This window comes from Paenibacillus sp. J22P59, assembly GCF_059383895.1.
This window is the reverse complement of the sequence record NZ_JBXENX010000003.1, coordinates 230687-288357: the sequence shown is the minus strand read 5'-3', so window position 1 is coordinate 288357 and position 57671 is coordinate 230687. Positions and strand designations below refer to the sequence as shown.

Annotated in this window: 49 protein-coding genes and 1 other annotated feature (2 of these 50 running past the window's edge); of the genes, 2 read left to right on the top strand and 47 right to left on the bottom strand. The window is 47.4% G+C overall.

Features of this window, described 5'->3' with window-relative positions:
• The 13 genes from AC50YO_RS06610 to lspA form a co-directional block, all read right to left on the bottom strand.
• Positions 1-2566: the 5' portion of an ABC transporter permease gene (locus tag AC50YO_RS06610; RefSeq protein WP_494844750.1), read on the bottom strand. It extends 323 nt beyond the left edge of the window; only the first 2566 of its 2889 coding nucleotides appear in the window; the start codon lies at positions 2564-2566; its stop codon lies beyond the left edge, outside the window.
• A gap of 3 nt (positions 2567-2569) precedes the next feature.
• Positions 2570-3640: an efflux RND transporter periplasmic adaptor subunit gene (locus tag AC50YO_RS06605; RefSeq protein ID WP_494844747.1), complete on the bottom strand. Its 1071-nt coding sequence runs from the start codon at positions 3638-3640 to the stop codon at positions 2570-2572.
• On the bottom strand, positions 3606-4334 hold the full coding sequence (locus tag AC50YO_RS06600; RefSeq protein WP_494844739.1) for an ABC transporter ATP-binding protein: 729 nt from the start codon (positions 4332-4334) through the stop codon (positions 3606-3608). The genes AC50YO_RS06605 and AC50YO_RS06600 overlap by 35 nt, the downstream gene beginning before the upstream one ends.
• A gap of 209 nt (positions 4335-4543) precedes the next feature.
• Positions 4544-5191, bottom strand: coding sequence for an orotate phosphoribosyltransferase (gene pyrE, locus AC50YO_RS06595; protein WP_494844736.1), 648 nt, complete (start codon positions 5189-5191; stop codon positions 4544-4546).
• Positions 5184-5918: an orotidine-5'-phosphate decarboxylase gene (gene pyrF / locus AC50YO_RS06590; RefSeq protein WP_494844733.1), complete on the bottom strand. Its 735-nt coding sequence runs from the start codon at positions 5916-5918 to the stop codon at positions 5184-5186. The genes pyrE and pyrF overlap by 8 nt, the downstream gene beginning before the upstream one ends.
• Before the next feature lie 106 nt (positions 5919-6024).
• Positions 6025-9246 carry a carbamoyl-phosphate synthase large subunit gene (gene carB, locus AC50YO_RS06585; protein WP_494844729.1) on the bottom strand — a complete coding sequence of 1074 codons (3222 nt, stop codon included), beginning with the start codon at positions 9244-9246 and terminating at the stop codon, positions 6025-6027.
• Positions 9233-10378, bottom strand: coding sequence for a carbamoyl phosphate synthase small subunit (locus tag AC50YO_RS06580; RefSeq protein WP_494844726.1), 1146 nt, complete (start codon positions 10376-10378; stop codon positions 9233-9235). Before AC50YO_RS06580 ends, carB begins: the two co-directional genes overlap by 14 nt.
• Before the next feature lie 33 nt (positions 10379-10411).
• The gene (gene pyrC / locus AC50YO_RS06575; protein WP_494844719.1) at positions 10412-11713 is read right to left on the bottom strand and encodes a dihydroorotase; all 1302 of its coding nucleotides are present in this window, start codon (positions 11711-11713) and stop codon (positions 10412-10414) included.
• A 71-nt stretch (positions 11714-11784) separates the two neighbouring features.
• On the bottom strand, positions 11785-12684 hold the full coding sequence (locus tag AC50YO_RS06570; RefSeq protein WP_494844713.1) for an aspartate carbamoyltransferase catalytic subunit: 900 nt from the start codon (positions 12682-12684) through the stop codon (positions 11785-11787).
• On the bottom strand, positions 12681-13253 hold the full coding sequence (gene pyrR / locus AC50YO_RS06565; RefSeq protein ID WP_494844710.1) for a bifunctional pyr operon transcriptional regulator/uracil phosphoribosyltransferase PyrR: 573 nt from the start codon (positions 13251-13253) through the stop codon (positions 12681-12683). The genes AC50YO_RS06570 and pyrR overlap by 4 nt, the downstream gene beginning before the upstream one ends.
• A gap of 938 nt (positions 13254-14191) precedes the next feature.
• Positions 14192-15427 carry an LL-diaminopimelate aminotransferase gene (locus tag AC50YO_RS06560; RefSeq protein ID WP_494844708.1) on the bottom strand — a complete coding sequence of 412 codons (1236 nt, stop codon included), beginning with the start codon at positions 15425-15427 and terminating at the stop codon, positions 14192-14194.
• Positions 15428-15564: 137 nt separating this feature from the next.
• Positions 15565-16509, bottom strand: coding sequence for an RluA family pseudouridine synthase (locus AC50YO_RS06555; RefSeq protein WP_494844704.1), 945 nt, complete (start codon positions 16507-16509; stop codon positions 15565-15567).
• Entirely contained in the window at positions 16490-17011 is a 522-nt protein-coding gene (gene lspA / locus AC50YO_RS06550) for a signal peptidase II (protein ID WP_494844702.1), read from the bottom strand. Before lspA ends, AC50YO_RS06555 begins: the two co-directional genes overlap by 20 nt.
• Positions 17012-17174: 163 nt before the next feature.
• Here lspA and AC50YO_RS06545 point away from each other — a divergent pair, with 163 nt between their 5' ends.
• Positions 17175-17894, top strand: coding sequence for a TraR/DksA C4-type zinc finger protein (locus AC50YO_RS06545; RefSeq protein ID WP_494844698.1), 720 nt, complete (start codon positions 17175-17177; stop codon positions 17892-17894).
• Positions 17895-17929: 35 nt separating this feature from the next.
• On the opposite strand, the gene AC50YO_RS06540 is transcribed toward AC50YO_RS06545, so the two are convergent.
• The 29 genes from AC50YO_RS06540 to AC50YO_RS06400 all read right to left on the bottom strand — a co-directional run bounded on the left by AC50YO_RS06540 (position 17930) and on the right by AC50YO_RS06400 (position 50818).
• Positions 17930-18286 (bottom strand): DUF5665 domain-containing protein, encoded by a 357-nt coding sequence (locus tag AC50YO_RS06540; protein WP_494844696.1) that lies wholly within the window; start codon positions 18284-18286, stop codon positions 17930-17932.
• A gap of 107 nt (positions 18287-18393) precedes the next feature.
• Entirely contained in the window at positions 18394-21489 is a 3096-nt protein-coding gene (ileS, locus tag AC50YO_RS06535; RefSeq protein ID WP_494844693.1) for an isoleucine--tRNA ligase, read from the bottom strand.
• Between the two features lie 47 nt (positions 21490-21536).
• Positions 21537-21816: a binding site (T-box leader), on the bottom strand.
• A gap of 61 nt (positions 21817-21877) precedes the next feature.
• Entirely contained in the window at positions 21878-22399 is a 522-nt protein-coding gene (locus AC50YO_RS06530; protein WP_494844691.1) for a DivIVA domain-containing protein, read from the bottom strand.
• 100 nt (positions 22400-22499) lie between these two features.
• A complete protein-coding gene (locus tag AC50YO_RS06525; protein WP_494844688.1) occupies positions 22500-23282 on the bottom strand; it encodes a YlmH family RNA-binding protein in 783 nt (260 codons plus the stop codon).
• Positions 23283-23296: 14 nt separating this feature from the next.
• Positions 23297-23569 (bottom strand): YggT family protein, encoded by a 273-nt coding sequence (locus AC50YO_RS06520; protein ID WP_494845303.1) that lies wholly within the window; start codon positions 23567-23569, stop codon positions 23297-23299.
• Positions 23570-23577: 8 nt separating this feature from the next.
• Positions 23578-24036, bottom strand: coding sequence for a cell division protein SepF (locus tag AC50YO_RS06515; protein WP_494844687.1), 459 nt, complete (start codon positions 24034-24036; stop codon positions 23578-23580).
• A 3-nt stretch (positions 24037-24039) separates the two neighbouring features.
• Positions 24040-24756 (bottom strand): YggS family pyridoxal phosphate-dependent enzyme, encoded by a 717-nt coding sequence (locus AC50YO_RS06510; protein WP_494844684.1) that lies wholly within the window; start codon positions 24754-24756, stop codon positions 24040-24042.
• Positions 24757-24766: 10 nt separating this feature from the next.
• Positions 24767-25624 (bottom strand): peptidoglycan editing factor PgeF, encoded by an 858-nt coding sequence (gene pgeF / locus AC50YO_RS06505; RefSeq protein WP_494844681.1) that lies wholly within the window; start codon positions 25622-25624, stop codon positions 24767-24769.
• A gap of 33 nt (positions 25625-25657) precedes the next feature.
• Positions 25658-25936 carry a YlmC/YmxH family sporulation protein gene (locus AC50YO_RS06500; RefSeq protein WP_494844678.1) on the bottom strand — a complete coding sequence of 93 codons (279 nt, stop codon included), beginning with the start codon at positions 25934-25936 and terminating at the stop codon, positions 25658-25660.
• Positions 25937-26284: 348 nt separating this feature from the next.
• Positions 26285-27763 carry a stalk domain-containing protein gene (locus tag AC50YO_RS06495; RefSeq protein ID WP_494844675.1) on the bottom strand — a complete coding sequence of 493 codons (1479 nt, stop codon included), beginning with the start codon at positions 27761-27763 and terminating at the stop codon, positions 26285-26287.
• Between the two features lie 119 nt (positions 27764-27882).
• Entirely contained in the window at positions 27883-28665 is a 783-nt protein-coding gene (gene sigG / locus AC50YO_RS06490; RefSeq protein ID WP_494844673.1) for an RNA polymerase sporulation sigma factor SigG, read from the bottom strand.
• Between the two features lie 103 nt (positions 28666-28768).
• Complete coding sequence (sigE, locus tag AC50YO_RS06485; RefSeq protein ID WP_494844671.1) at positions 28769-29491, bottom strand: RNA polymerase sporulation sigma factor SigE; 723 nt, start codon at positions 29489-29491, stop codon at positions 28769-28771.
• 47 nt (positions 29492-29538) lie between these two features.
• Positions 29539-30462 (bottom strand): sigma-E processing peptidase SpoIIGA, encoded by a 924-nt coding sequence (gene spoIIGA / locus AC50YO_RS06480; RefSeq protein WP_494844669.1) that lies wholly within the window; start codon positions 30460-30462, stop codon positions 29539-29541.
• A 750-nt stretch (positions 30463-31212) separates the two neighbouring features.
• Positions 31213-32337 (bottom strand): cell division protein FtsZ, encoded by a 1125-nt coding sequence (ftsZ, locus tag AC50YO_RS06475; protein WP_494844666.1) that lies wholly within the window; start codon positions 32335-32337, stop codon positions 31213-31215.
• Positions 32338-32354: 17 nt separating this feature from the next.
• Positions 32355-33596 (bottom strand): cell division protein FtsA, encoded by a 1242-nt coding sequence (ftsA, locus tag AC50YO_RS06470; protein WP_494844664.1) that lies wholly within the window; start codon positions 33594-33596, stop codon positions 32355-32357.
• Between the two features lie 246 nt (positions 33597-33842).
• Complete coding sequence (locus AC50YO_RS06465) at positions 33843-34592, bottom strand: cell division protein FtsQ/DivIB (RefSeq protein WP_494844662.1); 750 nt, start codon at positions 34590-34592, stop codon at positions 33843-33845.
• Positions 34593-34679: 87 nt separating this feature from the next.
• Positions 34680-35948 (bottom strand): UDP-N-acetylglucosamine 1-carboxyvinyltransferase, encoded by a 1269-nt coding sequence (gene murA, locus AC50YO_RS06460; protein ID WP_494844658.1) that lies wholly within the window; start codon positions 35946-35948, stop codon positions 34680-34682.
• 15 nt (positions 35949-35963) lie between these two features.
• A complete protein-coding gene (gene murB / locus AC50YO_RS06455) occupies positions 35964-36869 on the bottom strand; it encodes a UDP-N-acetylmuramate dehydrogenase (protein ID WP_494844656.1) in 906 nt (301 codons plus the stop codon).
• Between the two features lie 299 nt (positions 36870-37168).
• Positions 37169-38266, bottom strand: coding sequence for a stage V sporulation protein E (gene spoVE, locus AC50YO_RS06450; protein ID WP_494844655.1), 1098 nt, complete (start codon positions 38264-38266; stop codon positions 37169-37171).
• 46 nt (positions 38267-38312) lie between these two features.
• The gene (gene murD / locus AC50YO_RS06445; protein ID WP_494844653.1) at positions 38313-39737 is read right to left on the bottom strand and encodes a UDP-N-acetylmuramoyl-L-alanine--D-glutamate ligase; all 1425 of its coding nucleotides are present in this window, start codon (positions 39735-39737) and stop codon (positions 38313-38315) included.
• A gap of 38 nt (positions 39738-39775) precedes the next feature.
• On the bottom strand, positions 39776-40738 hold the full coding sequence (mraY, locus tag AC50YO_RS06440; RefSeq protein WP_494844650.1) for a phospho-N-acetylmuramoyl-pentapeptide-transferase: 963 nt from the start codon (positions 40736-40738) through the stop codon (positions 39776-39778).
• 4 nt (positions 40739-40742) lie between these two features.
• Entirely contained in the window at positions 40743-42158 is a 1416-nt protein-coding gene (locus tag AC50YO_RS06435) for a UDP-N-acetylmuramoyl-tripeptide--D-alanyl-D-alanine ligase (RefSeq protein WP_494844648.1), read from the bottom strand.
• Entirely contained in the window at positions 42155-43642 is a 1488-nt protein-coding gene (locus AC50YO_RS06430; RefSeq protein WP_494844646.1) for a UDP-N-acetylmuramoyl-L-alanyl-D-glutamate--2,6-diaminopimelate ligase, read from the bottom strand. The genes AC50YO_RS06435 and AC50YO_RS06430 overlap by 4 nt, the downstream gene beginning before the upstream one ends.
• A gap of 37 nt (positions 43643-43679) precedes the next feature.
• Positions 43680-45623: a stage V sporulation protein D gene (locus tag AC50YO_RS06425; RefSeq protein ID WP_494844644.1), complete on the bottom strand. Its 1944-nt coding sequence runs from the start codon at positions 45621-45623 to the stop codon at positions 43680-43682.
• Between the two features lie 123 nt (positions 45624-45746).
• Entirely contained in the window at positions 45747-47996 is a 2250-nt protein-coding gene (locus tag AC50YO_RS06420; protein ID WP_494844642.1) for a penicillin-binding transpeptidase domain-containing protein, read from the bottom strand.
• Between the two features lie 5 nt (positions 47997-48001).
• Positions 48002-48403, bottom strand: a complete 402-nt coding sequence (locus AC50YO_RS06415) for an FtsL-like putative cell division protein (protein WP_494844640.1) — start codon at positions 48401-48403, stop codon at positions 48002-48004.
• Between the two features lie 18 nt (positions 48404-48421).
• A complete protein-coding gene (rsmH, locus tag AC50YO_RS06410; RefSeq protein ID WP_494844637.1) occupies positions 48422-49375 on the bottom strand; it encodes a 16S rRNA (cytosine(1402)-N(4))-methyltransferase RsmH in 954 nt (317 codons plus the stop codon).
• Between the two features lie 30 nt (positions 49376-49405).
• A complete protein-coding gene (gene mraZ, locus AC50YO_RS06405) occupies positions 49406-49843 on the bottom strand; it encodes a division/cell wall cluster transcriptional repressor MraZ (protein WP_494844634.1) in 438 nt (145 codons plus the stop codon).
• 225 nt (positions 49844-50068) lie between these two features.
• Positions 50069-50818 carry an SDR family NAD(P)-dependent oxidoreductase gene (locus AC50YO_RS06400; RefSeq protein ID WP_494844632.1) on the bottom strand — a complete coding sequence of 250 codons (750 nt, stop codon included), beginning with the start codon at positions 50816-50818 and terminating at the stop codon, positions 50069-50071.
• A gap of 117 nt (positions 50819-50935) precedes the next feature.
• Here AC50YO_RS06400 and AC50YO_RS06395 point away from each other — a divergent pair, with 117 nt between their 5' ends.
• The gene (locus AC50YO_RS06395) at positions 50936-51844 is read left to right on the top strand and encodes a LysR family transcriptional regulator (protein WP_494844629.1); all 909 of its coding nucleotides are present in this window, start codon (positions 50936-50938) and stop codon (positions 51842-51844) included.
• Positions 51845-52098: 254 nt separating this feature from the next.
• Here the strand turns inward: AC50YO_RS06395 and AC50YO_RS06390 are convergent, their stop codons facing one another.
• The 5 genes from AC50YO_RS06390 to AC50YO_RS06370 all read right to left on the bottom strand — a co-directional run.
• A complete protein-coding gene (locus AC50YO_RS06390) occupies positions 52099-53535 on the bottom strand; it encodes a serine hydrolase (protein ID WP_494844625.1) in 1437 nt (478 codons plus the stop codon).
• 86 nt (positions 53536-53621) lie between these two features.
• Positions 53622-54887 (bottom strand): adenosylhomocysteinase, encoded by a 1266-nt coding sequence (locus AC50YO_RS06385; protein WP_494844622.1) that lies wholly within the window; start codon positions 54885-54887, stop codon positions 53622-53624.
• Between the two features lie 18 nt (positions 54888-54905).
• Positions 54906-56546 carry a bacillithiol biosynthesis cysteine-adding enzyme BshC gene (gene bshC, locus AC50YO_RS06380; protein ID WP_494844620.1) on the bottom strand — a complete coding sequence of 547 codons (1641 nt, stop codon included), beginning with the start codon at positions 56544-56546 and terminating at the stop codon, positions 54906-54908.
• Between the two features lie 135 nt (positions 56547-56681).
• Complete coding sequence (locus AC50YO_RS06375; RefSeq protein ID WP_494844618.1) at positions 56682-57077, bottom strand: DUF3397 domain-containing protein; 396 nt, start codon at positions 57075-57077, stop codon at positions 56682-56684.
• Positions 57078-57095: 18 nt separating this feature from the next.
• Positions 57096-57671: the 3' portion of a ketopantoate reductase family protein gene (locus AC50YO_RS06370; RefSeq protein WP_494844615.1), read on the bottom strand. The gene runs 396 nt beyond the window's last position; only the last 576 of its 972 coding nucleotides appear in the window; its start codon lies off the right edge, out of view — the gene reads right to left on this strand; the stop codon is at positions 57096-57098.

The following is a 57671-nucleotide window of genomic DNA, read 5'->3' as shown; positions in this document are numbered from 1 at the left end:
ACTGAACCACCCGGCCTGACAGGTTGAAAAACCAGTAGAGTACATAACCCGTCAAGGTAACCACGACAGAAACGAGGAAGCCAAGACTCAGGATGCCAAATACGCCGCCTCTGGTAGGATGTTTAGCCTGTATGCTAAGCTCGGAACGAACATCCTTAACCGAGGCAATAACGATATTCTGCTTCGTAAGCTCCTCTATAATAGGAGCTACCTTGGCACCTGGCTTCATCTTCAACCATACCTCGTATGGAATAATAGGGAGCTGATCATAGATATAGTCCAAATTCGTGATGATGAATGGAGACTGATCTGGATATTGGCTCGGCCAATACGGCATAATGCCGACAATCACGAATTCAACCATTCCTTCGGAGAACCCAACCGAAATGCTGTCCCCTACCTTTAATTGATATTTCTCGGCAACCTTCGTAGGAATTAGCGCCGCTTGCTCATACATACCCAGATAGTTCAAATAGTTGTAAGGATGTGTAGGGAACAGGTCATTTCGGAACCAAGCTACTTTGGAGAAATCAACATTGTCAATTCCCATCACAGTTCCTTGGCCAATAGAGCGCCCGGAGACAACTACATTCCCCTTAGTCTGCAATACACGTGCAGCAGCCTCTACCCCTTCCAGCTTTCTGAACATTTCGAATGGAGGCTCATTGAATAACGTTTTGGTAGGTATCGGCTGTTGGCCGTTTCCATTACCATTTCCGTTACCGTTGCCGTTGCCATTGCCATTTCCATTGCCATTACCGTTTCCGTTGCCATTTCCGTTGCCGCTTGGTTTGGTAACTTCAGGAGTGCCCTCCCAAGCCGTCTGAATAATGACATCAGAGCCGTATTTGTACAAGGTGCGCTCGGTTGAGTTGAGATCAATCGTTCTTGCCGCAGATGCATTATACACACCTAGCCCAAGCGTAAGCACGAGTAGAATCATAAGGGGGTAGTAACCCTTCGACGAACGTGACAGCTGCGTTAGTGTCAAATATAATGGAACCGGCAAAAATTTGCGTCCGAGCCAATTGAACAGCTTGAGCAACCAAGGGAATAGCCTTAAGCATGCCAGACCTAATGCAAAGATAGACAATGCCGGCACGAAAAAGAGAAACGGCTGTACATTCAATTGATCGGTCGTCATTCCCGTCTGGAACGTCAGCATTTGTCTCTCATTGAACATATACCAGCCATAACCTGCTACCCCTAGCAACAGAATATCCAGATACCAACGCTGCCAGAGCGGGCCTCTATCCGAACGAGCCAGATCCCTCTTATAGCTGACAATGGAAGATCTAGCATAAATGACCGCAGGTATAACGGTTGATAGTATTGCGAGCAAGACTGCTGCACCCGCTGCAATCATAGCCTCGGTTGAGAAGCTTACAGGAATCGACTTGCGGTTAACGAAAGATAGGAAACCGTTAGCCGAACCTATGCTTTTGGCCATGAACCAACCAATCATCGGCCCTATGACGAGCGCGATGGCCCCAAGCATGAGACCTTCTAATAAATAGATTCGAATAATTTGTCTTGTTCCCGCGCCCCTGCTTCGCAGTACTGCAATATCACTGCGCTGTTTATCCAGAGATTGGCGGGCATTCATCGCTATAAAGTAGAACACCATCGCCAGCATTGGCGCTGCAAGCGTGAACAACAGCGTCTGCAGCTGCAAGCTTTGTTTCTTGAATTCCGTCAAAGTAGAAGCGAATGAAATCTCTACCTTAGTATCCTTTAACTTCTGGTACAGCTCAATGTTCAGTCTATCGAGCGTGTTGCCAAGAGGAGACAACTGGCTGGTCTTTATATCTGACAAATTAAAAGCATAGTACCAACTTGCATTATTAAGTGGAATGTTGGATTGCTCCAGCAATACTTTCTTGAACATTTCCTCACTAATCTGGAACGTATTCATCAAGCCTTCAAGACCTTGAAACCAATAAGAATCGGTATCGTTTGTAGGCTTAACAGCGCCAACCACTTTGACACGGAGAGTCAAATTAAGACCGCCATAAATCGGATATTCGAATACATCGCCAATATGAATATCATTGCGGTACATCGCTTCCTCAAGCATCACAGCCTCTATCAGCTCTTTGTCGCTGGACGTTTTCTCAAACCAGCGTCCCTGTACAAGCTCGGCCTGCTCCTCAAGCCCTGACATAGACATGATGGTCATTTGCCTATTGCGGCTGGCGTCGACCTTACTTGGATCCTCTGGCACAACATCAGTACCGCGTATTGAATAGCTCCTTACCTTGGAATCGAATGGGAAGCCGATATCTTTCGGGACTTCCTCATCAATATAACGCCCTACTTCGGTAAGCGCAGCGATATCTGTCTTGCCGCTGGTTGCCTGATACCTCATTAGCAGCGAGCCTGCCGGGAGCCCGGTACTCTTCTCCTGAAGGGATTTCGTGACGACTTGCTTCAGGGCACCGTCCGCATACATCGGGATACTGGTCGCGAACGCAACCGCGAGCGTCAGTCCTGCCAGTGTACTTAGTGTCAGCCAGCGGGTATTCCACATTTTGCGGAATAAAAATCTATACAGCGGAATCCCCATCGGCTATTTACCTACAACTTTCTGCCCCGGTGTCAAACCCTTTACAATCTCAATCTGTGTAGCGGTTTGCTGTCCGACCTCAACATCTACCTCACGTTTGCCATTCTCATCTACAACCTGAACATAAGTTCGGGTACCTATCGCACGAAGCGCAGTTGGCGGAATAACCACTACATTTTCTTTCTTCTTAATAATAATACTTATCGTCAGAGGCATGCCTCGATTTAAGTTTTTGGGCATATCCTTGATCTCTGCGATCAGAAAATCCTCCGGACGTTCCTTCTCTTGTTCTCCGTTCGAAGGGTTTCCGTTATTCCCAGACTGTCCCGTGCTCGTGATCGGAAGTACTTTCACCTTGCCATTAAATTTGCCTGCTCCCGTAATCTCAATCACGACGGGCATTCCAACAGCGACCTTCGCAAGTTGATCCTTGGATAGCTTCACTGCTGGAACAAGCCTACTTGTATCTGCCACAATTGCAATCGGGTCATAGGCTTTGATCATATCGCCTTTTTGCACTTTCAGATTTAGGATCGTACCAGCAAAAGGAGATGTTAGTACCCCTTTGCCAATCTCCTCTTCAAGATCAGCCAATTCCTGCTTCTTCTCTTCGAACAAGATCATTTTTTCCTCGAAATCAATAGGGTCCATTGTGTCCTTGTCTCTCAGCGTTTCCTTCATCGCTGCTTCTTCCTTCTTGAAGCCGAGCTTCTTGTTGCGCAGATCCTTCTTCATAAGATCCACATCAAGCTCCGCAATCACTTGGCCTGCTTTTACCTGATCACCAGGCTTCACATGCAGCTCCTTCAAGTGCTTCCCGTCCAAACGGAAGAATAGCGTCTCCTCCTGCAAGGAGATCAATTTGCCAACCTCTTTCACGTCAGTAATCATCGTAGCCGTTGTTACAACATGCTCAGGCTTCTTGGATATTTGCGGAGGTGCAATAGAAGGCAGTACCTCGGCTTCCTCTTCATTAGGAAGAAGGGAACATCCTCCTGTGAACAGAATCGAAGCGGATAACATAATAATTGCAGAACGCTTATATAAATTTACCGTCCACCATCTCATAGACATGATCAGCTACCTCCAGAATTGTTGGGTCATGTGTTGTCATACAAATTGTTACTTGCTCTGTCTTAATAATATCTTGGAAAACCGCCATAATTTGCGCGGACATATTCGAATCCAGCTCTGCAGTCGGCTCATCCGCCAGCAGAAGAATCGGCTTATGGGCAATCGCTTTGGCTATCGCGACACGCTGCTGCTCACCGCCGGACAATTCAAAGGGCCGATGATGCATCCTTTTCTCCAGACCAACCAGCTCCAAGCACTCCTTCACGCGTTCCTTCCACAAGGATCGAGGAGTTCCTGCCATTCGAAGCGACAGCTCTACGTTCTCATAAGCTGACAGCAAGGGCATCAATGCAAACGCTTGAAAAATAAAGCCCATTTCCTTACGCCTTACTAAGGTTCGATCATCATCGCTTAAGGAATGAAAGGGTCTGCCATTGAACCAAATTTCTCCCTTGCTTGGCGTATCGAGCCCTCCCAGACAGTTCAGGAGCGTCGTCTTGCCAGAGCCCGATCTGCCGCGAAGCATCACAAGCTGCTTAGGCATCAGCTCCATATTCAACCCTTTAAGTACGCGCAGCTCATTGCCGCCGACCTGAAATACTCGCTCTACATGGTCGACGGAAAGAAGTTTTCCGTTATGTAGTTGTTCTTGCGGCTGGCCGTCCTTTTCTCTCGCTTTTTTTAAGAATGCCATGGACGTCTGCAATACCCCCTAACCTTTCATAATTCTCATCTAGAACGTTAGACGCATCAGGCGGAGAAAATGTTACATCAATTTGCAATACTTTCTATAAAAATAGCAAATCCTCTCTTCGACCAAATCAAAGAGCAAGCCATTAAAAAATGGCTTGCTCTTTAAATGTTTTTCTCTCCTAGGAAAACCCCATCCGGCACCTTATTTCTCTATACGCCAAATGATTGGGGATCTTCACGCCATGCCTTCAGAGTAGCGATGTCGCTATTCTCGATTTTGCCTAACTGAGCAGCAGCTTGAATCAACTCGCTGTAGTTAGAAAGGGTCTCCAGCGGCATATTCTCACCAGCAAAAGCGTTGGCAGCCTGCTCGAATTGATACGTAAAAATAGCCAATACCGCTAGCACCTCAGCACCTGCCTCACGAACAGCCAGTCCCGCCTTAAGCGAGCTTCCGCCCGTGGAGATTAGGTCTTCGATAACGACAACTTTCTGCCCTGGCGCCACTCTGCCCTCGATTTGATTGTTTTTGCCATGTCCCTTCGCTTTGTCGCGAATATAGACCATAGGCAGATTCAGCTTCTGAGCAACCCAAGCTGCATGAGGGATACCTGCTGTTGAAGTTCCTGCAATGACCTCAGCATCAGGATAACGCTCACGGATAATCGCAGCAAAGCCTTCAGCAATCAGATCACGTATTTCCGGATAACCCATCGTTAGGCGATTGTCGCAATAGATTGGTGATTTCAAGCCTGATGTCCAAGTGAACGGTTCATTCGGACGAAGCGCGACAGCTTCAATCTCCAGCAGTTTTTTTGCAATTTGACTTGGTAGTTCTGTTAATGATAGGTTACTCATCTTTAACCAGCTCCTCAATAATGGATTCAATTGCCGAACGCGGATCAGCTGCTGCCGTTATTGGGCGGCCGATTACCATATAATCCGTGCCTTGATTCAATGCTTCTCTAGGCGTCATAATACGAGATTGATCATTCAAGGCTGCGCCAGCAGGGCGTATGCCCGGAGTAATCGTTTTGAATGCGCTGCCGCATGCCTGCTTAATTGCTGTTACTTCCATCGGTGAAGCAACAACGCCGTCCAGCCCTGCAAGCTTTGCATTCTCCGCATAACGCAGCACCGCTTGTTCAACAGAACCCGCTATGCCCATCTCTGTATTTAATACATCAACACTTGTACTTGTCAGTTGGGTAACGGCAATAACAGTCGGTTTCGTTTGCCCTGCAGGCAGAGCCGCTTCAACACCTTCAAGTGCCGCTTCCATCATCTTAATGCCGCCGGCTGCATGGACATTGAACATATCAACGCCAAGCTTAGTGATGCTGTTCGCACCGCCTTTTACCGTATTCGGAATATCATGCATTTTCAGATCTAGAAAAACATGATAGCCCTTTTGCTTAAGAGCATCTATAAAAGAAGGTCCAGCAGAATAGAACAGCTGCATGCCAACCTTCATGTAACAAGGAATGCCTTCTAATTGCTGGAGCAATTGCTCAGCTGATGCCGCATTGGCATAATCGAGCGCAACCATTATTCGTCCCGCTGCTTGATCACGTGTCAGGCTCATCACTTGACCTCCTATTTTCTTCATTTAGTCGTAATAAAAGGCCATCCACCGGCTGCTCACAGGTTCAATCCCCTGGACAAGCAACCGGCGCTGGCCGTGCTTCTTCTTATTTGGTTTGAGCTACTGGCATTGGACGGGAGGAGAAGTTAATCGTCTCAAGCATCCGCAGCAAGGCGCGAACCGTATCAAGCGATGTCATACATACTACACCGTTCTCTACTGCTTCACGGCGAATTCGGAATCCGTCACGCTCAGGCGTTTTGCCCTTGGTCAACGTGTTGATTACGAAATGCGCTTCACCTTCACGGATCATATCCAGAATGTTAGGTGAGCCTTCGCTCAGCTTGTTCACATTGGTAACGACCATGCCTGTTGCTTCAAGCGTAGCAGCAGTACCGCCAGTTGCCATAATTTTATAGCCGAGATCATAGAATCCGCGCAGCAATTCTGTCGCTTCTTCTTTGTCTTTGTCCGCGATCGTTGCAATAATAGCGCCTGTCATCGGAATCTTCATGCCTGCTCCGATTAAGCCTTTATACAAAGCTTTTGCATATTGCTCATCACGTCCCATAACCTCACCTGTTGATTTCATCTCTGGTGTAAGAGTAGGGTCAACGCGGCGAAGCTTGGCAAAGGAGAATACTGGAACCTTCACCGATACAACTGTATCTTCTGGCCATAAGCCATCTACATAACCAAGATCAGCAAGCTTAGTGCCAAGAATAGCTCTAGTTGCCAGATTCGCCATCGGCAAGTTCGTTACCTTGCTCAGGAAAGGAACTGTACGGGACGAACGCGGGTTAACTTCGATGACATAGACTTTATCATTATGGATAACGAACTGGATGTTCACAAGCCCGATAACATTAAACTCTTTGGAAATCTTGATTGTGATATCAACAATCTGTTGTTTAATCTCTTCCGACAGCGATTGCGGCGGATAGACCGCGATTGAGTCGCCGGAGTGAACGCCTGCGCGCTCGATATGCTCCATGATTCCCGGAATCAACACCGTCTCGCCATCACAGATTGCATCAACTTCCGCTTCTTTGCCCAGCATGTAACGGTCAATCAGAACCGGATGCTCCGGATTAATTTTAACCGCAATTTCCATGTAGCTGAGAAGCTCTGCATCGGAATATACGATTTCCATCGCACGTCCGCCGAGTACGTAAGACGGGCGTACCAATACTGGATAACCGAGCTTTTGCGCTGTTTCTACCGCTTGGTCTACCGAAGTTACTGTGCTGCCCTCAGGCTGTGCGATATCCAGCTTGCGAAGCAAGGCTTCGAACTTCTTGCGATCCTCTGCCGAGTCAATGCTTTCCAGGCTCGATCCAAGAATGCGAACGCCAGCATTCGTTAGTGGTGCTGCAAGGTTAATTGCTGTTTGTCCACCGAATTGAACGATAACGCCGATTGGCTTCTCTTGCTCAATTACGTTCATGACATCCTCGAAGAACAGCGGTTCAAAGTAGAGGCGATCCGATGTACTGAAGTCAGTCGATACAGTCTCAGGGTTATTATTGATAATAACCGCTTCATAGCCTGCTTTCTGAATAGCCCATACTGCGTGTACAGTCGAGTAGTCGAACTCGATACCTTGACCGATACGGATAGGACCTGAACCAAGTACAAGCACTTTTTCTTTGCTTGATACTGTTACTTCGTTCTCTACTTCATAAGTGGAGTAGTAGTAAGGCGTAGTCGCTTCGAACTCAGCTGCGCAAGTATCTACCATTTTGTATACCGGGTTAATGTCTAGCTCTTTACGGTAAGCACGGATATCATGCTCATTCGTGTGGCTGCCGTTAGGGAAGCCCTCTTTGCGAATTTCTGCGATCGAACGATCGGAGAAGCCTTTGCGTTTTGCTTGATACAACGTTTCGCGCGACAAGGCAACCTCTCTGCGAATGTGATCCTCAAATGCGATAATCGACTCGATCTTCTCAAGGAACCACCAGTCAATATTCGTCAAATCTTGAATCTCTTGCAGCTGGTAGCCGCGGCGGAATGCTTCTGCTACGAGGAACATCCGCTCGTCATCCGGCTTCTGGAGACGATTGCGCAGTACATCCTCTTCAAGGGAAGAAGCTTCTTTCAGATGAATCCGGTGTGTTCCAATTTCAAGGGAACGAACCGCTTTGTGAATGGACTCCTCGAACGTACGTCCGATAGCCATTACTTCACCAGTTGCCTTCATTTGCGTACCAAGCTTACGGTTGGCGTTAACGAACTTGTCAAACGGCCAGCGTGGAATTTTCGATACGATATAGTCAAGTGTAGGCTCAAACATTGCGTACGTTTGGCCTGTTACTGGATTGACGATCTCATCAAGCGTATAGCCAATTGCGATCTTCGCTGCCATCTTAGCAATCGGATAGCCCGTTGCTTTGGAAGCAAGAGCCGACGAGCGGCTTACACGAGGGTTAACTTCGATTACATAGTATTGGAAGCTTTGCGGATCAAGTGCGAACTGAACGTTACAGCCGCCTTCAATATTCAAGGCACGGATGATTTTTAACGATGCTGAACGAAGCATTTGATACTCGCGGTCAGACAAAGTCTGGGATGGCGCCACGACGATACTGTCACCAGTATGTACACCAACCGGATCAAAGTTCTCCATGTTACACACAACGATACAGTTATCGTTGGCATCACGCATAACCTCATATTCCACTTCTTTCATGCCCGCAATCGACTTCTCGATCAAGCATTGATTGATTGGGCTATAACGAATACCCGAAGCTACTGTCTCACGAAGCTCTTCTTCATTCGCACAAATACCGCCGCCTGTTCCGCCAAGCGTATAAGCCGGACGAACAATGATCGGATAACCGATTTGGTTGGCGAAATTAACAGCGTCTTCAACCGTTGTTACGATGTCGCTGTCTGGAACAGGCTGTTCCAGCTCACGCATCAGGTCACGGAACAAGTCACGGTCTTCTGCTTTCTCGATCGCCGTCAACTGTGTACCCAGCAGCTTCACGTTCTCAGCTTCAAGTACGCCTGCACGAGCCAGCTCTACAGCCATGTTCAGACCAGTCTGGCCGCCGAGCGTTGGCAGCAAGCCATCCGGACGCTCTTGGCGAATGATTTGGGATACGAATTCAAGTGTGATTGGCTCGATGTATACTTTATGAGCCATATTCGTGTCTGTCATAATCGTTGCAGGGTTACTGTTGATCAGAACAACCTCGTAACCTTCTTCCATTAAAGCTTGGCAAGCTTGTGTGCCGGCATAATCGAATTCCGCCGCTTGTCCGATGACAATCGGGCCGGAGCCGATAACGAGAATTTTTTTGAGTTCATTATTTTTGGGCATATTGAAGCTCTCCTTTCAGCGTTTCCGCCAGCACAACTTGACGACGCTTTTGCGGGTTATTGATCTTGTGTGTGCGAATCATCTCTAGGAATTCGTCGAACAAATAACTGGAATCGTATGGACCAGGAGCTGCCTCCGGGTGATATTGCACCGAGAATGCTGGATACTGGTTATGCTTCAGACCTTCAATTGTACGGTCATTATTATTAATGTGCGTTACGGACAATTCCGTGTTCGCAATTGTATCATCCAATACGGTGTAACCATGGTTTTGTGAAGTAATGTAGCATTTGTTCGTCGCTAGCTCCTTCACCGGATGGTTGCCGCCGCGATGGCCGAACTTGAGTCTAGTTGTGTCTGCTCCGCAAGCGAGAGCAAACAGCTGGTGACCAAGGCAGATTCCGAAGATTGGGTATTCGCCAAGCAGTTCCTTAATCATTGTAACTGCGTATGGTACATCCTTTGGATCCCCAGGGCCATTTGATAACTGGATGCCGTCTGGTGCCAGCTTACGGATCTCTTCTGCCGTTGTGTCATGAGGGACAACAACAACATCACAGCCGCGCTTTGTCAGCTCGCGCAGGATACCGCTCTTTGCACCGAAATCAACAAGAACGATACGCTCGCCATTACCAGGGCTAGAGAATACTTGCTTCGTAGAAGTACGAGCTACTTGATCAGTCATAAGCGAAGTTTTGCCAAGACGCTCCAGCATCTCTTCTACTTGCTCATTGCCAGTCGTTAGAATACCCTTCATCGTACCATGCTGGCGAAGTATTCTAGTCAGCATCCGAGTATCAATTTCACTGATACCTGGAATGTTGTATTCTTTCAGCAATTGACCCAGCGAATACTGTGCACGCCAGTTGCTTGGTACCGGCTCGTTGCGGCGTACCACAAAGCCGTGTATGGATGGGCTGATCGACTCGAAGTCATCTCTAGAAATACCATAGTTGCCGATCAAAGGGTATGTCATCGTAACAATTTGACCACAATACGATGGATCAGACAATACTTCCTGATAGCCTGTAATACCTGTATTAAAAACAACCTCTCCCATCGTCTGCGTTTCAGCACCGAAAGAGACACCTGTAAACAACGTTCCGTCTTCCAATAATAATCTTGCTTGCATCCGTATCACTCCTCAGGTCTTCGTAGTTCTTGCCTATTCACTAAACGAGCCGTTTTCAGTCCATACAACTTTGCCATTCACAATCGTTGCAACCGGCCAGCCTTGCAGCTTCCATCCACCGAATGGGGTATTGTTGCTTTTCGAAGCAAACGTAGCTGGATCCACTGCACGTTCATTATCCAGATCAACCAGGGTAAGATCCGCTGGCGCTCCCTCTTCAACACGTCCAGTAGGAAGTCCGAATACACGAGCGGGATCAGCTGTCATGCGTTGCAGCAAGAAGCCAAGCGTCCATTTGCCTGTAAGAACAAACTTCGTGTAGAGCAGCGGAAAGGCTGTCTCAAAACCGACAATTCCGAATGGAGCAAGCTCCATACCGCGTGCTTTCTCTTCTGCACTATGCGGCGCATGGTCTGTAACGACCATATCAATTGTGCCATCCTCAAGCCCCTCAATAACGGCTTGCACATCGCGTGGTGTACGAAGCGGCGGATTCATTTTCCAATTGGAGTCAAAGCCCGGAATATCTTCATCGGACAAAATCAGGTGATGCGGACATACCTCAGCAGTTACCCGCACACCGATCGACTTCGCCAGGCGAATCAAGCGTACAGACTGCTCTGTGCTCACATGACAGACATGGTAATGAACGCCTGTTGCCTCTGCCAGCAATACATCCCGTCCAACGTGGATCGCTTCCGACTCATTCGGGATGCCTTTGAGGCCATGCTTGCGGGAGAAGGCACCTTCACTTACGAACCCGCCTTCAATGAGCGTGTCATCTTCACAGTGAGCGATGACTGGCATATTCATGGATTGCGCTAGTGCCATAGCATCCTTCATCATTTGCGCATTTTGAACGCCCACGCCATCATCCGTGAAGCCAATCGCTCCGGCTTCTTTCAGAGCAGCAAAATCCGTCAGCTCTCGGCCCAGCTCATTTTTCGTAATTGCTGCATAAGGAAGAACACGTACAATGCCTTCTTTAGCGGCTGTATTCAGAATGTATTGAACTGTCTCTGCGGTATCCGTAACCGGACGCGTATTCGGCATACAAGCGATTGTTGTAAAACCGCCCTTTGCAGCCGATCTTGTGCCAGTTGCGATATCCTCTTTATGTGTAAAACCAGGATCACGCAAATGGACGTGCATGTCGATAAATCCAGCTGACAGCAGCTTGCCCTCTGCATCAATGACTTCAGCGGAGCCTGTATCAACCGCTTGCGAGCCTTCTACGATCTGTGCGATGAGGCCATTCTCAAGCTTCACATGCTGCTTCTGCAGCGAGCCTGCTGCTTCATTCCATACGTTACCGTTTAGAATCCATACTGACATTATTTATTCACCCTCCGGATTTATTCGGCACAGTTGTCCAAATATATTATTAGGTAGTAATCCATTCGTAGTTAGCTTAGCGCCCGTTCAACAACAGCCATCCGAATAGGAACGCCGTTCTCCATCTGAGGGAAGATACGCGATTGCGGATGCTCAACCAACTCATCGTCGATCTCGACGTTTCGATTAATTGGAGCAGGATGCATAATAATCGTGTGGTCTGCCAGCTTGCTTGCCCGCTCTACGGTAAGACCAAAATGCTCTCGATAGCTTTCGGCTGAATTAAGCTTGCCACTCTCATGCCGCTCCAGTTGAACGCGCAGCATCATCACGACATCGGCTTTTAGCGCTTCGTCCATAGAGACATAAGGCACATCCAGATCAGCTGCCTGCATATTGCTTGGGGAGCAGAATTGTACGTGAGCACCGAACTTGCGGAGTGCCCACAGATTCGAGCGAGCAACACGACTGTGAAGCACATCTCCGATGATGGAGACAGTCAAACCGCTAAGACTGCCGAATTGCTTGCGCATCGTATACATATCGAGAAGCGCTTGTGTCGGATGCTCATTATTGCCATCGCCCGCATTAATTAGCGGCACTTGAATCTTCGTTGCCAGATCAGCCAGAACACCAATCGGCTTCAGCCTAATAATTCCGACATCAATCCCCATTGATTCGAGCGTCCTTACTGTATCATAGATGGATTCACCCTTCTGTACGCTTGATACCGCGGCAGAAAAGTTCAATACTTCCGCTCCCAGACGTTTCTCGGCAACCTCGAAGGAAAATCTTGTTCTTGTGCTGTTCTCAAAAAACATATTGGCAGCAAACTTTCCTTGCATAGTTGTATGGACCTTTGTGCTATGCTGCTCCCAATACGCCGCTCGATCCAAGATCGACTCAATTTCTTCTTTTCCAAGTTCTTTCAGACCGAGCAAACTCCGTTGTTTTAGTTGCGTGACAGTCATCCGGCTTGCCCCCTCTGATGAATAATTTTCACTTGATCCATTAGATCAACTTCAGTAAGTAATACAGCAATCTGCTCTTGCTTGGATGATGGCACATTCTTGCCTACATAATCAGGCCGAATGGGCAGCTCACGATGCCCTCTGTCTACCAATACGGCAAGCTGTATGCTTTGCGGTCTGCCGCAATCCATTACAGCATCCATCGCAGCTCTAATCGTTCTTCCTGTATACAGGACATCATCGAATAATATGATTTTTTTGTCCTGTACAGAAAGCGTGTCGCTTAAGCTGCCTATTACGGTCGACAGCTCCACATCTGAACTCGTTGCTGACTTTCGGTCATCCCGGTAGGAGGTAATATCGAGCTCACTAATCTCCACAGGCTTTCCTTCAATGTCACGGATACGGTCCGCAATACGTCTGGCTAAGTAAATGCCCCTTGTCCGAATGCCTATCAGAACACAGTTGTCTATCCCCTTGTTCTTCTCCACAATTTCATGTGCGATTCGTGTTAACGCCCGCCGAATTGCTGTCTCATCCATTATGACCAGATGCTCTTCTTCCACCATGCCATCGCTGCCTCCGTCCGTTACGAAATCAGTGCCAGATTACAAGTTAGCCATAAAAAAGACTCCTTGCGATGAACGCAAGGAGCCTGAGATTATTCGCACATAGAGGGCACTAATCGAGTCGCTGCCATCCCAGCAGGATGCCATACAACTGGATCTACCACTTCTATGCTGAATAATCAATTATTCACGCTACCTTGCCAGCCTCACGGGGCTGAGTTAAAGGTACTACTCTATACCATAAGAATTATCCCACGTTCGACAAAAGAAGTCAAGATGCAGACAAAAACTTACGTAACACCTACACCATACTATTGGCTATTGTGTCCCTTCCTATAACGACAAGCAATTGGCAAAACATTCTGTCATCATCAATGGGGCCGTCCTATATAAAATAACTACATGAATAGCCCCTCTTCGAGTTAAGAAACTGCCTGCACATTCGAATGTTCTTTCGATCGCCATTGCTTCTCCAGAATCATTCGAATACTCCGCCTGCCTTAACCGCTTCATTTGGAACAAATTCATTTTAAAAAATGAGGCTAATCCAAAAAGGCAAGCTCCCAAGCTAGCTAAGGAATGTGATGGGCAATTTAAAGAATACATTTGCTCTAATTTGTAGCTGAAACAGGTAAAACGGAGTAACAGTGAAGGTATGTTCATTAGTGGGGCAGGTCGGTGCCCGACTAATGAGTATAGCTTACGTTATCTCCAATATGCCCCAAAATCAAGCCTGTTTTTGTGAAAAACGCTTCCTAGAATAAGGTAATATATTCCTTAATACGCTCCATCTATAAGGGGTATAAAATGCCTGCGAAGGAAAGGGGCTGTCTCAAAAATCATTTTAATGATTTTTGGGACAGCCCCTTTTTTAAATGTTTTCATGCTTTGACGCAAGCCAGCTCCCTGTGAGATAGCTTCTAAGTTATAAAATACTATTACAGCGATAGCTGGCGAATCCGTTCAACCGCTTTTTCCGTATTCTCCCGGCTGCCGAATGCCGTCAATCGGAAGTATCCCTGCCCGCTCTGACCAAAGCCAACACCAGGCGTTCCGACAATATTCGCTTCTGATAGCAGTTTATCGAAGAATGCCCAAGAATCAAGGCCATTTGGCGTCTTGAGCCAAATATAAGGAGCATTGACACCACCGTACACCTCAAGGCCAAGCGATGTCAGCCCCTCGCGGATAATACGTGCATTCGTCATATAATAATCAACGAGCGCTGCGATTTGCTCTTTGCCTTCTGGGGAATAGATAGCAGCAGCACCTCTCTGTGTCACATACGATACACCATTGAATTTCGTCGTATGGCGGCGATTCCAGAGATCATTGATCAATACTTCGCTTCCATTGGCATCCAAGCCCTTCAGCTCGCGCGGGACAACAGTATACGCGCAACGAACGCCAGTAAACCCTGCTGTCTTGGAGAAGCTGCGGAATTCAATGGCAACCTCTCTAGCTCCTTCAATCTCATAAATACTGCGCGGAACATCTTCCTCTTGAATAAAGGCTTCATAAGCGGAATCATACAAAATAATGCAGTTATTGTCTTTTGCATAATCGACCCACTTCTTGAGCTCTTCCTTCGACAAGGTCACGCCCGCCGGGTTATTCGGGTAACAAAGATAGATCAGATCAACCTTGCGGTCTGGCAGGCTTGGCGTGAACTGATTCTCAGCCGTACATTCCAGATAAGCAATGTTCTCATAACGATTGGTCTCTTTGTTGAACTTGCCGGAACGGCCAGCCATTACATTCGTATCGACATACACCGGATATACTGGATCTTGAACGGCGATCACGCTGTCTTGGCTGAATATTTCCTGAATGTTGCCCACATCGCATTTGGAGCCGTCACTGACGAATACTTCATTGGTCTGAATCGTGATTCCGCGAGCTTTATAATCATTCTCGATAATAGCTTGAATAAGGAAATCATACCCTTGCTCCGGGCCATAGCCACGGAATGAGCCCGGAACCGCAAGCTCATCAACAGCTGCATGCATGGCCTTCGTTACTGCCTCAGGCAAACCCAGCGTAACATCGCCAATACCTAGACTAATAATTTCGGCATTCGGATTATCTTGAATAAATTTATTCCGCCGCTTAGCAATCTCGGAGAACAGATAGCTGCCCTGCAGCTCTGTATAATTGTGGTTTATATTTGTCATATCCATCACCAATCCTTGTGAAGTGTGTATTCATTAGCAAGATTAGCTCTAGAATAACTCACTTTCGACTTCGAAATAATGAAGGATATGCCGAAATGTTTGCATTATTCCCCACAATTCATCTGGTCGGACAAGGATCAGCGCAATCTTAGGGAGTTTAGAACATGCTCCATATCATTCGGAATCGGCGCTTCGAATTGCAGGTACTCTCCTGTGCGAGGATGCTTGAAGCCAATAACAGCAGCATGAAGAGCTTGTCCCTTCAGCGCAACCGTTTTGTTGCGTCCATATACAGGATCGCCCGCTAATGGATGCTCAATATATTTCATATGCACACGAATTTGATGGGTGCGGCCGGTTTCAAGCTGTAGCTCCACAATCGTATAATCACCCAGTCGCTCCAATACGATGAAGTGAGTAACCGCATGTCTGCTGTTCTTCTCCGTTACAGTGAACAGCTTGCGATCATTCGTGTCCCTGCCGATTGGAGCATTAATCGTACCTTGGTCATGCGGCAGATTGTCATGCACCAACGCTATATATTTGCGAGTGACCGTATGCTCCTTCAACTGCTCGGCCAATGACAGATGAGCAAGATCATTCTTCGCCGCCATCAGCAGTCCGGAAGTATCCTTATCAATGCGATGGACGATTCCAGGTCTGACGACACCGTTGATACCGGACAAATCCTTGCAATGGTACATCAGGGCATTCACTACTGTACCTGAAGAATGTCCTGGCGCAGGATGAACGACCATGCCCCGCGGTTTATTGATGACAATAACATCGCTGTCTTCATATACAATATCCAATGGTATTGCCTGGGGAATAATGGAGGAGTCCTCCGGCTCTGGAATGCGAATCACAATGCTATCGCCCTCCGATAGCTTATAATTGGACTTCCCGATGGATTGATTAACGGACACTGCACCGGCTTTGATCCATTCCTGCACCTGTGTTCGTGATATCGCTTCATCATTTAAGCTTTCTGTTACATATTTATCAAGCCGTTCACCCGATTGCTCCGGTGTTACGACAAACGCCAACGTCTCTTCATTCTCATTATAAGGATTGCTGCTCATGGTCTTTATTTTCCTTGTCCTCTCCGTTGCTTGCTTTTTTTTGCTCTTCTCTTCCTGACAAAATAACATCCAGCATAATTAATGCTGCACCGCAGCAGATTGCGGCATCGGCCACATTAAATATTGGGAACGTGTAGCTTCCGAAATTGAACATCAGAAAGTCAACAACTTCTCCATACAAAGCACGGTCATAGAAATTGCCGATCGCACCGCCAAGCACGAGTCCTAAACCAATCATAAGACCAGGCTTCGCCAATTTGCGAGAAATTTGTATGTACCAAATAATAGCTCCAACAATAAGTAAAGTAATCAGAATAAAAAATATTCGTTGACCTTCCAAAATACCAAAGGCCGCGCCTGTGTTACGATGCGACGTAATGATGAAAAAATCACCGATTACACTGATCATATCTCCGAGCTCGAGCTGAGTTGCAATAAGCTTCTTCGTAATATAATCAATAACGAGTACAGCTACTGCAATCCAATAATAATAAAAACGCATCGTATCCCTCCCTAGTTTGTCCCAAATTATTGTAGCATAACAACGAGCAGGTCAGCCAGTGAAGTTGCTGCTCGTCACTTTTCCAATGAAGTCCTTTATGAAAAACACAACAACGGCGAAAGCTATATAGGAGCATGCCAATCCAATAAAGAAGGTGCCTTACATGACCACACTTACGACCACACAACTGGATCAGCTTCGTGACTGTCTGCTGGCAGACAAGCAAGATATTGAGCATCGGCTTGCCGAATCCGACCATCATGGACTCTCTTCCTCACTGAGAGACAGCACCGGCGAGCTTTCTCCTATTGATAATCATCCTGCCGACATTGGGACCGAATTATTCGAGCGTTCGAAGGATATTGCTTTGGTCGAGCAAGAAGAGCTGCATCTCACGCGCATCTCACAAGCATTGGAGGCGATGCAAAATGGCACTTACGGCATTTGCCTCACATGCAAAGAGCCAATACCTTATGAACGTTTGCAGGCACTTCCAGACTCCCTATACTGTGTTGAGGATGCTCCCCGCAAGCTGCTAATTGCCCAGCGGCCTATAGAAGAAGATCTGCTGGATGAACCTTTCGGGCGCACGAGCATGGATGAGCATGATTCCTACAATGGCTTCGATGGCGAGGATGCTTGGCAAATTGTTGAACAATGGGGCGATTCGACTTCCCCTGCCATGTCTGAGAATCGGGATGTAGACGATTATAATCTCGTTGGCATTGAAGCCGAAGAGAATGATGGATTTGTCGAGCCCTTCGAGAGCTTCATAGCCACTGATATTACAGGCAGCCACGTATCCATTATCCGCAACCGGCAATATAGACATTATATGGAGGATGGAGAAGGCGATCATGAGCTTGAGCCTGACACGAACTAAAGAAGAAGGCGGCGACGACTTGCCCTCGCCGCCTTCTAATAGTTCTTTCCTTCTAATTGAATTTGAACAATTCGAACAATATCCGCAATATAATCTCCAATAATCGGCAAATTCAAAGCACCCAATATTTGAAGAACATATAGAATCGTCGCGGCAAAAAAAGTAAAGCCAATCGCGATTCCGACCCCTCTCGCTGTTCCAGCCAAAATATTGCGCCAGATTAGCTTGAAGGGATGGTTCAACAAATCCACATAATCAGCGATCTGCGTCCTTTCCATATCCTCCGCAATTTTTCTAAGGCGAACGTCCAGCTTGCTTAATGAATCTTCAATAGAGTCCGGCTGCTTCTCGCTATTTTTCCCTTTGTCATTGCCTGATTTGAAAAATTTCATACGGTATCCTCCTTAGGATATCGAGCAAGGAAAAAACGAGGCCTATAAAAGGCACTCGTTTTTGTCGATGTTCTTATACTATATCCCTAACCGTATGATCCATATGCCTACTTGCGGATAAGAATTCCGATTTCTTTCTCACCCAATTGAACACTCTCCATATCGGCTGACGACGACTCATAAGACACGCTGTTGAGAAGTACGCTGTCATGAAGCACTTTACCGAATGCTTCCAACGCTTCTTTGAGCTCTTTATCTACATGAAGTACCAGATCAACCCGCTTCTCGATCGGAAGATCAAGCTTTTTGCGAGTATCCTGAACCGCCCGGATCACTTCACGAACCCAGCCTTCTTGCTCCAGCTCCGGTGTAATGTCTGTGTTGAGCGCTACTGTAATGCCATTGCCTGAAGCCGAGGCGAAGCCCGATTTGGCCTGCTTCTCAACTAGTAGCTCCTCTAATGCGATATCAAGGGACTCCCCTTCTGGCGATACAAAAGTGATGCTTCCTCCAGCTACCGCAGCGCGAGTCTGCTCCGCTGTCAATGCTTTCAGGAAGGCTTGAATCGGGCCTACAAATTTGCCGTATTTTTTGCCTGCGACCTTCAGATTCAGCTTAAAGGTGAAATCGACGAAGCCGTTGTCGCTATTCTGAACAACAATAGATTTGACATTGATTTCATCCTTCACAATTTCCTCATAGCCTGCTACATCAAAATCGCGGTCCAGTGAAACGATCAGCTCAGACAAAGGCTGTCTTGTCTTGATTCCCGTCTCATTACGTACGTTGCGCGCCAACTCAACGACTTGCTTCGCGCTGTCCATATCCAGCTCCAGTTGAGCGTCGATTAGAGCTTCGTCTGCCACAGGGTAATCGGCCAAGTGGACACTTGACTCGCCACCTAGATTACCGTACACATCTTCTGCCAGCAGTGGAGCATACGGAGCAATAATACGTGCCAACGTTACAAGCACTTCACGCAGTGTCTGATAGGCTGCCACCTTATCCTCGGATAAGCCGCTTCCCCAGAACCGGTCACGTGAACGACGGATGTACCAGTTGCTCAGCTCGTCAACGAATGTCTCGATTGATTTTGCCGGGTTAAGGAAATCATTCACTTCCAGTCCTTTAACCACAGTCTTGATCAAGCTGTTGAGACGAGATACAATCCAGCGATCCAGCTTGCTCTCGGAACGCTTCTCTGGATGCGCCGCCGGATCAAATCCGTCGATAGATGCATACAGCGCATAGAAAGCATGGGTATTGACAATTGTGTCAATTACCTTGGATTTGGCTTCTCCTACGATACCGCGAGAGAACCGCTTGCTGTTCCACGGCGCGCTGTCAGCGAGCAAGGCCCAACGGAACGCATCTGTACCATATTCATTGATGATCTCCCATGGGTCAATGACATTTCCTTTGGATTTGGACATTTTCTGACCATTCTCATCCAATATATGTCCGGTTGAAATAACCGCTTTATAAGGCGCTTTGCCGTTATAGAGCGTTGATACCGCCAGCAAGCTGAAGAACCAGCCGCGCGTCTGATCAATGCCTTCACAAATAATGTCTGCCGGATATTGATCAGCAAAGGTCTCTTCATTCTCGAAAGGATGATGCTGCTGCGCAAATGGCATCGAGCCGCTATCGAACCAGACATCGATTACTTCCGGCGTACGTGTCATAATCGCACCTTCTTGGAACGGCGATTTCAGTTGAATAGCATCTACGTATGGCTTGTGCAGCTCAATATCTGCCGGCACTTCACCTACTGCGCGCTCGCGCAGGTCTGCGATGCTGCTTGGCGCGTATTCCTTGCCTGTCGCTTCACATACCCATACATTAAGCGGTGTTCCCCAATAGCGGTTGCGGCTAATGTTCCAATCAACCAGATCCTCAAGGAACTTGCCGAAGCGGCCCTCACGAATATGGCCCGGATACCAATCTACGCCATTGTTATTGGCAATCAATTGATCCTTCACCTTCGTCGTCTCGATGAACCAGCTCTCTGTTGCGTAGTAGAGCAACGGAGATTTACAGCGCCAACAGAACGGATAGCTATGCTCATAACGCTCCTTGGAGAAGAGCAGTCCGCTTTCGCTAAGCATTTTGACGATATCAACATCGCAATCCTTCACGAATTTGCCTGCAAGATCTGTTACTTCATCGACGTAACGACCCGCATTATTAACGACACTCAGCATGCTTACGCCATTCTGGCGGGCAACCTTATAGTCATCCTCACCATGTGCAGGCGCGATATGCACGATACCTGTACCGCTTGTATCACTAACGAAATCGCCGGCGATAACGATATGGCCATGTTCAATTGGCACATAACGGAATGGAGGCTCATAAGCAAGCCCTACAAGCTCGGACCCTTTCAATGTAGCTAACGTTTCATAATCTTCCTTCAGCACGCTCTCTGCCAGGTTTTGAGCGACAATATAGACCTCGCCGTTCTTAGCTGCGCGGATATAATCAAGCTCCGGATTAACAGCTAGGGCAGCATTGGCAGGCAATGTCCAAGGAGTCGTCGTCCAAGCCAGTACATACTCGCCGGATTGTTGAAGCTTGAATTTGACTGTCGCACTTAGATCCTTCACATCTTCATAGCCTTGTGCCACTTCATGCGAGCTAAGCGTCGTTTGACAGCATGGGCAATACGGGCTAACGCGGTGACCGCGGTAGAGCAGCCCTTTGCTATGAATCGTGGACAAAATATGCCACACGCTCTCGATATACTCATTTTTAAGCGTAATGTACGGATTATCAAGATCTGTCCAATAAGCGATAGCCTCAGTCAGCTCACGCCATTGCTTCTCATAGACGAATACGCTGTCCTTGCATTTATTAATAAATTCCTCGATACCATATTTTTCAATTTCTTGTTTGCCTGAAATGCCGAGCTGCTTCTCTACACCCAGCTCAACTGGCAAGCCATGCGTATCCCAGCCCGCTTTACGGACAACACGATAACCAGTCATTGTCTTATAGCGGCCGATAAAATCCTTAATGACTCGACCGAGCACATGCCCGATATGAGGTGCGCCATTGGCTGTCGGCGGTCCTTCATAAAATACGAAGTTTGGTTTTCCTGCACGGTTCGCGATGGATTGCTTGAACGTGTCGTTCTTCTCCCATTGTTCCAATACCCGCAGCTCACGGGCTCTTGCCTTCTCTTTCACATCTACGCGTTGCATCTCGCAATCCCCTCCTGGTTATAAATAAAAAAAGCCCCGTCCCTATGGAAAGGGACGAGACTGTTGCTCGCGATACCACCCTTGTTCCGCCTATTAAACTGGAATTCCAGCAATATGCGGCACTTTGGCGCGAATAGCTATTCGCGGTCCCTATAACGGGGGACAAGCCGTCAGCTCCTAGTAATGTATAAGACCAGCGTCTATACAGGTTCAGATCCGCTTCTCGGAGATGATATTCCATTTCGGTTCGAACGCCGGCTTGCACCAATCGACGGCTCTCTGAAGGAACGAACTGGGAAATGTACTTGTTCTCGTCAAGGAAGTTCTTACATTTGATTAATATTAGTTATAGCTTATCACGTTTCGGTTGTCAAATGGCAAATGCCTGTTAACTGCGTTGGAGCTCTTCCCCTGTCAATTGTGGGGTGGAATTCTGGCTGCCATAGGAGCCGGAATCAAGCGTATCCCAACCATCATGAGTCAGCAGCTCAAGCTGAGCCTCTATAAGAGTCCGGAAGCGAGCACGGTAGATCGAAGCTTGCTTCTTCAGTTCTTCTACTTCCAACGATACTTTGCGTGATTTGATCAGTGACTCATTAATGATACGATCAGCATTCTTCTCTGACTCTTTCAGAATAAGCTGCGCTTCTTTCTTCGCATTGCTCCGAACTTCATCGGCTGCTTCTTGTGCAACAATGATTGTCTTGCTCAACGTTTCTTCAATGTTAGCGAAGTGATTCAGCTTCTCCTGCAGCCCAAGAATTTGGTTCTGCAATTCTTTATTCTCACGGATGATCGATTCATAATCTTTAATAACCTGATCTAAAAATTCATTAACCTCATCCTCGTCGTACCCGCGTAATCTCCGTCCAAACTCTTTGTTATGTATGTCCAATGGCGTTAACGGCACTGGCGCACCCCCTCAACGTATTAACCGCATTAGCGGCCGCACTTCGGAAATATTCGTTGTGCAAAGGATTCGACAACTACACACAGAATCCTGCAACCAGTTAAATATATTTACCAATATTAACGCGAATTCTTCCCTTTTTTGTCACACCATCTGCTTCCAGTACCTTGAATCGCCCCAGTCCTTTAATTGAAACGACATCTCCTGTGCGAAGCAGCTCAGAGGGGTTTTCTTCGGTCTTCCAATTAACGCGGCATCTCCCCGCCCGAATAGGTTCAACAATCTTAGTCCGGCTAATGCGATGTACGTCGCTGGCAATGCCATCAAGCCGCATAGAAGCAACCGTGAAGCTCATCTCCTGCAGCTCCGGTATCACTGGTTGCAGATCGGATAATGGAATGATCTCCGTTAGCACATTCATTCGATGAACCTGCCTCAAATGTACATTCAGATAATCAGCAATTTCGTCGACGACAAGGATATGGCAAAATTGCTCATGCACATGGATATCCCCAACGCGATCCCGCTTAATGCCAAGTCCAAGAAGAGCTCCCAGATAATCGCCGTGGTCAAGCTCTAGATTCGAGCCTCCACCGGCATTCACTTCCAGTACGGAGATTCCCGCAGGCTCATCATCCAAATAGCGATAGTCCGGGCCAATTATCGCTCTGCAGCGCTCCGCCCCCTCATAACCGCCATCTAGCCGCAGCTGTACGTCAACTTGCCTATTCGCCAGCATGGAGACGATCTCCGCTTGCCTCGGGTCCAAAAAATCGGTCCGCTTCAGCTCGTGCAGCTGTGCGGACCGCTCTATCCATTCCCAAGCCCGGTCAACAAAGGACTTCTCGTCCGGGTGGAAATGCGCATATATGGCTGGTTTCATAACAAGCCCTTCCTTTAGAACAAATTAACTATAAAACTAATGACGGCATATACACCCATCCCGATGAACCGCAAAGCAAATATAGCGACGATAGGCGAGATATCGAGCATCCCTCCAATAGGCGGTATAAATCTGCGGAAGATGCCGAGGTACGGCTCTACCACTTTGCCAAGTGCAACACCGATAAAGCTCTCACGTGCGTTGGGCAGCCATGACAGCAGCACATAGCCAATGATCAAAAAGCTGTACACATTTTGAATAGACATAATTAAGTTATAGAGACTCAATTCAAAGGTCACCTCATCTTATTGTAATCGTTATCCTCTGCCAGCATTTCTGTAATGGACCCTTGAATTTCGACCGAATCAGGTGTACACAGAAAGATGTTCGGACCCAGCTTCGAAATATTGCCGTTTAAAGCGTACACCGTACCGCTCAAAAAATCAACGATACGAACAGCAAGATCATTACGCACACGCTGCAAATTCACGACAACCGCACGACGTGAACGCAAATGATCCGCGATATCCTGCGCTTCGTCATAAGAACGCGGCTCGCTAAGTACAACACGAGCGTTTTTCTGTGAGTGAATGCTGACGACATTGTTTCCCTTTGTACTTTTACGTGACTCAAAGGGAGAAGTTTCAGTCATTTCCTGTTCATGCTCATCGGTTTGCACTATTCTTTCACGCTCGATAATCTCTTCTTCCTCTTGAAGACCGAGAAAATTCATAAATTTGTTCATAACGCTCATTGCTCATCCCTCTTTTCCAACAAGTATCGTACCAAGTCTGATCCATGTTGCTCCCTCTTCAATCGCCACTTCAAAGTCACCTGACATTCCCATCGACAGCTCCGTCATCGGCTTGTCCAGCAATAACCGATTATTAAGCTCATCTCTTAGTTCCCGCAATCGGCGGAAAATAGGTCTTGTCTGCTCAGCCTCGGTCTCATAGGGAGCCATTGTCATTAAACCAATCGGTTGTATGGAAGCTAAACCCTGCAATTCAGTTACAAAAGAATGCAGCTGCTCCGGCTCAATTCCATGCTTGGAATCCTCGCCAGAGACGTTCACTTGAATAAAACACGGGACCTTTATTCCGAGCTGTGATGCACGCTTGTCAATCGCTTGAGCAAGCGACATACGATCAAGTGAGTGAATGTATGTAAATTTCCCTATGACGTCTTTAACCTTATTCGTTTGAAGCGAACCGATAAAATGCCACACAGCCTGTTCACTTTCTTGATCAGCCTCTGCTGCACTTATCGCCTCCCACTTCGCCTGCGCATCCTGCCATCTATTTTCCCCTAGCTGACGCAAGCCTTGTCTATAAGCGGCAAGCGTTGTATCCAAGGATACATATTTCGTAACCGCAATGACATGAATGTCCTCCCGGCTTCGCCCGCTTCGCAGACATGCTGCTGCTATGCGACTTTCTACGTCTTCTATACGATCTTTAAGCGTCGTTGTCATTGAATGTAAGTCACCTCTCCCGGATACCGATCCAGCTGGCCATCCGGCCGGTCAAGCCGCCGCCTTCCATACGATGGGAAAAGAATAAATCCCGTCTACAGCCAGTGCACCACTCAGTCAATTCGATATGAATCGGCAAAATTCCTGCTTTTAACATGATATATCGGTTAATTTCTTTCAAGTTTACCATAGCTTTGCCGTTTTCCACCATTCTGATTAGTGAATCAGGCGATGCTGATTGCCCAATAAGAATAGATTTGACAAGCGGCTCCAACTGTTCAATGACCCGATTATCCACCTCATAGCAGCAATCGCCAATGGAAGGCCCTATAGCGCCCAGCACCGCTTCCGGCCTTGTGCCGTAGCTCTGTGTCATAGCTTCTATCGTACGGGCTGCAATCTGCTGTGCGGTCCCTTTCCAGCCCGCATGAGCCAATGCTACTGCTTCATGCTCAGGATCATAGAAATAGAGGGGCACACAATCCGCATAAAAAGAAGCTAGCAGCACACCAGGAACATTGGTCATAATCGCATCCGAATCGGCAATCGCTGATGCTCTCGACGACCGTCCTTTACCTCGATCCGCAGCGGTAACCTCATACACGCTATTGCCGTGCACCTGCTCTGCGCAGGTCCATGCCTCGAATGGCCATCCTATTGATTCAGCAACCAGCCTGCGATTGCTTATAACCGCTTCATCCTTATCCCCCACGTGAATCCCTACATTAAGGCTTGCCCATGGCGCCTCGCTCACTCCGCCGTCTCTACCCGTGAATCCTGCTGTCAGTCGTTCATCCTTATCTACCCATGAAGACAATAAAAAAAGCGAAGGTCCCTTCGCCGAATCCATTGATTTGAATGCTTCCATCTCGGTTCTCACCTCTGTATGCAGTTTACCTCGTTAAGAGCGAGCGTGCAAATCTTCTTCTTCCGGACGCTGCTTCGTTTCGTCTAAACGAACGAGCACAACATCGGTTCCAATCTTCACAATGTTACGCCAAGGAATGACCACTTCCGTCCCGCCCCCTCCAAACACACCAAGAAACCTGGTAAATTGCGGGATAACTATAGAGTCGATTCTTCCTTGCCTGAGATCGAGCTCCAAATCGCTAATATGTCCGAGTTTTTTTCCATCGACAATATTGATTACGTCCTTCGATTGAAAATCAGATATTTTCACTTTCGCTTCACCACTTTTCCAGCGGGATGAATGTCCTATTGCCTTTCTTTATTTATATGTGGCATATGCCCAAAATGTCCTCCCGACCGCAAAAATACAAGAAAAAGTAAGCTCATCATCTCTAGGCAAAATTTTGGAGGCCTATCATTTCAATAGTGATTGTTCTAGTTTAAACTCGCTTTACTTCCTAACCTGCTTCTGAATCAATAGGGAAAAAATGCCGTAAATCTGTGAGTAAGCAATTAACGAAAAGAGCAGCTTCAAATCCACTATATTTGTGGATTTGAAGCTGCTTTTTAACTTGGGGCTCTCTAAACACTTATGGGACAGCCCACATTTTATTCAGCTTTATTTCTCAAGCAAGCTTGACTGGTTTCGTACTTTCTCCATATCAACATTCAGACCCTCAAAAATAATTCCCACCTTGTACTGCTCTTGATCATTTTCTGTGGGCGAATACGTATAAATCATCTCAAATCCGATATTCTCAATCACTGAGAATGCATGGTAAGACATCTGATTTGATCCATGAGCAAGCTTAGCTAAAAAGCTCGCATTAGCATAATTATTCAGCCAGCCAACTGTACTTACTGCTGGCTCAACAATGATTGCGCCATTGGCCTTGTAAGCGGCAATGCGTATATCTGCCCATTTCCACATGTCCTTAACCGGATAAAGCTTCATGGTTAACTCCGCTTTTCCGTTCGTTAAATGCGGGTACGATACGCTGTCATCTGCCTCCCATCCTTCTGGAAGCTTCGCCGTCAGACCGTATTCCTCATTCACAATCGTTATAGACTTGAAAGCCACGTCGTAATCGAATAGGCTTGAATCTTTTTGATCATAAGAGGTTTGAAAAGCTCGGATTAAGGCCTGGGCATTACGGTCCCTTTCCTTGGAGCGATAGCCATTGCCATCATTGGATTGCTGGACACTCACCCAGTACGTTCGCCCGCCCGATTGAATGCCCCAGTTTTGCGAATAGCTGGTTCCCCACGGCCCGTCTCTCCACTTGGTCGAATAATAGGCATACGTTTTGGACTGCTGTTTGTCTATCCTGCTATCCATCAAGGATTGTCTCTGGTCGATCTTTTTAACCTGCTCATTCAGCAGCTGCTTCGGGGTTTTCTTCACCTTATCTTCTGTTACAGAGATAGATAAGGTATATCCGAATATGCGTTGAGTACCGTAAAATCCCTTGAAAACGAGAGTCTTATCTGATTCAGATACAGATAGCAGCTGAAGCCCGACCGGGGCTTGCATCGACCATTGGTTAGCTTTGCTGCCAATTCGTTTGGAGGCTTCTGTAACAGGCTGCTCCACTGTCTTCACACTAAATTGCTTCTTCTTGGCATCATAGCTTAGCTGCCCGCCAAAGGCTTGCACGAAATCGCGAAGCGGCACCATCGCTGAGCCATTATTCAATGCTGGCGCTGCCGTCAGCTCCATATTTTTTATTTTGCCTAATTGCGTAGTTTTAGCTGCTTTCTTCCCTACCGTGAAGCTCAATGTAAAGGGCTGATAATACATCGTTAGAAGGGAATAATTATTATTCGTCTTTTGCTGCTCTAAATGAAACAATTTAATAAGAGCGTAAAGGGAAACCATCGTTACCCCGCTCTTCTCATAGGCAGGCTGTACCGACAAGGGATTGCCATTAATGTAGACCTTATTGCTTCCAAGCTTAAACGTCGCTTCCGCCTGCAGAGCAATTTCCTTAGCTTCTTGCTTCCCAGCTGCTGCTGCTTGTTGTACAGCCGATAATACAAGGGTTATAGCCAGTACGACAGCAATAAATCTTCGCATCTCCAACCACGCTATCCTCATCCTTTCATCCCTTCCTCTTTGATTACTATAAAATTAAACGCCAGTCACCTACATAAAGTTTCTAAAATTTTCTATATTATTTTCAGCCAAACAACAAAAAACGGTGCCCGAAGGCACCGTTACGTTTTGACATGCTTTTGCATTTGTTGAATAGCTGACTTCTCAAGCCTGGACACCTGCGCCTGTGAGATGCCGATTTCATCAGCAACCTCCATCTGGGTTTTCCCCTCGAAGAAACGCATCGACAAAATCATCTTTTCTCGATCATTGAGCTTATGCATAGCTTCTCGCAACGCAATCTCTTCAATCCACGAGACATCTTTGTTTCTGTCGTCACTGATTTGATCCATTACATAGATCGGATCTCCGCCATCATGATAAATCGGTTCAAATAAGGAGACCGGATCTTGAATAGCGTCAAGTGCGAAGACAACATCTTCCTTCGGTACGTTCAATACCTCAGAGATTTCAAATATTGTCGGTTCGCGAGAATTTTGATTCGTTAAGCTGTCCCGCACCTGCAGCGCTTTATAAGCAATGTCCCGCAAGCTCCGCGATACGCGTATCGGGTTGTTGTCACGTAAGTAACGGCGAATTTCCCCGATAATCATCGGTACGGCATAGGTAGAGAATTTAACATTTTGGCCAAGGTCGAAATTATCGATCGCCTTCATAAGTCCGATGCAGCCGACTTGGAATAAATCGTCTACAAATTCTCCCCTATTGTTAAACCGCTGTATGACGCTAAGTACAAGCCTCAAGTTGCCGTTTACTAATTTCTCTCTGGCTGCCCATTCATTGCGGGTTTGCAACGCGGTGAACAGCTCCCGCATTTCGATGTTGGTCAGGACAGGCAGTTTTGCGGTATCCACTCCACAGATCTCGACTTTATTTCGGGTCAACGTGATTACCTCCCAAGGAGAAACATTAATGTACATTATCTCCTTGAGACCCGTTTTTATTCCTCCGCTTCCAACCTTAAGAAACCCGATTGGAGTGCTGGAGTTAGACCATTTTATTAAATTCCTTGCGTAAACGCTTAATAATTCGCTTCTCCAGCCGTGAAATATAGGACTGAGAAATTCCGAGTAAATCAGCTACATCCTTCTGTGTTTTTTCTTCTCCGTCTGCCAAACCGAATCGAAGCTCCATAATAATTCGCTCACGCTCCGACAGCTTATCTAATGCCTTATGCAAAAGCTTGCGGTCGACCTGCTCCTCAATATTGCGGTAAATCGTATCATTTTCTGTGCCCAGTACATCAGACAACAGCAGCTCATTGCCATCCCAATCAATGTTAAGCGGCTCATCAAAGGACACCTCTGTCCGCGTTTTGCTGTTGCGGCGCAAATACATCAATATTTCGTTCTCAATACACCTGGAGGCATATGTAGCAAGCTTTATTTTTTTCTCTGGATCAAATGTATTAACCGCTTTAATAAGTCCAATTGCACCAATCGATACCAAGTCTTCAATATGAATGCCCGTATTCTCGAACTTGCGGGCAATATATACGACTAAGCGCAGATTGCGCTCAATCAGCATGGCACGAATAGCCGTATCGCCCGAAGGCAGCTTATCCAGCAAATACTCTTCTTCTTCGCGGGTCAGGGGCGGCGGAAGCGCCTCGCTGCCACCAATGTAATAAATCTGTTCGCTTTTTAATCCGAATAAAAATAAAACGCGATAATAGTATAACTGCAGGACCAATTTCCAATTGACGAGCATCCGGCCCATCCCTCCCCAAAATGATTTGCAATTCATGGGTTATCTAATCATTGGTTGTTCTGAACAAGAGATGGATGAATAATCGCTTGATAAGTACTGTCTGACGCGAGCTTGCCTCCATCTATGCCGACAAGCACCTTCCGAGTCACATAGACTTGCCCCTCCCGCTCTACTTGAACGGAATCCGGCTTCAGTGCCAGCATGAACTGTGACCCGCGGTTTATGCCTCGATATGGGACCAGACGCAGCCGATCCTGCCAAATGAACTCCTCCTCTAACAAGCCTGCTACCAGTCGATCAACCTGCCCTTCTCTAATACTCTGCAGCCAAGATTCTGGCAGCACCTCCTGCCAGACGGAGGCTTCCACGACCATAACGGGTATGCGAGTTAAAGGATCGTATAGCTGATTGCCGGTATCAATCAAGCCTGTACACTTATGCTCGCTTTCACCAATACGAATGACAACCTCGGCAAGATGAGTTTGCACCAGCTCCCTTTCTCTTCTCTGAGTCAGCACAGCACGGTATATATACAGTCCGATGGAAAAAGTTGCTAACAAGTAAACAAAGCCCATCTTAAGCTCAACCTGCATGCCGCCATTAATAAAGGTGATCGTTCTCCATACTTTTCCTGAGCCTTGCATAAGCAAATAATAAATGCCTATAATAGCCCCCGCAGCCACAAAATTAATCGTATAAAAAGCAGCAATATTCCGGAGATAATGCTGGATGGACGCAAAGCCGAATGCCACCCAAAGCATCAATAGGGATACCCCTATTTTTACAAGAAACGTAAATAATACAGTAAGCGGAGGAAACAGCATCAGAATGACATAGCAGGCGCCAATTGCAGCAGCAGCAAGTACACGCCAGGGACGTGCTCTTATATTCCGAGCCCAAGCGGTTGTTAGCAACAAGCTGCCGTCAACTAGCAATTCTCTTAGAAATAAGACATCGACATAGATAGCCAAGGCTTCACCTTCCTGCGGGTTCGATCATCAAGCCGGCTGACGGTACCCGGAAAAGTTCGATTGACACTAGTATATTCAAATCCTATTTCAAAGTCTGTCTAATCATGACGGACTGACCTATCTTTTTTTGTCGAGTTGGATAAAATAAAGCGGCAAAGAAAGCCAAAGTATAACAGGAAAGCAAGCAAAGTTTGTGTCCAGAGGATCTTTCATTAACGAGGGTTTGTTTAATTAAAGGATGCCCCTGAAGCCTATGGCTGTTGGGACTTCCTTTTTGTGCGTCACTGTTGAGACGCTAATTGCGCTATTCAATTACATAATTATTTAAATAGCAGTGTAGTATTTTTATTCTAGGAAGGAACAGCATTCTCTATTTGGTGAATCCCTTTACAATGCCCTACTCTATATAGCGGCAAAAAAATGGGACAGTGAAGCTAGGTTCACTAGTGAGAAACTAAGCTTCTCGACTAGAAACCTTAGTGACGTTAAACCTCGATCAGGCTTGCAGAGTAATCCTTTTAGCGAAAATATCCTTATTACGTAGAGAAAATGCTTCACTAACAAGCAGGTGAGTAAGTTCTACTTCCTAACCTGCTCGCCCACCAATGGGTAAAAAAATGTCCAAGAACCTTTATGAGTAGGCCCCTATCGAGACAGACATGGTTCTATAAAAAAAGAAGCCTCAAATCCATTTCACTTGTGGATTTGAAGCTTCTTTTAATTTGGGACTCTTTATGTGACAGTCCCTATTTAACGGTCACTGCGCGGACGGTTGCGCAAGAATGCTGGAATTTCAAGCTGATCGCTAGAAGGGCTGCTGCCAAATGGCTTCACGTTAGAAGGCGATGGCGCTGCAGTTGCAGAAGGATTTGTACGTGCTTCTGGCTCTGCTTGAGGCTGACGGCGAATCGCCGCAGAAGGCTTATGTTCAAAGCCGGTAGCAATAACCGTTACTTTGATCTCATCCTTCAAATCCTCATCAATAATTGCACCGAAGATCATGTTCACTTCTGGATCAGAAGCCGAAATAACAATCTCTGCAGCTTCATTCACTTCATAGAGTGACAAGTTGCTGCCGCCAGTGATATTCATAATGACACCGCGAGCGCCATCAATAGAGGTTTCAAGCAGTGGGCTCATAATTGCTTTTTTAGCGGCTTCCGCTGCACGGTTCTCGCCAGTAGCAATACCAATACCCATTAACGCTGAACCACGCTCAGTCATAATCGTCTTTACATCTGCAAAGTCAAGGTTGATTAGACCTGGAACAGCGATCAAATCGGAGATACCTTGAACGGCTTGACGCAATACGTTATCCGCTTCGCGGAAAGCTTCGAGCATCGGGGTCTTCTTATCAACGATCTCAAGCAAGCGATCGTTTGGAATGACGATGAGGGTGTCGACCTTCTCTTTCAGTGCTTCAATACCGATCTCAGCATGGGCAGAGCGTTTGCGTCCCTCGAAAGTAAATGGACGAGTTACAACACCTACAGTTAGTGCTCCGCATTCTCTTGCAATTTCTGCAATGACAGGAGCCGCACCTGTACCTGTACCGCCGCCCATACCAGCAGTTACGAATACCATATCCGCACCCTTCAGCTGGTTGATGACAAGCTCGCGAGATTCTTCCGCCGCTTTCTTGCCAACCTCAGGGTTCGCACCCGCACCTAAACCGCGTGTCAGCTTATCGCCGATCTGCAGCTTGTGCTCCGACTTAGCCAAATGCAAGGCTTGCGCATCCGTATTCACTGTAATAAAATCGACGCCTTTGACGCCGTTCTCAATCATCCTGTTAACGGCATTGCTACCGCCGCCACCCACACCAATTACTTTAATCTGTGCAAGCTGCTCTATATCCAAATCGAACTCCAACATCTGTCATTTTCCCCCGATCAAATAAATTCATTAAACATATTTTTTATCCGTTCGAACATACCGGGTTTGGATGAAGCGGTGGAACCCGTCTTACGACCAGCAGGTTTCTTCACTGAACTTACTCCGCGTATTCCCATATATTTCGATACATATTGAATCATTCCTACACCGCTGCTAAATGCAGGATCCCGAACGCCGATATAATCAGGCAGTGCAATACGCACGGTAGATTCAAGCTCTGCTTGTGCTAATGCAAGTGTACCAGGCATCGTTACCGAGCCGCCAGTAAGGACGTAGCCATTTACCTTTTCCCCATAGCCCAGTCGACGAACCTCTTGCTTCACAAGCTGGAATATTTCTTGCATGCGAGGTTCAATAATGCTAGCCAGATCAACCTGAGAGAATTCCTTCTCCACATTGCTGCCCATCCGCATAACCTTGAATTTCACATCTTCGGCTGCATCACTGACAAACGAGCAACCGTATTTCAGTTTGATTTTCTCAGCTTGCTCGCCTTGGGTGCGCAAGCCGTATGCAATATCATTCGTCACGTATTCCCCGCCAATTGGCAACGTTGAGATGGCTGCCAATCCGCCTTGATCAAATATAGCAATCGTACAAGAACCTGCTCCTATGTCTGTCAGAACCGTTCCCATTGATTTCTCATCCTTGGTCAGGGACATCACACCGGAAGCGAGCGACATCAGGATTACGCCCGATATACGAAGATCAGCCTTCTCTACACAACGCATTAAATTATGTATCGCCGTCTTTGCTCCAGTCACAATAGTAGACTCAACTTCCAGACGAACGCCAATCATTCCTCGCGGATCCGAGATCCCTTCCAAGCCGTCTACCAAATACTGCTTAGGCACCAAGTTAATGATTTCACGCTCAGGCGGCAGAGCAACTACTTTAGCTGCTTGCAGCACCCGTTCTATATCTTCCTCACCTATTTCACGATCCTCATTGGATACGGCAACGACGCCATGATTCGTCTGCAGAGCAATATGATTGCCTTGTATGCCGACGTATACTTCTGATATTTGAATGCCGACCATTCTCTCCGCATGCTCAACAGCATTGCGAATGGATTGGACAGTCTGGTCAATATCTACAATAGCTCCTTTGCGAATACCCTCCGAGTCGGCAGATCCAACTCCAATAATATTAATGGCTCCATTCGTCACTTCACCAATAATAACGCGAACCTTGGATGTACCGATGTCCAAACTAACGATGATGTCGTTGCTGCTCAACCCGCGGCACCTCCATTTCAAATAGAAAATTATAGAACACAAATAAGATTACTTAATAAACGTCTTTCTACATATTCAACGTACTTGATATTTTCCCTCTTTTTTCAACAAAAAAATCATCTATTTAAGTCGCTTGATAATACTGGAAGGAAGTTTTGAGGGATCTTTCAGTGCCCGGCTAAGCCTGCCACAATAAATCCATGCCTAAAATTCTACCATTCTTTCAAGCTATTGAGTAGTCTCTTTTTATTCAGATTCCATATTTTCTGTTGAACTTCCATCAAATGAAACATACGTATCTGCAAGAAGCATCGTTATTTTCCCTGGTTCCTGTGTTTCTACCACCGCATTAAGAGCATCTATCTTATTCGAAAGCAAGGAAACGCTCGTGACAACCTCAAATTTCGTTCTTGTATATATTTTGATACGATCGGGATAGGCCTTCGATGGGTAAGGAATGATCTCAGATAGATCCGATAATTGTTTGCTTGATATAAGTCCGAGCTGCTTCGCCAGTTCCGTACGCTGGGCATCTCCCGGCTTCCAGCCTGAGAGGATTGGCTTGTCTACCAATTCTTCTGTCCCTTGTGCGGTTACGCTTGTTCCATTAGACATAATGGCAGCCAATTCCCCATTGCTGGTTAATTCAAAAGCTACTACAGGAAACTCTTTAACCGTTATTTTCACAACACCGGGAAAAGTTTTGACCACTTTAACTTCATCAATTGGTTTCAATGCGCGAATACGATTCTCAATCTTTTCGGTCATCGCGCCGAAGAAGGCATCGCCGGTAGCAATATCAGCAGCTTGCTGAATCTCTTCCTTCTTCGCATATTCTGCGCCTTCTATCTTAATTGTTGTAATCTTGCTAATAGAAGAGTTAAAAAACAGTACAGATAATAGAACAGCAAATAACAGAACAAGGATAACAAGCAGCTTGCGGCTGCCTTTCCTTTTGCCATTTGGTTCTTTTAGTACCGGCATTGACGCATTCATAACTTGTCCCTTCTTTCCCCAAAAACATCCGGTCCCCCTTCATGGCGGGAGCCGGGAGTCTCTCTATACAGCTGCGGATCTTAACGGTCAATTTTTGGGCACGGGTGAGTGGCGTGATATTCGAGCACCTAACCGACTCAACATAGCCTCTATCCGATCGTAACCACGATCAATATGATGGATCTGCTCAACCACTGTCTTGCCTTGGGCAGCCAGGCCAGCAATAACTAATGCCGCTCCCGCCCGAAGGTCAGTTGCTTCCACCGTTGCGCCATAGAGCCTTGGAACTCCTCGAATGAAAGCCGCATTGAGATCAACGCGAATATCTGCCCCCATCCTTGAAAGTTCATCCACATGCTTGAAACGGCCCTCAAAGATCGTCTCCTTCATAATGCTGACTCCGTCAGCCAGAGCGAGCAATACCATAACTTGTGACTGTAAGTCGGTTGGAAAAGCAGGGTACGGAGATGTAACAACCCTCTCTACTGCTTTGGCCCTCGTCGTCCCACTGACTTTTATTATATCACCGTCTATGATAATTTGAACACCAGCACGACGCAGTACATGTATTAATGAGGATAAATGTGTAGGATGCGTATTTAGCAGCGTAACTTGCCCTCTTGTTGCCGCTGCTGCAACCATAATGGTACCAGCTACGATTCGATCAGGAATAACCTTGTATCGGCATGGTGTAAGTGACTGTACCCCATCAATAGTGATCGTATCGGTTCCGGCACCTATTATTTTTGCACCCATCGCATTAAGAAACCGTTGCAAATCCTGAATCTCCGGCTCGCGCGCAGCATTGCTGATCGTTGTTCGACCCTCTGCAAGCACAGCAGCCATCATAATGTTCTCCGTAGCGCCTACGCTTGGAAAGGCCAGATGAATATCTGCACCGCGCAAACGATCTGCCCGACAAATAATCCGATTGCCGATCTCCTCAATGCTGGCGCCCAGTGCTTGCAGCCCCTCTAAGTGAAGATCAATTTTTCGTTCACCGATTGCGCAACCGCCCGGCTGGTACACTTGTGTTTCTCCGAATCTTGCAAGTAATGGCCCCATCAAAAAGATAGAAGAGCGCATCTGTCCCATTAACGATTCCGGCACATGAGAGAGATGTGTGGTGTCTGTATTCAGAACAACCGTATCCCCCGTGTGCTCGGCGCGGCATCCTAATTCGCGCAAAATGTTAAGCATGACATCGATATCCAGCAATTTCGGCACACCATCAATAATCGTTGTGCCTTCCGCCAGCAGACTGGCAGCCAATATCGGCAAAGCGGCATTTTTCGCTCCTTGGATAACAATGGATCCTGAGAGAGGTTTCCCGCCTTCAATCACCAATTTGTCCAATGTATCACCTCCGAATTACCGCTCACCCACCACCAATACTTCCGGCACTAATCGAATTCCGAAACGGTCCTCCACCGTGCCTTGAATGTGGGACATGAGGGTGAGAACATCTTCAGCTGTCGCTTGCCCAGTGTTAATGATGAAGTTGGCATGAAGCTCCGAAACCTGAGCGCCTCCGACACGAACGCCTTTTAATCCTGCCTCTTGAACAAGCCTTGCCGCAAAGTCATTCGGCGGATTACGGAAGACGCTGCCTGCACATGCGAGCTGCAGGGGCTGAGTACGAAGCCTGCGTGCTTTATGAGCAGCCATAGCAGCTGCAATCTCCTTGGCATCTCCAGTTGCAAGCTCGAACACGGCCTCTACAACCATACCCTTCTTCTCGTGAAGGATAGAATGACGATAGGAGAATTGCATATCATCCCGTTCGAATCGAACCAACTCACCTGTATCCAGTACAATGTCAGCTGATCTAAAAATACGTGACACATCCGATCCATGTGCGCCTGCGTTCATATAGACAGCTCCACCTACCGCGCCAGGAATCCCCCCTGCGAATTCAAGACCGGTCAGCCCCTGTTTGCCAGCCATTACAGCCAGTTTAATGAACGAATAGGATGCACCCGCATACACGAGTGTCCCGTCAAAGCGTACATAGTCAAGCCCGTCACGCGGTTTGATCACAACTCCGCGAATCCCTTTATCACTCACCAGCATATTTGATCCACGGCCAAGATTGGTCCACGGAATTTGATGCTTATGAAGCAATCGGATGGCCGACACGAGTTGGTCTTTGCCGTCTGGAATAAGCAGGATATCAGCGGGACCGCCTATCTTCCATGTGGTATGATTCGCTAGCGGCTCATTGATTAACAACTGACCGACTCCCGCTTGCTCTAGCTCTGCGATAATATGTTTCATTCTGTCGTACCTCCTTATGCCATCAAGATGAGGATATAGCGGATTCACAGTACAGTTTGGGTTCCAATCCTATTTGCTGGTCGATTCCCTTACTGCGTTGTGCAACAACCGGCCCTTCCGGGTGACGGTCACGATTTATAGAGTATCTTATGCCCTCTACAGCATGAGTGTGACAATCGCCTATATCATCACCTTGATGAATACCCATTCTCTCATCATTTATATAAAGCACAAAATGGACGCCAGGCGCCGCGTAAAACACAGCACCCTGTCGACCATCCTCATAACGTTCAAATCCTCTATCTCGAATAACGAGATATATTAAGCAGGATGCCGAGTGCCGTCAGCAGCAGCGTTAGCGATGAGCCCCCGTAGCTGATGAGCGGCAATGTAATGCCCGTGACAGGCATCATCCCGATGACCACACCAATATTAATCAGAACTTGTACACCTATAATGCTCGTTATACCTACAGCAAGCAGGCTGCCGAACGTATCCGGAGCTGCAATAGCCGTTCTGATCCCTCGCCATACGAGAATCAGAAAAAGCAGGATAAGAGCAGAACCACCTATAAAGCCCAATTCCTCAGCCACGATTGAGAAAATAAAATCTGTCTGCGGCTCAGGCAAGTAACTAAATTTCTGTCGGCTCATCCCAAGCCCCAATCCAACTAAACCACCCGGCCCTATCGCATAGAGCGATTGAATAATTTGATAGCCAGAGCCTAGCGGATCAGCCCACGGATCAAGAAAGCCTGTTATTCGCTTAAGCCGATATGGCTCGGCTATGATCAGGGCGACTAAGCCAGCAGCCCCGCCTATCCCAAGTGAAGCCAAATGTGCAATTCTTGCTCCTGCCGTGAAGATAAGCAGCAGGGCTGCACCAACCATAACAGCGCCTGAGCCCAGATCCGGCTGCAGCATAATAAGACCGAAGGCTAGGCCGACAAGACCAAGCGGCGGAAGCAGCCCTTTCGTAAACAGCGTGATCGTCTGCTGCTTCTCAGACAGCCACTTGGCAAGGAACAAGATCATTGCCAGCTTCATGAACTCGGATGGTTGAATACCGAAGGAGCTGATGCCAAGCCAGCTTCTTGCTCCCCCGCGCACTACGCCAACACCGGGAATCAATACGATAACCAGCAATACGAAGCAAACAATTAGTGCGACCTTCGCCCAATTTTTCCACATCAAATAATTGGCATTCATCGTAAATAGCAATGCACCGACACCCAAACCGGCAAATAACAGCTGACGTTTCACATAATAGAACCGATCGCCGAACTCATGGAAAGCGAGCACGGCGCTCGCGCTGTATACCATTATTAGACCGATGGTCAGAATGAGCGCGATTGAAACGATCATCCATACGTCCGGGGCGGACCTGGCTTTGGCCATAGCGAACACACCTCTTAGCATGCGTAAGTAGGGACGAGCCCCCTACTTACAAGGTATGCGCCGAATTTTTAAAAATGCGCCCGCGTTGCTCATAAGACTTAAACATGTCCCAACTTGCACAAGCAGGCGACAATAATACGATATCACCCGGCTCTGCAAGAGAGGCTGCTTGCCGTACCGCTTCGCGCAGCGTAGACTCGGCGTCCTCTTCAGGTTCGACCAAACGGACATTGGCTAAACCTGCTTGCTCCGCGACGTTCCCGAGCTTTTCTCTCGTTTCTCCAAGCGTGACCAGCCCCTTCAGACGATCACGGAACAAGGGCAGCAGCTCCATATAATCAGAGCCGCGATCCAGACCGCCAGCGATCAGGACAATTGGAGCCGTCAAGGAACCAATTGACATAATCGTTGCCGTTGGATTCGTTGCCTTGGAATCGTTATAGTAGTTAACCCCGTTCACTTCACCCACATACTCCAGTCGATGCTCAACGCCCCTGAATGCTCGCAGTGGCGCAGCAAGCTTGCTTGGCTCAGCGCCGGCTGCTATACAAGCCGCAATCGCGGCAAGGGCATTAGCTGCATTATGACGGCCTGGTATGCCCAGTTCATCAACTGGAACTATGACTACATCATCTGCTGCTTTGCGGCGCCAGACGATCTGCCTAACCCCCGTCCCTGCCTCTTCTCCTTGAACAAAGGGGGGCTCTATGCAGATGCCTTCCTCGAGGCTTTCATACAGCGAGAACGGCAGGAACCGTGCAGTGATATGCTGAGCTGCTTTTCTGCACTCCGCATCATCCCAATTAAGAACGGCTGTATCCTCTTCCGTCATATTCGCGAACAGCTTAAGCTTCGAGGCAATATAATCCTCCATGCCTCCGTGATAGTCCAGATGAGTCTCCACAATATTCAATAGAAGAGCAACTTTTGGGCGAAAAGCCGCCGTGCCCTTCAATTGAAAGCTGCTGAGTTCTGCAACGATCCAATTGTCCTTGCTCGCTTCATTCGCGGCCTCGCACAGCGGCGTTCCAATATTCCCAGCAATAATCGGATTCAAGCCTGCTTCTGTAAGCAGCTCACCGATCCATGTCGTCGTGGTTGTCTTGCCGTTCGAGCCGGTGATCCCGATAATCGGCGCTGGCGACAGCCAATAAGCGACCTCAACCTCAGTCACTACCTCCACGCCTAATTCCTGCGCCACACGGACAGGGTCGGCAGAATAAGGAATGCCTGGATTCTTGATCAGCAGAGCCGTATCCTTCGTAATCAGATCATCGGGATGGTAACCGCATAGCACAGAAATGCCCAAAGCGATTAACTCATCCGCTTCGGGGCATAATTCACGCTCTTTTTTATCATTAACAATTACCTCGGCACCCAAGGCATGAAACACTTTCGCTACACTAACACCGCTTCTTGCCAAGCCAAGCACGGCAACTTTGCGATTCCGGTAAGACGCCGGATGATTCATACATACCTCTCCTTTTTATGAATAAACGTTAGCTGTCATTAGAAAACCTTTGCCAGAAGCAGGCCTATTGCCGCAAGCACAAGTCCAACCGCCCAGAAGACCGTTACGACGCGCCATTCAGACCAGCCTGACAATTCAAAGTGATGATGAATGGGACTCATCTTGAAGATGCGCTTGCCGCGGAGCTTGAAGGAGCCTACCTGCAAAATAACCGACAGCATCTCAAGCACGAACACGCCCCCGATAATAACGAGCAATAGCTCTGCCTTCGTAAGAATAGCAACAGCAGCGATTCCCCCGCCTATGCCAAGCGAACCTGTATCGCCCATGAATACTTTGGCTGGATGTGCATTGTAGATTAAAAAGCCCAGCACTGCACCAATCATGGCTGCCGAGAACACAGCGGATTCATAAGCAGATGCCTGAAGCGCAATAATCATGAATGCTCCGAACGCAATCGCACTCGTACCAGACAACAAGCCATCCACGCCATCCGTGAAATTAACGGAATTGCTGGCCCCAAATAAAATAATAACGACTAATGGATAATAGAACCAGCCTAAATCGAAGCCTAGTCCAGTACCAGGAATTGAAATAGCGGTACTATGATTCATATTGTACAGCTGCGCACATACGATGACGGAGAATAGCAGCTGTCCGAACAGCTTCTGCCTTGCGGTCAATCCCAAGGAACGCTTAAATACGATTTTGATATAATCATCCAAAAACCCGACTAGGCCAAAGCCCAAAGATGCCGTAAGCAGCACCCAGAATTCAGCGCTCTTATCCGAAAATTTCAAGAAAGCAATTAGCAGCGCCAACATAATAATAATACCGCCCATAGTTGGGGTACCGCTCTTCTTCAGATGGCTTTGAGGGCCATCGACCCTAATCTGCTGACCGAATTTCATTCGCCGGAGGAGTGGAATGAACAATGGTCCGAGTAGAACTGCTATAAGAAAAGAAGTGCCTAATGAAAATAAGATGACCATCATGTCCATTTCCTCACCTCACTTCCAATGCTTCGATAATTTGTTCCATACGCATGCCTCTTGATCCTTTGACAAGCACAAGGTCCGCAGGCTCCAATTGCTGTCTTAACCATTCTGCTAACTTCCCTTTATCATCAAAATGAAGGATGTTCTCTTCCTTCTCGCCCGCCGGGAATTGTGACTTCGCCCCTTCGGCTGTTTTCTTGGAGAGCTCTCCAAACGTAAGAACGGCCGCTGCCTTCTGCGGCGTAATATAAGCCCCAACCTCATAATGAAGCGCCGCTTCATCCGGTCCCAGCTCCAGCATATCGCCGAGCACAATCCATTTTTTGCGGAAACCGTCCAGCTGCTCCACAAGATCAATGGCAGCGCGTACCGCTGTCGGGTTGGCGTTATAAGCATCATTAAGAATCATCGCCCCATTATACGCTTCAACAGGCTGAATGCGCATCCCGGTCAGCTTGAGCCCGCTGAGGCCCTCTTTGATATCAGCCTCCGATAGTCCCAGCCTGCGGGCAACGGCAATTGCAGCCAATGCATTGCTCACATTATGCGTACCGGGCACCGGTATCGTATATGGTGCAGAAGAAGTCGCCTGTCCTTGGCGATGCAAGGTAAAGGTTGAGGATACAGCTCCAATTCCAATGCCTGAAGCTGACCAAGCATTGCTATCGGCAAGGCCGAAGGTCTGTTTCTCCAGCCCTTCCGGCTGGCTCATCTGTTTCAATTCATCTTCCAATAACGGTTCATCTCCGTTATACAGCAGAAGGCCTCCGCTTTGCAGCCCAATCGCAATCTCCAGCTTGGCCTTGGCAATTCCTGCTCTTGAGCCTAGTTGAAGCAAATGGGCATCTCCAATATTCGTTATAACAGCAATATCAGGCTTCGCAATCTTCGTCAGCAGCTCGATCTCTCCGAAGCCGCTCATGCCCATCTCAAGCACAGCAGCATCCGTATCTTCATCTAATTGCAGCACTGTAAGCGGCAAGCCGATATGATTATTCAAATTCCCTTCCGTCTTATGCACCTTCATTACCGTTCCAAGAATAGCGGCGACCATATCCTTCGTCGTCGTCTTGCCGTTGCTGCCTGTAATGCCAATTACTCGCACATACAGCTCATCTCGGTAGGCAGAAGCTAACTGCTGGAGCGCCTCCAATGTATTCTTCACAAACAATAATGGCGCGTCAGCCAGCTCAGCCGGCACTTCACGGCCCGCTTCCCATAATGCAGCAGAAGCTCCGTCACGCAGAGCTTGCTCGACATATTGATGTCCGTCGAACTTATCACCTACAAGCGGCACGAACAAAGACCCTTGCTGCACGCGGCGGGAGTCTGTTCCTACCCCTTCAATTTTAATTTGAGTTTCCTTCGTGTTCGGCTTGGCGCCGCACATGAGGGCAATTTGCTCCAATGTACGTTTTATCACTGTAATGCTCCCCTTATCGCTTCTTGCGCTACTAATCGGTCATCAAACGAATGCTTCACACCATTTATATCCTGATAAGTCTCATGACCTTTCCCCGCAATCAATACTACATCGCCGGAGCTTGCCATTTCAACCGCTTTTTGAATTGCGGAGCGTCGATCTGCCAGAAGCTCGTAACGGTCCGTTGAGATATGGTCCTGCAATAGTCCGGCTTCTATATCACGCAAAATAAGCTCAGCGTTCTCTGTGCGAGGATTGTCCGAAGTAACCACCACATAATCAGCGTAACGAGCAGCGATTGAGCCCATCAAAGGGCGCTTCGTCCGATCACGGTCACCCCCGCAGCCGAACACGCAAATGAGCCTTGATGGATTGAGCCCTTTTACAGCGCTCAGTACATTTTCCAGTCCGTCGGGCGTATGTGCGTAATCAACAATGACAGCGAAGTCTTGGCCCGCAACGACCGATTCCACCCGTCCAGGCACGCCAGGCAGCGCCTCGAGACTTGCTTTTATTGACTCCAGCTCGATTCCTTCTATTAGAGCAGCAGCTATTGCAGCGAGTGCATTATACACATTGAATTTGCCAACCATCTTCAACGTGATATCCGCTTCACCACGGAACGTCCGCACATGGAAAGATGTTCCCTGCGCGGTAATCTGGATAGCCGAAGCCCGGATATCTGCTTCATTGTCGATTCCATAAGTAATCGTCTCGGCAGACGTTAGCTTGGCGAAGGTTTCAGCTGCCGCATCGTCAGCATTCAGCACGGCGAAGGAGCGATCCTGCTGACTTGCAGGATAAACATTGCCCAAGCGAGAGAAGAACAAGCCCTTTGCTGCTGCATAACGCTCCATCGTACCGTGATAATCAAGATGATCCTGCGTCAGATTCGTGAAGATCGCTGTCTTGAATCGGCAGCCCTTCACTCGGCCCTGCTCCAGTGCATGCGAGGAAACCTCTATTGCGCAGTAAGCCGTTCCAGCATCGCGCATGTCTGATAAGTATTGCTGAAGCTGCAGCGACTCCGGCGTCGTACCGGACATCGGGAATGACTTCCCTGCATAACGCATCTCGACTGTACCGATAACGCCAGCGCTTTGCTGGTTATCATTCAATATTCTTTCTATTAAATAGGTTGTTGTTGTTTTTCCGTTCGTTCCCGTTACGCCGATTAATCGCACGGATTGGCTGGGATGTCCGTAATAATGGTCAGCAAGCACAGCCATAGCCAATCTGCTATCCTTCACAATTAGCTGCGGTGCGGCAATGGGCAGCTCTCGCTCAACTACAAAAGCCGTTGCGCCATTCTCAGCCGCTTGAGCCGCATAGTCATGTCCGTCAACGGTATGACCGGGCAGGCATACGAACAAATAGCCGGGTTGCACTTTACGGGAATCTGTCTCTATCCCTGTTACTTCTATATCGCCAGCACCTTGAAGCCTTGCTGTAATGAGGCGTTCAGCCAATTCCGCTAATCGCATGTCTATTCCTCCTAAGTACTGTTACCTATCATTATAGTCAATGGGAATGCGTTATATCATCTTCGTCACCCAAATAAATCCTTATCGTCGAGCCTTTATCCACTCTAGCGCCAGCAGCAGGGGCTTGGCGAACGACCGTATTCCCCGATCCTGCAGAGGTCAGATTGAAGTTCATATTCATATCCTCATAAATATCTGATACGGATTTCCCTACCAGATTAGGTACGGTTACAATGGGCGTCTCTCCGTATTTATACGTTTTTCCAATCTGATCCTTACGCGGCGGAACTTGCAGGATAGAAAGTGCATCTTCCATAATGTTCTTTACAATCGGCGCAGCCACTAATCCCCCGAACTGGATGCCTTGCGGGTTATCGACTGCCACATAAATAACGATCTGAGGGTTATCCGCTGGAGCAAAGCCAATAAATGAAACGATATGCTCATTCGTTGAATATCGCCCGTTGACAACCTTCTGCGCCGTTCCTGTCTTGCCGCCTACCCTGTAGCCATCAATAAAAGCATTACGCCCTGTACCCTTGGCAACTACACTTTCCAGCGCCTCACGCACCTGCTTGGACGTCTGCTCCGATATGACTTGCCTAACCGCCTCTGGCTGCGTTTGCTGTACCATCTTGCCCGTCTCAGGATTCATCCAGCCCTTCGTTACATGCGGTTTATAGAGAGTTCCGCCGTTTACCGCTGCCGATACGGCTGTAATCTGTTGAATAGGCGTTACCGATACCCCTTGACCAAATGCAGTCGTTGCTAGTTCTACAGGACCGACGCGGCTAAGCTTGAACATAATTCCGTTTTCTTCTCCTCCGATATCAATCCCTGTCTTTGTACCGAATCCGAAGTTTTTAATATACTCAAAAAGCTTTTCTTTGCCAAGTCTTTGCCCTAGTGTGACAAAACCAGGATTGCATGAATTTTCCACAACCTCAAGGAAGGTCTGGCTGCCATGCCCGCCCTTCTTCCAGCAGCGGAGCCTTGCCCCGCCTACTTCAATGGCGCCTGGATCGAAAAACATCTCGTTTTTCAAATTAACTTTATTTTCCTCTATAGCAGCAGCAAGCGTAATAATCTTGAATGTCGAGCCAGGCTCGTAGGTCATCCAAATTGGCAGGTTGCGATTATACACCTCGGTAGGCACTTCTTTATATTTATCCGGCTCGAACGTCGGTCTACTTGCCATGCCAAGTATTTCTCCATTATTAGGGTCCATCGCAATTGCAATAATATTGTCAGCTTGCAGCTGCGTCATCGCTTGATCCAGCTCACGCTCAATAACCATTTGAACCTGCTTGTCTATAGTGAGCTGCATCGTAAGCCCTTCCTTAGGCTCCACGTAAATATCGGATGAATTCGGCATTTGCTTTCCTCTAGCATCAGATAGAAAGGACACGTTGCCAGGGATACCGCTCAGCTCATCATCATATTTGGCTTCTACGCCAGTCAAGCCTTGATTATCAATGCCTGTGAATCCAAGCACATGAGCGGCCAAGTTCCCGAATGGATAGAACCGCTTATTATCCTCAGCTACCACTATGCCAGGCAGAGCTAATTCTCTTACCTTCTGCGCTTTTTCCATCGTCATTTTCCTGCCGCCGGGCGCAAGCTTCACCAGCATCGTCTTCTTCTTGCTTAAAGACTTGAGCAGCGTCTCTGGCGTCATATCAAGCAATGGCGCAAGTGTATTCGCTGTCGCCGGCTTGTCTTTTACTTGTGCGAGAATAGCCCACACGGTAGGCGAGCTGACGTTGTAGGCCAGCTTCAGGCCATTGCGATCCCAAATCTCACCTCTTCTTGCTACGTAAGGAATATCACGGCGCCAAGAATTTTCAGCCTTTGCTGACAGCTGCTCGCCTTGCCATAATTGAACATAGGAGAGCCTAATCACTAACGCCAAAAAAGCAAATACACCAATAATCAACACCATGAACAATCGGCGACGCAACGTTACATTGGAAACCTTCATTGCCTTTCCCCCTCCGCCTTATCCTTCGGCAGAGCGTACAGAGACGCTCATTTCCAGCCTATTCAGGACAAGGAGGGGATAGAACAAGCTAGTTCACTTTGGCTGCAGACAAATAGGTTCCAGCTATTCCGCTGGCACCTCTTCTTCCACTTCGCCTTCAACTACGTCACTCTGAGCCGTGGAATCCTCTTCCTTGCTTGTTCCGTCAGTCTCAGAGCCAGTTATAGCAGATCCCGCTCCCAAGGGAGGCTCCAATTGCAGAATCAATTGGCGTGCGCCATTCTTCTGCTCTTCTTTTTGAGAGACTACATAGCCCTCACCCTCGATCTTCACTGGAATACGAAGAACGGAGGCAATTTCAAGTGCATCCCGCAAGGAAATGCCCGTCATATCCGGTACTTTCAGCTTTTCCTTCTGCTCAGTAATGAGATAGATCCGCTGCGTTGGATGAACCGCATCTCCAGCCGCAGGAATTTGTTGAATAACAGTCGTCCCATTCCCAACGACTTCATAACTCAGCGCACGAGCTTTCAGCTCAGTTTTTGCTTGGGACACTTTCTTATCTTTCATGTCAGGCAATTGAACCGTAACCTCTCGACTGGCCGCCTGTTCTTCCGTCTCTTTATAATCAGGAGCAATCCCCATATGGCGTAAGCTTTTATATACAATTTCCTTGAACGCAGGAGCAGCTACGGTTCCCCCGCCAACGAGCGAGTTATTCGGCTCATCGACAACGATATACAAAACGATTTTCGGATTTTCTACAGGCGCATAGCCGATAAACGAAACCACGAATTTCGATTGGGAGTACTTGCCGCCAATAACCTTTTGTGCCGTACCTGTTTTGCCGGCTACGCGATAGCCCTCAATATAAGCATTCTTACCCGTACCATTGACTCGGTCCGATACAACCTGCTCCAAATATTCCCCTACCTTTTGCGAGGATTCCTTGGAGATAACTTGACGCACGAACTTAGGCTCGAACTTCTGGGTCGTCCCTGTTACCGGGTCATAAATTTCTTTGACCAGCTGCGGCTGCATGAGCTTACCGCCATTAGCTACAGCTGCCACTGCCGCTACCTGCTGGATCGGCGTTACTTGAACCTCGCCTTGACCGAACGAAGCTCTGGCAATATCACTCTCGTTATTCGGCTTCACACTAATTCTGCCTGGCAATTCTCCTCCAAGAGCAATCCCTGTTTTCTGCCCAAAGCCAAAGTTGTTGACGTACTGGAGAAACTTATCTCCGCCCATCTTCTGGCCCAGCTTAACAAAGGCTACGTTACTGGAATACTTTAAGCCTTCCAAATAAGTGATCGTCCCCAAATGCCGCCTCACGTCCGTAACATCCTTCGTACCGCGGATAGCCATTCTACCGGAGACATATTTCTCTTCAGGATTGAAGACGCCTTCTTCTACTGCTGCAGCCAGCGTTACTATCTTAAAGGTAGAACCTGGCTCATAGAGTGCCCGTGCTGCATAATTGGCCACATTATTATTATTAAGCTCATACGTATTAGGATTAAAAGATGGCATATTCGCAATGGCCAATATTTCCATCGTGCTTGGATCAGCAGCAATGGCTGTAATTGTCTTTGGATTGTATTCCTTCTGAATCTTCTTCAGGGCTTCCTCGACGTAGCTCTGAATCTCGGTATCAATAGTGAGAGCAATATCCTTGCCATCCTTGGCTGGCTTATAATCGACCTCGCCATTCGTTAATTGGACCCGCTTGCCGTCCTTCTGATACTTTTGATGGCCATTCTCGCCTCTTAATAGATCATCGAAGTACAGCTCTAAGCCGGTCTTCGCCTCATTTTGCTTATCGGTATAGCCAATGACTTGGGATGCGAGCTCTTGACGCGGGTAATAGCGCTTCGAATCATTCATTAAGTAAATGCCGACATCTTTCTTGTCATGCTTCTTCTTCAGCTCTTCGCTGAGCGCCTTGACTTTGTCCGCCAGCTCCTTATCAATCTTCAAGCCTTCCTTATGAATCTCTCGCTGCTGATAGAATTCCCCGTTGTCTTTCTGCATCGTTACAATTTTGCGAAGCGCGCTCTCATCTTTCCCTAGCAGCTTATGAAGACCAGCTATCACATCTTCCTCAATTCCCAGCTTATTGATCATGTCAGGATTAACAGCTACGGTATAAGCGAGCGCATCCATTGCCAGAACATTGCCGGAACGATCCGTTATCGTGCCCCTGCTCGCTACAAGCGTTTCTTCCGCTACCCATCGTTTCTTCGCCATCTCATACCACTGCGCACCATCGACAACCTGAACCCAATAGATTCGACCGATAAGAACAAGAAAAAGGAGGGTCATTACCCCTCCAAACAACAGTGTGCGCACTTTAATTCGTTTCACCATATTGATCACCTATTAGGCGTAGCGGACGTCCCATTAGTTCCCGTATTCACGGTAATGCCGGGCACATCTGTGCTAGCCATCCCTTGTGTCTCTGCCATCTTGCGAATTCTTGCAGGATCATTCAGCATCTCAACTTGTCTCTTGAGCTCGATGATTTCAACGTTCAATGCCTCATACTCATTCGTCTTCTGCTTAATCTCAACGTTCATATTATAGGTTGTGGAGAATTGATTAATAATAACGCCTGCGACTATAACACAAAAAACAATAGTGAGCATGTACAACAGCTTTTCTTGCGTCGGGATCGTTTTTCGTTTGACAACAACTTTTTTCGTTTCCCGAATGACTGGTTTTTTATCGGGTTTGCGCTTTGGCTGCAAAGCCAAATTGCCATTGATATAAGCCAAGCAAAGACCCTCCCCTACCTACAATTTTTCTGCGACACGCAGCTTGGCCGAACGAGCGCGCTGATTAAGCTCCAGCTCCTGCTCGCTTGGAACAATGGGCTTGCGGTTAACTAACCGCAGCGTTCCTGTGCCGCCGCATACACACATTGGGAAATCCGGCGGACAAGTGCATTTTTCAATATATTTCGCAAATAATTGTTTGCAGATTCGATCCTCTAGCGAATGAAACGTAATAACGGATGCTCTGCCTCCAGGAGCAAGGCAGCGTACCGTCTGTTCAAGCGCTTCTTCTTCCGCACCAAGTTCATCATTAACCGCAATTCGCAGTGCTTGAAACGACCGTTTGGCAGGATGGCCTCCCGTTCGTCTCGTTGCAGCTGGTATTCCTGATTTAATCAGCTCAGCCAGCTCTCCCGTCGTCTCGACGGGTGCCTTCTCACGAGCTTGAATAATTTTGCGAGCGATAGATCTAGCGAATTTCTCCTCGCCATAATGAGAGAGAACACGGGATATCTCACGTTCCTCCCAGCCATTGACAATATCGAAGGCTGTGAGCGCTCCTCCTTGATCCATTCTCATATCAAGCGGAGCGTCATGATTGTAGCTGAAGCCCCGATCGGCTTCATCCAGCTGTGGGCTGGATACGCCAAGATCGAATAAAATCCCATCCACCTGTGGAATCCCATTATCGTCCACAGGCACATTGCACGTTAGCAGCATCTCTTCCAAATAGCGAAAATTGCTTTTGACAAGCGTCACTTTATCCATATAGGGAGCTAGCTTAACGCGAGCATTATTAAGCGCCAGATCATCTTGGTCAAACGCGATTAATCGCCCTCCATCGCTTAAGCGGGATGCGATAAGCTCGCTGTGGCCCGCACCGCCGAGTGTACAGTCGACATATATGCCGCCGGGCTTGATCGCCAAGCCTTCAACCGCCTCTTCCAAAAGCACTGTAATATGCTGAAACACGCTATTGTCCTCCCATTCTCGTTGTCCATTCTAAAAGTTGAAATCGAAATCAACCAATTTCTCGGCAATTTCGTTGAATGTCTGTTCTGACTGCTCATAGTAGCCTTCCCATGTCGCCTTGCTCCATATTTCTACTCGACTGGATACGCCAAGCACCATGCAATCCTTATCCAGCTTGGCATATTCACGGAGATGACCTGGCAGGTTTACCCTTCCCTGTTTATCCAATTCGCATTCCGTTGCTCCGGAAAAGAAAAACCGGGTAAACGCACGAGCATCCGACTTCATCAGCGGCAACGTTTTGAGCTTTTGCTCAAGTACGCTCCACTCGCTCATCGGATACACGAATAAGCAGTTATCAAGACCTCTTGTTGCAATGAAGGAGGTGCCAAGCGATTCACGGAATTTGGATGGAATAATAATTCGGCCTTTCTCATCAATGCTATGTTGGTATTCCCCCATAAACATAAGGCCGCTCCACCTCTTCCCCCAAACTCACCACTTTGCTCCACTTTTCCCCACTAAGATACAGTAGTTCGCCGCTAAAAATAAAAATCCTGCTCTGGGAGCAGGATTTTATGAAAAAAGATTTCAAACGATTGTTCCCCAGATTTCTATCCCGGGAACAATCGCTTCTACATCTATATAGACAACGCTTAGAAATCCAGCTAAATCAACAGGATGCTTTCCTCCTTATTTAAAAGAAGCAAAACCTTGATCCACCATAACAACACTGCCAGTAATCGCTTCAGCCTCATCCAAGGAAAGAAGATATACGGAGCCTGCTACAACCTCTGGTTTGGTCAATTCACCGCCCATAACTTTCGCACGCATGCTATCGAGCATTCCTTTGTCCTTGAAGCCTTGGATAATTGGGGTATCCACTGCGCCTGGCGCTACAGCAACGACACGAATGCCATGCGGTGCAAGCTCTAGGGCAGCTGATTTACTCATCATAATAACCGCGCCTTTCGTTGCGTGATAAGCAAAGGTTCCATAAGAAGCCAGAAATCCGAATACGGATGCGGTATTTATAATAACACCACGGATACCAAGCTCCTTCATCTTCCGGCCAGCTGCGATAATGCCATAAGCAACACCGTGCTGGTTAATTGCAATCGTACGGTGATACAAATCCATATTTTGCTCAAGCACAGGTCCTGCTCCACCAATTCCTGCATTGTTAAACATAACATCAATTCGGCCATATGCTTGCACTGCTGCCTCGACTAATGCTTCTACTTCCTCTTGCTTGGAGACATCGACTTTTACAAACGTCGCTTCTCCGCCCGCATTTTTAATCAGCTCAACTGTTTCTTGACCGCCCGCTTCATTATAATCAGCTACGACTACCCTGTCGCCTTTGCTAGCGAATTTGATACAGGTCTCACGACCAATCCCGCTTGCTCCCCCAGTGATCACTGCTACTCTTGTTGTATTCATCTTAATTCCTCCTGTTGGTTAATTCATCGGGTAACTATTCTTATTGTACTTCCATCTATTAATTAAGTATATTTAAACAAAATAAGGTATAACTTAAGTTATACTTAATTAAAATAGTTGAATAAGGAAGTGATTATTATCCAGCTTGACCAATTAGAGCTTATCGTAGAAGTAGCCAAGACAGGCTCATTAACGAGCGCCTCCCAGAACCGACATGTCACATTATCTGCGGTCAGCCAGTCCATTTCTCATCTAGAAGATGAGCTTCAGGTCACCCTGTTCAAAAGATCAAGAAATGGAACCGTTCCAACTATTGAAGGATCTATCATTATTAAGAAAGCTGCCGAAGTATTAAGCAAGCTGCAAGAGCTCAAGCTTGAGGCCCAATTATACTCAGATATACAAACCGGTGAGCTTCGTCTTGCTTCTATTCCTGGCCCCTTATCCTTATTAATAAATAGTATCGTGAACTTCAAAAGGGATTATCCGCTCATCCAGATGGAAATGACAGAAAAAAGCACGACAGAGATTATTGACGATATTCAGCATAATCGAGCGGATATTGGATTGATTCTATTATTCGAGGATTTGATAGAGCGTAAACCGAACTTGTCCTTCGGCAGGCTCTTGGAAGGTAAAATCGTCGTTGGTGTGAGCAGGCAATCTCCCCTTGCCCTCAGAAAGTCCATTACACCTGAGGATTTGCTGCATCACCCAATCGTTCTATATAAGGATGATTATCTGAAATGGTATGTCGAGCAGTTTGAAGAGGCCTATGGCAAACTGAACACTTTATTTTACACCAACAATACAGTTGCCATACTGAGGGCGGTGTCAGAAGGCTCGGCTATCACCGTAGGACTGGATTTCTCCTTTACTGACTCTGTCTCCTCAGATATCGTCAAGCTCCAGTTGGAGCTTCCAATACAGAAGACAGTCCATCTAGGCTGGGTAAGCTTGAACGTAGAGCATCTCCCTAAAGCCTCACGTTTATTTATTAATAAACTGGCCTTTGAGCTAGGCTAGTCGTCTTGAGAAAATAAAGTGTTAGACGGACCATAGAAAAGGATGGCAGCGGAAATCTTAGGACTCGAAAATAGAGTCTTAGACTTCCGCTGCCATCATTGAGCTAACGTTCTCTGTTAGTTGAATGTTCACTATTGGAATGAATCAAAGCACTTTTTTCTGGATGCTTTTAGTTCAACCAACTTTTCTTGATCAAACTTCTTTCTTATGCGCAGGACTATATCTGGGCCTTTTATGAAATGACTATTGTGACGTTATTGCGCTGAAATCTCGAATTTCGTGCCGGCATTGCCAGCAAAAACAATAGAGCCTCCCGCGGGTAACTCAACCTGTTCCTTGCCCCCGATAATACTAAAGTAGGTGCATAATCCCGTTGCATTATAAACGGCGAAGGAAGCGTTCAAGGGGATGTTCACCTTAATGGTCTTACCTCCGTCTTCGTCGCTTATCGTATACCATTGTGCGTATCCGTCGGATTGAATCGTAACGGTTGATTTTTTAGCGAAGTTAGAAGGCTTCACGGCATCCTCATTCACTAAGATGACCCCGCCCAAATTCAAGTACTCAACGCCTTCCTGTGTAAAAAACGTATAGCTTGTGAGATCCCGCCCATTCATTCCCGGTATTTGCAATTCGGAGACAGCTGAATTCGGGCCAGTTATTCGGTTATCCAACACGTATCCTGGTAACTGTGTGGACACATTCAATTCAAAGATTTTGGACGCCAAATAAGAAATCGATGTGTACTTCTCATTCAGCACATAATACTTCTTCCCGTCGCGCTTATCCCATGCCTCTATTGTCTCTGCCGGAAGATCTTGGGGCTGGAGCTTCTCGGCGCTGTACACAGCTAGAGCAATCTGCCCAAGACTTGTGATAGAAGCGTATTGACGAAGCCATAAGTAGGTACGCCCGTTCTCCTCCGTCACGAAGCTGACCACCCTATTCCCATCGCTACTCCGGAACGTGCCGTCTGCCGAATAATAGTAGCTCTCGGGTGGAGCAACGGGTTGCTTCGAAGTAACGGATATGATGCCACTTTCGGTAATATCTATTTTTTTCAATGTACGTGATGAGCCATAGATTCCCGAATATTGCAGCATGGACTTCGGCATATCGGCAATATCCGGTGTGCCGTAGGACTTCTCAGCCTTGAATTCAGCAATTATACCTTTCTCCTTCAGCGCCTGAAGCAAGATTTCGTTCGCCAAAAGCTGGTCGGTCGTACTTGCCCCGCCGGAAGAGACGACAGCTGCCGCTATGCCCAGCTCGGGAAGCACAACAAGGGAGGCGTGATAGAGAACCGTATCCCCGCCTTTGGTTAGTGCCTTTATCCCATATTCGCTGAAGGGATACAGATTGACGCTGTCCCAGCCAAGACCGTATTCGATTGAGTTGTCTGCATCATCAGGCCACAACGGCGTCTTATACTCATTTTGCGCCATGGCTGCAGCCGATTTACGAGACAAAACTTCTTCCGCTTCTCCCGTGAAAACTTGCGAGAATCGGATTAAATCCTCCGCCGTGGAATAAATGCCGCCCGATCCGATTGTGTTGATCGTCTCGTTGGGAAGTTGTCCTGCATATTCAGGATAATAAAGTCCCGCCATATTCGCTGTGTCCAAAGAATCAAGTGGCGTCTTTTCCGTAGGCGATAGAACCTGGAAGCTTAGATATTCAGATCGCTTCATCCCTTCCGCCTAACAAAGAAAAAAACAGTCCCAAAAATCATCTTCATGATTTTTGGGACTGTTCCTTCTTCCATTGGTATTCCTATTTATTCATGTTCATTCCAGCTGGCGAGATAAGCAATTTGCTCATCAGTAAGCGTATCAATGCTAATTCCCAAGGAATCTAATTTAAATCGAGCAACCTGCTCATCCAGCTCGTACGGCACATTAACTACTGTGCTGCCAAGAGCTTTATACTGTTCGTTCACGTAACGAAGTCCAAGCGCCTGCAAAGCAAATGTCGTATCCATAATTTCTGCTGGATGTCCGTCACCTGCAGCTAGATTCACAAGGCGGCCTTCTGCCAGCACATAGATGCTGCGTCCGTCCTTCAGCTTATATTCTTCAATGTTGCGGCGAACGGTCCGAATTTCTGTTGCTCGTGCAGCAAGCTGCGGCTTGTTGAACTCCACGTCAAAGTGTCCCGCATTGGACAAAATAGCGCCGTTCTTCATGACTTCATAATGCTCGTCACGGATACAATCTTTATTGCCTGTTACCGTAATGAACAGTTCGCCTACTTTTGCCGCCTCAATCATTGGCAGCACGGTAAATCCGTCCATGTAAGCTTCAACAGCCTTGATTGCATCAATTTCCGTCACCACTACGTTTGCGCCCATGCCTTTAGCCCGCATGGCAACCCCTTTGCCGCACCAGCCGTAGCCAACTACAACAACGGTTTTCCCTGCAACAACTAGATTAGTCGTGCGGTTAATGCCATCAAATACGGATTGTCCAGTACCATAACGGTTATCAAATAAATATTTGCAATACGCATCATTAACAGCGACCATAGGGAACTGCAGCTTGCCTTCCTTCTCCATCGCCTTCAAACGGATAATGCCCGTCGTTGTTTCCTCAGCTCCGCCTCGAACGTTCACACGAAGATCCTCGCGCTCTGTATGAAGAAGAGTAACCAAGTCGCCGCCATCGTCGATAATGAGGTCTGGCTTGCTTTCAAGTGATTTCACCAGCAATTCCTTATATTCAGCTGGCTCCGGATTGTATTTAGCAAATACAGTAATACCGTCCTCAACCAATGCAGCACATACATCATCCTGTGTAGATAATGGGTTGCTGCCCGTAATGGTTACATCGGCACCGCCAGCTTTTACTACTTTAGCCAAATAAGCAGTCTTTGCTTCCAAGTGGAGCGATATTGTAACTTTCAATCCTTTGAATGGCTGCTCTTTCTCAAACTGCTCACGTATCCGGTTCAATACAGGCATGTGGGCACTAACCCAGTCAATTTTGAGGTGCCCCTCTGGCGCTAATGCGATGTCAGTAATAATGCTGTTTTCAATTGAACTCATTGAATACCCTCCTAATAATTATAAATAAATGATTTGATGTCCGCCGTTGCGGCTGTAAGGCACCTCAAGCAGCTTATCAAGCCATGCCGTCCCGTATCGGTTCCAATACCCGACCATCGTAATGACTCTTTCCTGAGGCTTGCCTGATGGCCATAGAGACAACGCGATTCTATCCAACTGACGGGTAGACGCTTCATACTGCTTGTTGAAGGCATCCTTCGTCTTGGATTCCAGATATTCAATTTGCTCAATGATTTTCTGACGGTTCGTCTCGCCCAGCTTCGCCAGCCCAGGCTGAATAGAGGATGCTAGTTCTAGCAGTGGACCGTACATATCGAGGAAAGATTCTTTTGCTGATGCAAATTGCTCATCTATAGACAACTGATCTTGATCCGTCAGCCACTGCTGTTTCCTCTCAGCGAATCGAACGGCTACATCATCGAATGACAAATCATATTTTACCATATTCTTGGCAATTGTGCCTTCTATTAAAGTAAACGACATTCTCGGGAGTATAATCGGCATCTCCATATCTAATTGGCGGAAAGCATCTCCAGTTAGTGCCCAATAAGCAATTTCGCCAGATCCCAGCACAGTACCAAGCACAGGCAATAAATAATCCTGCATCAAGGGCCTAGTCAGTACATTATTGCTGAGCTGCCCAGGCTGTTCATCTGCTAGCTCAAGCAGCTGCTCCTTCGTCCACGAAGCAGTAGCCTTGCGATCCTGAAATCCCCCTTCTACTTTATGCAGCAAAGTGCGTTCGTCGCCTTTGGATGACTGAAAAACGAATAAATTAGCGCTTCCTGGCACGACATCCGCTTGAAGCGTGTAGCCAAGCTCCTTCACTCTGTCGGCTGCAGCCGTATAAGATTGTTCGAGCTCATCGTTACGTTCAATGAGGCGGCGGAACATCGGTGATTCCAGCTTGCGCAGCTCGGCATCATCTGCATCCAGAAGAACGAGGCCCTCCTTGCTGAGCAAGTAGCTTAATACGCCTGCGAACAGATCCGATAACGAGCGGGATTGTTCTGCCGTCTGAGCAAGCTGCTCAAGCAGAGCTGGCTTGAACTCTGAATGCGGCAAAGCGGCATTCAGCTCTTCAATTAACCTGCTCCACGTATCAGCATCCACTGCTGTACGGCTCACGGATGTTCTTGCTTCACCTGGACGCGGAATCGATAGCTTGCGCAGCTCTTGCTCTGCAGTTACCACATAAGCATGATTCACTTCATCCCAGTCATGATCCTCCCCCGCTATCCAAAAGACAGGCACCACTGTTCTGCCTAGCAATTGTGAGGACCACTTCGCTGCACCAATAATGGATACAGCTTTATGTATGACTAATAAAGGGCCTGTCCAAAGACCAGCCTGCTGTCCTCCAACGATAACCGGTGCTCCATCTGCAATAGCTTGAACCGCAGCAAGTCCTTCTGGTGCCGCATGGAATCGGCTGTTGTAGCGTCGCAGCACTTCAGCGACTGCCCCTACATCCGCACGCGAATGAGCAGTTGCATCCAGTCTCTTCGAACGTGTAATCCAATCCTGCTCCCGCTGAGGATGATAGCCAAACAAGGCTTCGACTTGCTCATCTGTCCGATTTATATACGCCTCTGTAATCGGCTGGGCGCTTGGTAAATGATAGGCTTCTGTTGTCATAGCGCAGCCATTACCCCCTAATTTGTGTGATGACCTTTATTTGTCTTCATTGTTCTTCAAGTACAACCTGATTGTACACAATTGAGGAGTGATGCGTCAAAAAGAAAAACGGCCCCATCGTTAGGCCGTCCATTATTATATCGAAAATATCGTCTGCCCTATCCCAATAATCATTAAAAGCAAATACAGGATGCTCATGGTGAAGAAACCAAGCCGCCAGACTGCACGGAAAATTCGCTTCACATCGACGCTCCCGCGCTTGCGGAATTGGGCATTGCCGAGCAAACCGCCAATAATAAGCATGAAGAGAATAATGCCATAAATACCGAATCGACTGCCGAACAATTCATTAAATAATACAGCTACAATTCCAATTAATAAGGCAGTGGTTACATCCATCGCCAATCGAAATGATTTTTTGCGGTCCTTAATGTAGGCGCCATAACCGTAATAAATAATAACAAAAGGTATGACAGGGATAAGAGCCAAAACCGCATACATATATTTTAGAGATACTAATATTTCTGTCATCAGCATTTCCCCCTCTATCTATTCCCTTGCCAGCCTCTGCACTATAGCGCTTACTGAATCATTTAGAGGCGAAGGAATTTCCTTGCGTCTAGCAATAGAAGCAACTCCTCCGTTAATCCAATCAATCTCTGTTAAACGCTCCGCACGCACATCACTTAGCATAGAAGATATATTCAAGGAGGTCGACTCACACACCTGCAGAATACGTTCCCAGCCTTCCTCCGCCTGTTTCATGCCGTCAGCAGCTAATATGGAGGCGGTCTCCTCATATAAGGCACGCATCAGCCGTCTACGGGCTGGATTCTTCGGAAGCTCCCCATTCGTCACATCAAATATAGCAGTTAGCGGGTTGATCACCGCATTAACCAGAAGTTTTTGGTAAATTCGATCCTTCATCTGATTCGACATAAACGCGCTGAATCCTGCCGATTTCAATACATTAATCAACATTTTTTGTACACAATCCTTATTTTGGTCCATATTGCTCGACTTTTCGCTATTATGTATCTCGTTTGCCAGGCCGAACCATAGTTCGCCTCTTCCGGTACACTGGACGGTACCGACCTCTAGCCGTCTGGCTCCAACTGAGGTCAC

Excerpts from the sequence above, each read along its gene's own strand:
- bshC (WP_494844620.1), bottom strand. The coding sequence starts at position 56,546 with ATGACAACAGAAGCCTATCATTTACCAAGCGCCCAGCCGATTACAGAG.
- mraZ (WP_494844634.1), bottom strand. The coding sequence starts at position 49,843 with ATGTTTATGGGGGAATACCAACATAGCATTGATGAGAAAGGCCGAATT.
- AC50YO_RS06510 (WP_494844684.1), bottom strand. The coding sequence starts at position 24,756 with ATGACAACGACGCTTAAAGATCGTATAGAAGACGTAGAAAGTCGCATA.
- spoVE (WP_494844655.1), bottom strand. The coding sequence starts at position 38,266 with ATGGCCAAAGCCAGGTCCGCCCCGGACGTATGGATGATCGTTTCAATC.
- AC50YO_RS06430 (WP_494844646.1), bottom strand. The coding sequence starts at position 43,642 with ATGCGATTAGCGGAATTGGCTGAACGCCTCATTACAGCAAGGCTTCAA.
- AC50YO_RS06375 (WP_494844618.1), bottom strand. The coding sequence starts at position 57,077 with ATGACAGAAATATTAGTATCTCTAAAATATATGTATGCGGTTTTGGCT.
- AC50YO_RS06465 (WP_494844662.1), bottom strand. The coding sequence starts at position 34,592 with ATGAATGCGTCAATGCCGGTACTAAAAGAACCAAATGGCAAAAGGAAA.
- lspA (WP_494844702.1), bottom strand. The coding sequence starts at position 17,011 with ATGCGTTTTTATTATTATTGGATTGCAGTAGCTGTACTCGTTATTGAT.
- pyrE (WP_494844736.1), bottom strand. The coding sequence starts at position 5,191 with ATGAGTAACCTATCATTAACAGAACTACCAAGTCAAATTGCAAAAAAA.
- AC50YO_RS06540 (WP_494844696.1), bottom strand. The coding sequence starts at position 18,286 with ATGAAATTTTTCAAATCAGGCAATGACAAAGGGAAAAATAGCGAGAAG.
- pyrR (WP_494844710.1), bottom strand. The coding sequence starts at position 13,253 with ATGGTGGAAGAAGAGCATCTGGTCATAATGGATGAGACAGCAATTCGG.
- mraY (WP_494844650.1), bottom strand. The coding sequence starts at position 40,738 with ATGGACATGATGGTCATCTTATTTTCATTAGGCACTTCTTTTCTTATA.
- AC50YO_RS06570 (WP_494844713.1), bottom strand. The coding sequence starts at position 12,684 with ATGACTGTCACGCAACTAAAACAACGGAGTTTGCTCGGTCTGAAAGAA.
- murB (WP_494844656.1), bottom strand. The coding sequence starts at position 36,869 with ATGAAACATATTATCGCAGAGCTAGAGCAAGCGGGAGTCGGTCAGTTG.
- AC50YO_RS06545 (WP_494844698.1), top strand. The coding sequence starts at position 17,175 with ATGACCACACTTACGACCACACAACTGGATCAGCTTCGTGACTGTCTG.
- AC50YO_RS06605 (WP_494844747.1), bottom strand. The coding sequence starts at position 3,640 with ATGTCTATGAGATGGTGGACGGTAAATTTATATAAGCGTTCTGCAATT.
- AC50YO_RS06560 (WP_494844708.1), bottom strand. The coding sequence starts at position 15,427 with ATGACAAATATAAACCACAATTATACAGAGCTGCAGGGCAGCTATCTG.
- pgeF (WP_494844681.1), bottom strand. The coding sequence starts at position 25,624 with ATGGAAGCATTCAAATCAATGGATTCGGCGAAGGGACCTTCGCTTTTT.
- AC50YO_RS06420 (WP_494844642.1), bottom strand. The coding sequence starts at position 47,996 with ATGGTGAAACGAATTAAAGTGCGCACACTGTTGTTTGGAGGGGTAATG.
- pyrF (WP_494844733.1), bottom strand. The coding sequence starts at position 5,918 with ATGAGCCTGACACGTGATCAAGCAGCGGGACGAATAATGGTTGCGCTC.
- sigE (WP_494844671.1), bottom strand. The coding sequence starts at position 29,491 with ATGCTCGTCAATTGGAAATTGGTCCTGCAGTTATACTATTATCGCGTT.
- AC50YO_RS06425 (WP_494844644.1), bottom strand. The coding sequence starts at position 45,623 with ATGAAGGTTTCCAATGTAACGTTGCGTCGCCGATTGTTCATGGTGTTG.
- murD (WP_494844653.1), bottom strand. The coding sequence starts at position 39,737 with ATGAATCATCCGGCGTCTTACCGGAATCGCAAAGTTGCCGTGCTTGGC.
- ftsZ (WP_494844666.1), bottom strand. The coding sequence starts at position 32,337 with ATGTTGGAGTTCGATTTGGATATAGAGCAGCTTGCACAGATTAAAGTA.
- AC50YO_RS06555 (WP_494844704.1), bottom strand. The coding sequence starts at position 16,509 with ATGAGCAGCAATCCTTATAATGAGAATGAAGAGACGTTGGCGTTTGTC.
- AC50YO_RS06385 (WP_494844622.1), bottom strand. The coding sequence starts at position 54,887 with ATGAGTTCAATTGAAAACAGCATTATTACTGACATCGCATTAGCGCCA.
- AC50YO_RS06495 (WP_494844675.1), bottom strand. The coding sequence starts at position 27,763 with ATGAGGATAGCGTGGTTGGAGATGCGAAGATTTATTGCTGTCGTACTG.
- AC50YO_RS06390 (WP_494844625.1), bottom strand. The coding sequence starts at position 53,535 with ATGAAGCGATCTGAATATCTAAGCTTCCAGGTTCTATCGCCTACGGAA.
- ileS (WP_494844693.1), bottom strand. The coding sequence starts at position 21,489 with ATGCAACGCGTAGATGTGAAAGAGAAGGCAAGAGCCCGTGAGCTGCGG.
- AC50YO_RS06525 (WP_494844688.1), bottom strand. The coding sequence starts at position 23,282 with ATGAAACCAGCCATATATGCGCATTTCCACCCGGACGAGAAGTCCTTT.
- AC50YO_RS06580 (WP_494844726.1), bottom strand. The coding sequence starts at position 10,378 with ATGCAAGCAAGATTATTATTGGAAGACGGAACGTTGTTTACAGGTGTC.
- pyrC (WP_494844719.1), bottom strand. The coding sequence starts at position 11,713 with ATGTCAGTATGGATTCTAAACGGTAACGTATGGAATGAAGCAGCAGGC.
- AC50YO_RS06600 (WP_494844739.1), bottom strand. The coding sequence starts at position 4,334 with ATGGCATTCTTAAAAAAAGCGAGAGAAAAGGACGGCCAGCCGCAAGAA.
- AC50YO_RS06515 (WP_494844687.1), bottom strand. The coding sequence starts at position 24,036 with ATGAGCGTTATGAACAAATTTATGAATTTTCTCGGTCTTCAAGAGGAA.
- carB (WP_494844729.1), bottom strand. The coding sequence starts at position 9,246 with ATGCCCAAAAATAATGAACTCAAAAAAATTCTCGTTATCGGCTCCGGC.
- AC50YO_RS06400 (WP_494844632.1), bottom strand. The coding sequence starts at position 50,818 with ATGAATACAACAAGAGTAGCAGTGATCACTGGGGGAGCAAGCGGGATT.